This window comes from Streptomyces sp. SYSU D01066-1 (assembly GCF_054956795.1).
The window spans coordinates 1-57,156 of sequence record NZ_JBUDHV010000019.1 but is presented as its reverse complement, the minus strand read 5'-3'; the positions used below and the strand labels follow the sequence as shown (position 1 = coordinate 57,156).

General features: G+C 73.3%; 45 protein-coding genes and 3 pseudogenes (1 of these 48 only partly in view). 25 read left to right on the top strand and 23 right to left on the bottom strand.

Going from position 1 to position 57,156, the window contains the following annotated elements; genetic code table 11:
• Nucleotides 1–463, bottom strand: partial view of a LacI family DNA-binding transcriptional regulator gene (locus tag ACY1JF_RS18985; protein WP_462706339.1) — the beginning only. The gene continues 545 nt to the left of window position 1, outside the view; 463 of the gene's 1,008 nt are visible here — the first part of the coding sequence; it begins with the start codon at nt 461–463; the stop codon falls past the left edge of the window.
• Nucleotides 464–771: 308 nt separating this feature from the next.
• Nucleotides 772–1,449 carry a response regulator gene (locus tag ACY1JF_RS18980; RefSeq protein WP_462706338.1) on the bottom strand — a complete coding sequence of 226 codons (678 nt, stop codon included), beginning with the start codon at nt 1,447–1,449 and terminating at the stop codon, nt 772–774.
• 629 nt (nt 1,450–2,078) lie between these two features.
• On the opposite strand from ACY1JF_RS18980, the gene ACY1JF_RS18975 reads away from it, so the two are divergent.
• Both ACY1JF_RS18975 and ACY1JF_RS18970 read left to right on the top strand, forming a co-directional pair.
• Nucleotides 2,079–3,896, top strand: coding sequence for a GmrSD restriction endonuclease domain-containing protein (locus tag ACY1JF_RS18975; RefSeq protein ID WP_462706337.1), 1,818 nt, complete (start codon nt 2,079–2,081; stop codon nt 3,894–3,896).
• Nucleotides 3,880–4,923, top strand: coding sequence for a CBS domain-containing protein (locus tag ACY1JF_RS18970; protein WP_462706336.1), 1,044 nt, complete (start codon nt 3,880–3,882; stop codon nt 4,921–4,923). Before ACY1JF_RS18975 ends, ACY1JF_RS18970 begins: the two co-directional genes overlap by 17 nt.
• Nucleotides 4,924–5,202: 279 nt before the next feature.
• Here ACY1JF_RS18970 and ACY1JF_RS18965 read toward each other — a convergent pair whose 3' ends face one another.
• A complete protein-coding gene (locus ACY1JF_RS18965; protein WP_462706335.1) occupies nt 5,203–6,432 on the bottom strand; it encodes an HNH endonuclease in 1,230 nt (409 codons plus the stop codon).
• Nucleotides 6,433–6,564: 132 nt separating this feature from the next.
• On the opposite strand from ACY1JF_RS18965, the pseudogene ACY1JF_RS18960 reads away from it, so the two are divergent.
• Together ACY1JF_RS18960 and ACY1JF_RS18955 are read left to right on the top strand one after the other, a co-directional pair.
• Nucleotides 6,565–6,744: pseudogene (locus ACY1JF_RS18960) on the top strand (hypothetical protein); the annotation flags it as partial.
• A gap of 64 nt (nt 6,745–6,808) precedes the next feature.
• Nucleotides 6,809–6,952, top strand: coding sequence for a DUF397 domain-containing protein (locus ACY1JF_RS18955; protein WP_462706334.1), 144 nt, complete (start codon nt 6,809–6,811; stop codon nt 6,950–6,952).
• Here ACY1JF_RS18955 and ACY1JF_RS18950 read toward each other — a convergent pair.
• Complete coding sequence (locus tag ACY1JF_RS18950) at nt 6,946–7,326, bottom strand: hypothetical protein (protein WP_462706333.1); 381 nt, start codon at nt 7,324–7,326, stop codon at nt 6,946–6,948. The two genes, ACY1JF_RS18955 and ACY1JF_RS18950, sit on opposite strands and share 7 nt — an antisense overlap.
• 647 nt (nt 7,327–7,973) lie before the next feature.
• On the opposite strand from ACY1JF_RS18950, the gene ACY1JF_RS18945 reads away from it, so the two are divergent.
• Nucleotides 7,974–8,390, top strand: a complete 417-nt coding sequence (locus tag ACY1JF_RS18945) for a hypothetical protein (RefSeq protein ID WP_462706332.1) — start codon at nt 7,974–7,976, stop codon at nt 8,388–8,390.
• A gap of 98 nt (nt 8,391–8,488) precedes the next feature.
• The gene (locus ACY1JF_RS18940) at nt 8,489–9,241 is read left to right on the top strand and encodes a DUF4142 domain-containing protein (protein WP_462706331.1); all 753 of its coding nucleotides are present in this window, start codon (nt 8,489–8,491) and stop codon (nt 9,239–9,241) included.
• 103 nt (nt 9,242–9,344) lie between these two features.
• On the opposite strand, the gene ACY1JF_RS18935 is transcribed toward ACY1JF_RS18940, so the two are convergent.
• Complete coding sequence (locus ACY1JF_RS18935; protein WP_462706330.1) at nt 9,345–9,893, bottom strand: MarR family winged helix-turn-helix transcriptional regulator; 549 nt, start codon at nt 9,891–9,893, stop codon at nt 9,345–9,347.
• A gap of 186 nt (nt 9,894–10,079) precedes the next feature.
• Here ACY1JF_RS18935 and ACY1JF_RS18930 point away from each other — a divergent pair, with 186 nt between their 5' ends.
• Complete coding sequence (locus tag ACY1JF_RS18930; RefSeq protein ID WP_462706329.1) at nt 10,080–10,568, top strand: nitroreductase family deazaflavin-dependent oxidoreductase; 489 nt, start codon at nt 10,080–10,082, stop codon at nt 10,566–10,568.
• Between the two features lie 118 nt (nt 10,569–10,686).
• Entirely contained in the window at nt 10,687–11,145 is a 459-nt protein-coding gene (locus tag ACY1JF_RS18925) for a hypothetical protein (RefSeq protein ID WP_462706328.1), read from the top strand.
• A gap of 19 nt (nt 11,146–11,164) precedes the next feature.
• On the opposite strand, the gene ku is transcribed toward ACY1JF_RS18925, so the two are convergent.
• The gene (gene ku, locus ACY1JF_RS18920; protein WP_462706327.1) at nt 11,165–12,412 is read right to left on the bottom strand and encodes a non-homologous end joining protein Ku; all 1,248 of its coding nucleotides are present in this window, start codon (nt 12,410–12,412) and stop codon (nt 11,165–11,167) included.
• Between the two features lie 152 nt (nt 12,413–12,564).
• On the bottom strand, nt 12,565–13,371 hold the full coding sequence (locus ACY1JF_RS18915) for a nuclease-related domain-containing protein (protein WP_462706326.1): 807 nt from the start codon (nt 13,369–13,371) through the stop codon (nt 12,565–12,567).
• A gap of 170 nt (nt 13,372–13,541) precedes the next feature.
• On the opposite strand from ACY1JF_RS18915, the pseudogene ACY1JF_RS18910 reads away from it, so the two are divergent.
• From ACY1JF_RS18910 to ACY1JF_RS18890, 5 genes and pseudogenes are all read left to right on the top strand, one after another.
• Nucleotides 13,542–14,050 (top strand): annotated as a pseudogene (locus tag ACY1JF_RS18910) (protein phosphatase); the annotation flags it as partial.
• A 278-nt stretch (nt 14,051–14,328) separates the two neighbouring features.
• The gene (locus tag ACY1JF_RS18905; RefSeq protein ID WP_462706325.1) at nt 14,329–14,754 is read left to right on the top strand and encodes an SH3 domain-containing protein; all 426 of its coding nucleotides are present in this window, start codon (nt 14,329–14,331) and stop codon (nt 14,752–14,754) included.
• 47 nt (nt 14,755–14,801) lie between these two features.
• The gene (locus ACY1JF_RS18900; RefSeq protein WP_462706324.1) at nt 14,802–16,166 is read left to right on the top strand and encodes an FtsW/RodA/SpoVE family cell cycle protein; all 1,365 of its coding nucleotides are present in this window, start codon (nt 14,802–14,804) and stop codon (nt 16,164–16,166) included.
• Nucleotides 16,167–16,203: 37 nt separating this feature from the next.
• A complete protein-coding gene (locus ACY1JF_RS18895; RefSeq protein ID WP_462706323.1) occupies nt 16,204–17,661 on the top strand; it encodes a penicillin-binding transpeptidase domain-containing protein in 1,458 nt (485 codons plus the stop codon).
• Nucleotides 17,662–17,707: 46 nt separating this feature from the next.
• Nucleotides 17,708–18,214: a DUF3291 domain-containing protein gene (locus ACY1JF_RS18890; protein ID WP_462706322.1), complete on the top strand. Its 507-nt coding sequence runs from the start codon at nt 17,708–17,710 to the stop codon at nt 18,212–18,214.
• A 13-nt stretch (nt 18,215–18,227) separates the two neighbouring features.
• On the opposite strand, the pseudogene ACY1JF_RS18885 reads toward ACY1JF_RS18890, so the two are convergent.
• Nucleotides 18,228–18,825 (bottom strand): annotated as a pseudogene (locus ACY1JF_RS18885) (Uma2 family endonuclease); the annotation flags it as partial.
• A gap of 230 nt (nt 18,826–19,055) precedes the next feature.
• Between ACY1JF_RS18885 and ACY1JF_RS18880 the strand changes: the two are divergent.
• The 4 genes from ACY1JF_RS18880 (at nt 19,056) to ACY1JF_RS18865 (ending at nt 22,401) form a co-directional block, all read left to right on the top strand.
• Complete coding sequence (locus ACY1JF_RS18880; protein WP_462706321.1) at nt 19,056–19,994, top strand: AurF N-oxygenase family protein; 939 nt, start codon at nt 19,056–19,058, stop codon at nt 19,992–19,994.
• A gap of 164 nt (nt 19,995–20,158) precedes the next feature.
• Nucleotides 20,159–20,812: a TetR/AcrR family transcriptional regulator gene (locus ACY1JF_RS18875; protein ID WP_462706320.1), complete on the top strand. Its 654-nt coding sequence runs from the start codon at nt 20,159–20,161 to the stop codon at nt 20,810–20,812.
• A 10-nt stretch (nt 20,813–20,822) separates the two neighbouring features.
• Nucleotides 20,823–21,161: a hypothetical protein gene (locus tag ACY1JF_RS18870; RefSeq protein WP_462706319.1), complete on the top strand. Its 339-nt coding sequence runs from the start codon at nt 20,823–20,825 to the stop codon at nt 21,159–21,161.
• 103 nt (nt 21,162–21,264) lie between these two features.
• Entirely contained in the window at nt 21,265–22,401 is a 1,137-nt protein-coding gene (locus ACY1JF_RS18865; RefSeq protein WP_462706318.1) for a C40 family peptidase, read from the top strand.
• Between the two features lie 30 nt (nt 22,402–22,431).
• Here ACY1JF_RS18865 and ACY1JF_RS18860 read toward each other — a convergent pair whose 3' ends face one another.
• Genes ACY1JF_RS18860 through ACY1JF_RS18845 form a run of 4 tightly spaced genes read right to left on the bottom strand, consistent with a single transcriptional unit; the run spans nt 22,432 to nt 27,140 of the window.
• Nucleotides 22,432–23,097, bottom strand: a complete 666-nt coding sequence (locus ACY1JF_RS18860) for a GTP-binding protein (RefSeq protein ID WP_462706317.1) — start codon at nt 23,095–23,097, stop codon at nt 22,432–22,434.
• Nucleotides 23,078–23,536, bottom strand: coding sequence for a DUF742 domain-containing protein (locus tag ACY1JF_RS18855; RefSeq protein WP_462706316.1), 459 nt, complete (start codon nt 23,534–23,536; stop codon nt 23,078–23,080). The genes ACY1JF_RS18860 and ACY1JF_RS18855 overlap by 20 nt, the downstream gene beginning before the upstream one ends.
• Entirely contained in the window at nt 23,533–24,036 is a 504-nt protein-coding gene (locus ACY1JF_RS18850) for a roadblock/LC7 domain-containing protein (RefSeq protein WP_462706315.1), read from the bottom strand. The genes ACY1JF_RS18855 and ACY1JF_RS18850 overlap by 4 nt, the downstream gene beginning before the upstream one ends.
• Entirely contained in the window at nt 24,033–27,140 is a 3,108-nt protein-coding gene (locus tag ACY1JF_RS18845; protein ID WP_462706314.1) for a sensor histidine kinase, read from the bottom strand. Before ACY1JF_RS18845 ends, ACY1JF_RS18850 begins: the two co-directional genes overlap by 4 nt.
• A 438-nt stretch (nt 27,141–27,578) precedes the next feature.
• On the opposite strand from ACY1JF_RS18845, the gene ACY1JF_RS18840 reads away from it, so the two are divergent.
• Nucleotides 27,579–28,364, top strand: a complete 786-nt coding sequence (locus tag ACY1JF_RS18840) for a hypothetical protein (RefSeq protein ID WP_462706313.1) — start codon at nt 27,579–27,581, stop codon at nt 28,362–28,364.
• A gap of 129 nt (nt 28,365–28,493) precedes the next feature.
• Here ACY1JF_RS18840 and ACY1JF_RS18835 read toward each other — a convergent pair whose 3' ends face one another.
• Together ACY1JF_RS18835 and lon are read right to left on the bottom strand one after the other, a co-directional pair.
• A complete protein-coding gene (locus ACY1JF_RS18835; protein ID WP_462706312.1) occupies nt 28,494–28,988 on the bottom strand; it encodes a MarR family winged helix-turn-helix transcriptional regulator in 495 nt (164 codons plus the stop codon).
• Nucleotides 28,989–29,552: 564 nt separating this feature from the next.
• A complete protein-coding gene (gene lon / locus ACY1JF_RS18830; RefSeq protein ID WP_462706311.1) occupies nt 29,553–31,964 on the bottom strand; it encodes an endopeptidase La in 2,412 nt (803 codons plus the stop codon).
• A gap of 370 nt (nt 31,965–32,334) precedes the next feature.
• Here lon and ACY1JF_RS18825 point away from each other — a divergent pair, with 370 nt between their 5' ends.
• The 4 genes from ACY1JF_RS18825 (at nt 32,335) to ACY1JF_RS18810 (ending at nt 39,094) form a co-directional block, all read left to right on the top strand.
• Nucleotides 32,335–33,024 carry a spermidine synthase family protein gene (locus ACY1JF_RS18825; protein ID WP_462706310.1) on the top strand — a complete coding sequence of 230 codons (690 nt, stop codon included), beginning with the start codon at nt 32,335–32,337 and terminating at the stop codon, nt 33,022–33,024.
• Nucleotides 33,025–33,137: 113 nt separating this feature from the next.
• Entirely contained in the window at nt 33,138–33,878 is a 741-nt protein-coding gene (locus tag ACY1JF_RS18820; RefSeq protein ID WP_215168314.1) for a response regulator transcription factor, read from the top strand.
• Nucleotides 33,875–34,999, top strand: coding sequence for a HAMP domain-containing sensor histidine kinase (locus ACY1JF_RS18815; protein ID WP_462706309.1), 1,125 nt, complete (start codon nt 33,875–33,877; stop codon nt 34,997–34,999). Before ACY1JF_RS18820 ends, ACY1JF_RS18815 begins: the two co-directional genes overlap by 4 nt.
• A gap of 282 nt (nt 35,000–35,281) precedes the next feature.
• Nucleotides 35,282–39,094, top strand: a complete 3,813-nt coding sequence (locus ACY1JF_RS18810) for a multifunctional oxoglutarate decarboxylase/oxoglutarate dehydrogenase thiamine pyrophosphate-binding subunit/dihydrolipoyllysine-residue succinyltransferase subunit (RefSeq protein ID WP_462706308.1) — start codon at nt 35,282–35,284, stop codon at nt 39,092–39,094.
• A 347-nt stretch (nt 39,095–39,441) separates the two neighbouring features.
• Here ACY1JF_RS18810 and fxsT read toward each other — a convergent pair whose 3' ends face one another.
• The 8 genes from fxsT to ACY1JF_RS18770 all read right to left on the bottom strand — a co-directional run bounded on the left by fxsT (nt 39,442) and on the right by ACY1JF_RS18770 (nt 53,174).
• Nucleotides 39,442–42,483: an FxSxx-COOH system tetratricopeptide repeat protein gene (gene fxsT / locus ACY1JF_RS18805; RefSeq protein ID WP_462706307.1), complete on the bottom strand. Its 3,042-nt coding sequence runs from the start codon at nt 42,481–42,483 to the stop codon at nt 39,442–39,444.
• A 168-nt stretch (nt 42,484–42,651) separates the two neighbouring features.
• Nucleotides 42,652–44,178, bottom strand: coding sequence for an aKG-HExxH-type peptide beta-hydroxylase (locus ACY1JF_RS18800; RefSeq protein ID WP_462706399.1), 1,527 nt, complete (start codon nt 44,176–44,178; stop codon nt 42,652–42,654).
• Nucleotides 44,178–45,419, bottom strand: coding sequence for an FxsB family cyclophane-forming radical SAM/SPASM peptide maturase (locus ACY1JF_RS18795; RefSeq protein WP_462706306.1), 1,242 nt, complete (start codon nt 45,417–45,419; stop codon nt 44,178–44,180). Before ACY1JF_RS18795 ends, ACY1JF_RS18800 begins: the two co-directional genes overlap by 1 nt.
• 183 nt (nt 45,420–45,602) lie before the next feature.
• Nucleotides 45,603–45,776, bottom strand: coding sequence for an FxSxx-COOH cyclophane-containing RiPP peptide (gene fxsA, locus ACY1JF_RS18790; protein WP_462706305.1), 174 nt, complete (start codon nt 45,774–45,776; stop codon nt 45,603–45,605).
• 68 nt (nt 45,777–45,844) lie between these two features.
• Nucleotides 45,845–49,282, bottom strand: coding sequence for an SAV_2336 N-terminal domain-related protein (locus ACY1JF_RS18785; RefSeq protein WP_462706304.1), 3,438 nt, complete (start codon nt 49,280–49,282; stop codon nt 45,845–45,847).
• Nucleotides 49,283–49,289: 7 nt separating this feature from the next.
• Nucleotides 49,290–50,315, bottom strand: coding sequence for an AAA family ATPase (locus tag ACY1JF_RS18780; protein ID WP_462706303.1), 1,026 nt, complete (start codon nt 50,313–50,315; stop codon nt 49,290–49,292).
• A 148-nt stretch (nt 50,316–50,463) separates the two neighbouring features.
• Nucleotides 50,464–52,665: a VMAP-C domain-containing protein gene (locus ACY1JF_RS18775; RefSeq protein ID WP_462706302.1), complete on the bottom strand. Its 2,202-nt coding sequence runs from the start codon at nt 52,663–52,665 to the stop codon at nt 50,464–50,466.
• The gene (locus tag ACY1JF_RS18770; RefSeq protein WP_462706301.1) at nt 52,662–53,174 is read right to left on the bottom strand and encodes a CU044_2847 family protein; all 513 of its coding nucleotides are present in this window, start codon (nt 53,172–53,174) and stop codon (nt 52,662–52,664) included. Before ACY1JF_RS18770 ends, ACY1JF_RS18775 begins: the two co-directional genes overlap by 4 nt.
• 270 nt (nt 53,175–53,444) lie before the next feature.
• Here ACY1JF_RS18770 and ACY1JF_RS18765 point away from each other — a divergent pair, with 270 nt between their 5' ends.
• The 3 genes from ACY1JF_RS18765 (at nt 53,445) to ACY1JF_RS18755 (ending at nt 55,705) form a co-directional block, all read left to right on the top strand.
• On the top strand, nt 53,445–53,624 hold the full coding sequence (locus tag ACY1JF_RS18765) for a DUF6104 family protein (protein WP_152776632.1): 180 nt from the start codon (nt 53,445–53,447) through the stop codon (nt 53,622–53,624).
• 148 nt (nt 53,625–53,772) lie between these two features.
• Nucleotides 53,773–54,678 carry a DUF4097 family beta strand repeat-containing protein gene (locus ACY1JF_RS18760; protein WP_462706300.1) on the top strand — a complete coding sequence of 302 codons (906 nt, stop codon included), beginning with the start codon at nt 53,773–53,775 and terminating at the stop codon, nt 54,676–54,678.
• A gap of 1 nt (nt 54,679) precedes the next feature.
• Nucleotides 54,680–55,705, top strand: coding sequence for a PadR family transcriptional regulator (locus ACY1JF_RS18755; protein WP_462706299.1), 1,026 nt, complete (start codon nt 54,680–54,682; stop codon nt 55,703–55,705).
• Between the two features lie 138 nt (nt 55,706–55,843).
• Here the strand turns inward: ACY1JF_RS18755 and ACY1JF_RS18750 are convergent, their stop codons facing one another.
• On the bottom strand, nt 55,844–56,809 hold the full coding sequence (locus ACY1JF_RS18750) for a zinc-binding dehydrogenase (RefSeq protein WP_462706298.1): 966 nt from the start codon (nt 56,807–56,809) through the stop codon (nt 55,844–55,846).
• Nucleotides 56,810–57,156: the final 347 nt, after the last annotated feature.

Below are 57,156 nucleotides of genomic sequence, written 5' to 3'. Positions count from 1 at the left end.
ACGGCAGGTCGTGGACGCGCTCGCCGAGCAGCACCAGCGGGGTGGGGCTGGGGGCGCGGGCGGCGGCGCGGTCGTCGAGCGCGAGGGGGCTGAGGATGATGCCGTCGACCAGCGGGTCGGTACGGCCGAGCGCGATCTCCAGCTCCGCCCGCGGACGGCCGCCGGTCACCTCCACCAGCAGCGTGCGGTCCCGCGCGGACGCCTCGCGCAACAGGTGCTCGGCCAGTTCGGCCCAGTACGGCATGGTCAGTTCGGGCACGGCCAGCAGCAGGACTCCGCTGCGGCCGGTGCGCAGCCGGCGGGCGGCCGTGTTCGGCCGGTAGCCCAGCTCCTCCACGGCGCGCAGCACCCGTTCCCGGGTCGCCTCGGAGAACCGCCCGGTCCCCCGGACGACGTTGGACACGGTCCGCATGGACACGCCTGCGCGTTCCGCCACGTCTCTGAGCCCGGTTCCCACGCGCATCGGGCCAGGTTAGTGCAGGAGGCGGGGGCGGTACGGGGTGGTACGGGGCGAGCCGGCGCGGTCGAGGCGTGTGCCCTGTGCAGGGGGGGTGCGGAGTCCTGGTGGAGCGGGAAGCCGACCGCGTTCCGCTCCGGACGCGCCCCGTGCGGACGAGAGTGCGCGGGCTCGTCACCGGCATCAGGGCGGGCAAGGCCGACCCCTTGGCGCAGGGCCTGCCGTGCGAGGTCCGACGCTCCCCGCCCGGCCCCGGGGCCGCCACCGCCGCACGCCCCAGGTGCCTCCCGCGGCCGTGCGCGGGTCCGGCTGGGTCAGTTCGGCATTCCCCGCTCCGCCAGGCCGCTCTCGTAGGCGATGATGACCAGTTGGGCGCGGTCGCGGGCGGACAGTTTGGCGAGGAGGCTGCTCACGTGGGTCTTCACCGTGAGGAGGCTGATCACCAGGTGCTGGGCGATCTCGGCGTTCGGCAGTCCGTCCGCGATCAGTACGAGCACTTCCTGTTCCCGCTTGGTGAGGCCGACGAGGCGGGGAGCCGGGCGGGGCGGTTCGTCGTGGGAGAAGGCGGCGATGAGGCGGCGGGTGACCGTGGGGGCCAGGACGCCCTCACCGGTGGCGATGACGCGGATGCCGGCGACCAGGTCGGACGGTGAGGCGTCCTTGGGCATGAAGCCGCTCGCGCCCGCCTGCAGGGCCGGGTAGACGTACTCGTCCATGTCGAACATCGTCAGGGCCAGGACCCGCACCCCGGTCAGCGTCTCGTCGGAACAGATCTCCCGCGTGGCCGCGATGCCGTCCATGACGGGCATGCGCAGGTCCATCAGGACGACGTCCGGTTTGAGTTCCCGGGCGAGTTCCACCGCCCTGGCGCCGTCGCCCGCCTCGCCGATCGCCTCCATGCCCGGGGTCGAGTCGATGAGGACGCGGAAGCTGCCGCGCAGCAGTGCCTGGTCGTCCGCGATCAGTACCCGGACCGCCTCAGCCGTCCGCATTCCTCACACGCTACTCATCGGGGGATGACCGGATGGTCGTCGGATTACCAAGTTCGGCGGTCTCGGCGAGTGTTACGGACTTCGAGCATCAGCTCGTCGGTTCCCGTGTCGCCGATCGTGACCGTGACACCGTACGGTTCCGCGAGGCGGGTGAAGCCGGTGAAGAAGATGTCCTTGGTTTCGACCGGGTTCGCCGCCCGCGGGCGGCCGCAGCGGTGGTCGGCCGGTCGAAGCCCGGGTCGGCAGTGCGGGGGCGGGCACTGACGAGAAGGCCGTCGTCGAACGTGAGCACCGGCACCGGTGACTGCCCATACTGCCGGTTCGGGGCGCTGGACCGGCGGCCGTTGGCACTGGTTTCCCCATGTCGCCTCGTTCCCCGGACGGTGCCGGTGCGATCACCAGAAGCAGATGACGGCGTGCCCGCAGTCGGCGAAGTCCTCGCGGCTCCCGACGCCGAGGCACTTGGTGAGCTCGTCCAAGACGAACCTGTCCTTCTCCGCGTACCGACCTCTCCTGCCTTCGCTCCTGGAGACGGACCGTTACGACTAGCATGGTGCGCCTGTGACGTAGGGGAACGCCGTAGTTACTGGGGGTATGAGATGGCGCTTGACGGGCCGAGCCTGGGCAAAATGCTCGACGATGTCGCGGTCGGCAGGATCCAGCTTCCCGACTTCCAGCGGCAGTGGAAGTGGGATGACGATCGGATCCGTGCCCTGTTGGCGACCGTGACACTCGACTATCCGCTGGGCGTCGCGATGACGTTGGAAACGGGAGGCGAAGCCCAGTTCAAGGCGCGTCCCCTGCATGGTACCGGGGTGAGTTCGGACATCGTCCCGGAGCAACTCCTGCTCGACGGTCAGCAGCGGCTGACGTCCTTGTTCCAGGCGCTCAGGTCGGACCGTCCCGTGGATACGACGGGTGCCCGCAACAAACCGCTCAGGCGCTGGTACTACATCGACATCGCCAAGGCGGTGGAAGACGCCGCGGAGCGGGACGAGGCGATCCGGTCCGTCCCGGAGGACCGCGTCGAGCGGGGTGCTCCCGGCCGCGGTACGGCACGGGACCTGACCTCGCGGGAGAAGGAATGCGAGCACGGTCTGTTCCCGCTCAACCTGATCTTCGAGCCGGAGCAGACGGGTAAGTGGCAGCGGATCTACGTCAGTGGTGCCGACGATCGCTGGGACCTCTGGTCGGCTTTCCAGGCCAAGGTCATCGACACCGTCAAGGGCTTCAAAGTGCCGTTGATCCGGCTGCCCAAGGAGACCCGCAAGGAAGCGGTGTGTTCCGTGTTCGAGCGGGTGAACACCGGCGGCGTCGTCCTCAACGTCTTCGAGCTGCTCACGGCCACCTACGCCGGAGACACCCAGTACACGCGGCGCAACGGGGGCGAGGACTTCAGCCTCATCAGGGACTGGCAGGCCATCAAGGGTCAACTGTGCTCGGAACACCCGGTCTTCGGTTCGCTGGACAGTGAGGGCGGCCAGGAAACCGGGCTCACCAGCCTGGACTTCCTCCAGTCCATCGCCCTGGTACGCACATACGTACGTAAACAGGAGTTCCTGGCTGAACACCCCGGGGCGACGAACGCTCCTGCGGTGAGCTGCAAACGCCGCGATCTGCTGCACCTGCCGCTCTCCGACTACACGAGCATCGCTCCGAAGGCGGCCGAAGCGCTGTCCTGGGTCGGCCGGTTTCTCGCCACCCAGCACGTGTTCCGCGAACGTGACCTGCCGTACGGCTCCCAGGTGGTACCGCTGGCCGCGCTCGGGGTCCTTCTCGGGGACGCCGTGGAGGATCGGAGTGTGCGGGAAAGGCTCGCACGCTGGTACTGGTGCGGTGTGCTCGGCGAGCTGTACGGAGGGGTGACAGACACCCGCTTCGTGCGGGACGTCGAGCAAGTGGTCAGCTGGATCAAACACGGTGGTCCGGAGCCCGACACCATCACGGAGGCGACCTTCCAGGAGCAGCGGCTGCACCGGCTCACGTCCCGCAACAGCGCCGCGTACAAGGGAATCCACGCCCTTCTTCTCAAGGAGGGCGCGATCGACTGGTTCTTCCACGAGGAGCCGATCAACGAACAGTTCCTGATCGGACAGTACGTGGACATCCGGCAGGTCTTCCCCAAGGCCTGGTTCGAGCAGAACGCGGTGGACGGCTCCCGGATGAACAGCATCGTCAACAAGACACCGTTGTCCTACCGGGCGATGCAGGCGATGGGGGCCAGTGCGCCGTCGGCGTACCTGTCCACTTTCGAGCGGCATACCGGCAGTCCGGGCGACTGGTTCGACGACATCGTCGGCACCCACCTCATCGACGCCAAGACGCTGCGCGCCGACGACTTCGAGGCCTTCTACCGGGATCGGACTGCCAGGCTTCTGGAACTCGTGGAACGAGAGATGGGTAAGTCCCCGGTACGTGAGGGAGTGAGTGATGCCCACGCCGGATGACACGACGATCAAGGGGCTTGAGGGCACGACCCTGACGATCCGGGACCTCCTGTCCCTGTGGGGGTTCCCCGTCCGTAACCACTCCTCCGTCCCTCAGATCCGGCTCGACCTGGCCAACGCCGGCCTGGTCACGGTGCCGGACTTCTCGGTCGGTTCACTCGGCGACGAGATCTCGGTCGTCACCGCCCGCACCACACGCAACGAGGATTTGGAAGCCGACGACGGCAGCGCGGAGGAGCCGGTCCACGACGCCGAGGAACCGGTCGGCGGTCCTGAGGAACCCGTTGGCGCGTTTCCGCAGACGGCGATGCGGGTCCACGATCTACCGTGCGCTGATCATGTCGTGTCGATCACTCCGGACAAACCGTTGTCCGTCGCGATGGGCATGATGACGGAGCACGGGTATTCACAGCTTCCCGTAATCGACGCGTCGGGGAAGCTGCACGGAGTCGTCACCTGGGCATCGATCGTGCACATGCACGCGACCGGGCGTCCGCCCTCTCTCGCCGCCGCGATCAGCAGCGAGTACGAGATCGTCAACGTCTCGGCCCATCTGCTGCCGGTACTGCCGACCATCCGCGAACACGAATTCGTCCTCGTTCGAGCAGCGGACGGGCAGGTGAGCGGGATCGTCACCTCCGCGGACCTCGCCGATGAGTTCGGTTCGGTGGCCCGCCCCTTCTTCACCCTGGGTGAGATCGAGCGTCGGCTGCGACGGTGCCTGGGGCGCGTCTACGACGAGGCAGACGTCCAGAAGGTCCACAGGAAGAGGAAGTCCGTCGACGAGATGGCGTTCGGTGAGTACATCCGTCTCCTCGACGACGAGGAACGCTGGGCCAAACTCGGTTGGCACCTGGTCGACAGGGGCCACTTCATCGGGCTGCTCAGCCGGGTCAAGGACGTCCGCAACACGGTCATGCACTTCAACGCGCCGTCTCTCAGGGCCGAACAGATCAGTCTGCTCGACAGCTTCGTCTCCATGCTGCGCCACTACGACCCGGACTACGGAGCGTCCGCCCCAAGCTGAGATCGCATGGTGTTCGCGCCCTCGGGACCTGACGACGAAAGCGCTCGCCGCCCTGCGCGGCATCCGCGCTCACCTGGCCGAGGGCGGCACCGCCCTTGCGGCGGGCACCACCGCCCCCTCCTCGGCGACGTCCGGTCGTCAAATCGTCGAGAACGTCGGCCAGGTGCTGGGGAACTTCATGACGGATCCCCGCGCGCCGAGTCTCAGAAGTCGTCCACGTTCATGCGGCGGACCATGGCGGTCCATTTTCCCCAAGGAATCGGCGGCAAAGGACCGGGGTCAGTCGACCGCAGGCTTGCCCGCATTGATGTTGCACAGAGTGCGGTGATAGTGGACGTGGGCCTCGTCGATCGGGTGCCTGGGGTCACGTCGGAGCGGGCGGGGTTCCCCGCTGCCTCTCGTGGCTCGGACCAGGCCGTCGGAATCGATGTAGATTTCCAAGCCGTCGAAGAGGACGTGGCAGTTGGCGCACAGGCAGAGAAGGTTCTGCAGTTCGTCGGGGCCGTGGTGCGGTCTGCCCAGTCCTCTTATGTGAGCCGCCTGGCTGTACGGGCGGTTCAGGTAACGGAGCGACGTGCCGCAGATCTGGCACTGATCACCCTCCAGTTCCTTGACCCTTCTGGCCAGAGCTTCGTCGCGGACGATGACGGAGCGGGTCGCGGCGCGGCGAGGGGCAGGCCCTGTCGCTCGTTCGTACTCGTCCACATCGGCATCGTTGTTCTCGTTCTTCGACGGGCTCCGCAGGCTGCCGGCCGTGGTGTATCCGTCGAGGCCTATTCGCTCGAAGAGGGCCTGGTGGTCGACGTCCTCAAGATACGTCTCACAGATCGTGGCGATGGCGTCGAGGCGGGTCACCGGATTCCGGAGGAGAGCGGCGAACTCCTCCTTGAAGCCGGCCTCCGGGTGGTACGTGTCGAAGATGCTTACCTTCGGCATTTCCTTGGCCAGCTCGGGCGGTATGCCTTGAACCTCCCACAGTCCGCTGCCCCGGAGGTGCCAGAAGGGGTACTCCGGTGTGGCCTTCGCGTTGGGCAAGCCGAAGTCGACGAGGAGTGGACCGACTTCGTCGCGGAAACATGGCCACGGGGTCATGCGGGGGTGCTCGTCGGCTTCGCGGGATATCGCCCACAGAAGACTCAATGGCTGGTGACGGCTGGGGGCCGGGTTTCCGGGGCCGCGGGAGACCTTGAGTTTCCGTAAGCGCTCCAGCAGGGCCGTACGGGCCAGGGAGGTCTCCCCGGTCTCCACCACGAAACCCAGTTCGCGCAGGCGTCGCGCCACCGTGGCCGCGCCGCCGCTGAAGTCCCCCGCGCTCAGGAAGTCGCCGGTGGCATGCCCGTGGGCGACACCGGCGATGGCCTTCGAGTCGTAGCGGAACCCGTCCAGGAGCAGTTCGTACGACCGGGCACGCCCAAAGCCGTACTGCTGCAGGAAGCTGTCCCGGCCAAGACGGCGGAACTCTTCGGTCGCCGTGATCACGTCTTCGTACTCGATGTCGTCAAGTCCCATACAACACAGGTTAGTTGGATGGTATGACAATCCATACGAGTCGCTGGGCGGGCTGGTTCAAGGGAGAGAGCGAGCAGTTCCAGGGCTGTCGCCACCGGCAGCTGCTGGACTGGAATCGTCACCCGGTCGAGGGTGGAGTCTCCTGGCGGGCGCTGGTGCGATCGGTTTCACGGTGGCCTCGCGGCAGTGGCAGACGGCGGACGAGATCGAGAAGTACGTGCAGGCGCATCTCGCCCGGCAGGAGCGGATCGTCGGCGACTCTCCCCGCGTCTGTGGGTTGTGCTGCCGAAAGCCGTGCTGCTTCAACAAGTTGGCGGTGCGGCTGTGATGCGAGCGCAATTGGAGCATCTGCCGACTGTCTCCGAGCAGTCCAAGAGTGCGTCGGGCCGACGACGGCGCTCCGGCCCTCGTGCCCGTCCGCGACAGCGAGTGTCCCACCGGCCCCGCGCTCGCCTTCTCGGGCGGTGTCCGGGCCGCCTTCGTCGACGGCTCGCGCGGGGCCGGCCGCGTCGGTCAGTAGCAGGGGGTGTCGTCGCTCTCACGCCACGTCAGCTCTGTGACGTACATCGGCATGGTGAAGTAGCTTCCCGAGGTGCTGTTGACGCACGTGGTGTACTCGGCGCCCTGTCCGTCGTCCTGGGCGACGACGTACGTCATCGTGACGTCAAGGGACGTGTTGTTGTAGAAGATGTGGCCGAGGGCGCTGCCGGTCCAGTCGGTCTCGGTCGTCAGGGACGGGGTCATGTCCGTGTCGCCGTACCAGTACTCGGGCCACACGCAGAAGCTGCTCGTCGGGCAGTTGCCGGGGGACCACGCCGAGGCGGTGGGGGCGGAGGCCATGACGCCGAGGAAGGCGGCGGGGACGGCGGCGAGGGCGAGGGCTCTTAAGCGCATGTGGGGCTCCTGCTCCTTGTGTGAGGGGGCGCCTCACGCTAAAGCGTGGATGTTGAAGGGTCAAGGATCACTTTTCCCGGAAGAGGGCGGGTGACACACCTTCACCGGGTGGTTCACAGGTCCCGTTCGTCCAGCAGTGCGGAGCAGGTCGCGTTTGCGTTTCCGGGGGCTCGGAGGCCGGCCGGGCCGGTCGTGAACTCCGAGGTGGTGCCCGGGTGGTGGGGCGGTCCGGGATGTTCGGGGAAGGGGTGCCAGGTGTTCGTGGACCGGGTCGCCGGTCCGGCGGGTGAGCGGGGCGGCCAGGCGCAGGTAGGCGGCGAAGGCGTCGGCGGGGCGCATCGGCCGGGTGGGGCGCATCGGCCGGGCGGGGCGCCGGGGTCGTCCGGGGTCGGTTCGACCTCCTGGCGCTCGGTGTCGTGGACGGTCGTGGTGACCGGGTCCTGTCGGCTTCAGCCCCGGTCACGGTGTCGAGGTGTCTGAGGCCACATTCGTGGGATCGGGGGTCGGCGGGGTCCTGAGGGTCGCCTCGGTGGAGTCCGTCCGTCCTGTGTCTCCCGTCGGACGCGGCCCCCTCGGAGCGGGGCGCGCTGGCGGCTCGGGGACAAGGGGAAGCGGCTACTCCGCCACGGCCCGGGCACGCGGTGGACATGACACTCGCTCGCTCTCTTCCGGACAGTGCCGCCGAGTGGTGGATCATCACCGGCCTCGTCGCCTTCTACGCCCTGTGCCGCTGGTTGCTGGCCTGGCGGCAGGCTCGGCGGGACGGGGAGCCGCACGCCGTGCGGGCCGCGTTGGCCGAGGGGGACGATCCCGTGGCGACGCGGGCGACCATGACGGGCGGTTTCCCCTCCTACCGGCAGTTCCTCGGATTCGTGGGCAGCGCGCTGGTGGTCGGGCTGATCGCCGGGCTGACCGAGGGGACGCTCCGCGTGGTGCTGCTGTCGACGCTCGTTCCGGTGCTGGTCGCGGCCCTCGCCTACCTCGACTTCCGGATGGTCCGGAAGGCCGGGAAGGAACGGCGAGCGGGGAGGGGCACCGTCACTCTTTCGGGATGGCTTGATTGATCGGGCTCCGGCGTCCGTACCTCCTGGCGTCCGTATCCCCTGGCGTACGAGTCGGTTCGTACGAGCTGTTCGTCGCTTGTCGTCGTCCTGGAGGCGCCGTGCGCATGTCCCGCAGCAGGATCGGGGTCGTCGTCCTGTTCGGTGTGCTGAGTCTGACCCTCACCGCCCTCGCCTTCCCCGCCGTGGTCGGGCTGGAGACGAAGGACGGCGGGCAGGACCGGCTCGTGGCCAGTACGCGGTACGGGCCGGTCACCGAGGCCGACCGGGACTTCGTGGTGAAGGTGCGGGCGGCGGGGCTGTGGGAGTACCCGCTGGGTGAACTGGCCATGAAGCGCGGCGCGTCGGAGGCGATGCGGGAGGCCGGGGAGCACCTCGTCGTCGGGCACGCCGGGCTCGACGCCGAGTGCCGCGAGGTCGCGGCCGAGCTGGGGATCACGCTGCCCAACCAGGCGAGTCCGCAGCAGCGGGAGTTCGTGTCGACGGTGACGGGGAAGCGGGGGAAGGAGTTCGACTCGACCGCGGTCACCATCATGCGGGTGACCCACGGGCAGATCTTCCCCGTCATCGCCGACATCCGCGCGACGACGCGGAACACCCTGGTGCGTGAACTGGCCGACCTCGCCAACGACACCGTCCTGGACCACATGACCGTCCTGGAGAAGACCGGCCTGGTCGGGTACGGCGACGTCAGCTTCAAGCAGACCGCCCCGGCGAAGCTGCCCAAGGACCGGGTCACGCCGCCCCCGCCGCAGCCGGGGGAGCCGACCGCCGTGCTCACGCCGCGGCCGGACCTGGACGTACGGACCGGTGGGCCGACCGTGGCACCGGCCGCTACACCGACGCGGGGGTGACCTTGGGCTGGTCCCGGGCCGGCCTCGGGATGGTCCTGGGCCGGCCCTGGATGGTCCATGTACTGACCCGGGCCGGTCCTGGGCCGGTCCAGGCCGGTCCGGGTCAGACGAGCGTCTCCGTCGGCGGGTGCGGTTCGTGGCCCGCCTCCGTGAACGCGGTGAGCGCCTCGACCAGCGCGGTCCGCTGGCCGGGGGCGAGGCGCTGGACGACCGTCGCGATCTCGCGGCGGCGGCGTTCGGTGACGTCGTCCACCGTGCGCCGGCCCTCCTCGGTGAGGCGCAGCAGGGTCTCGCGCCGGTTGTCCGGGTTGGTCCGGCGGTCGACGAGACCGGCCCCGATCAGCCGGTCGACCATGCGCATCGCCGTCGACGGCGCGACCTGGAGCTGCTCGGCGAGGGCGACGAGTCTGGTGGTGCCCCGGGTGGAGAGCACCACCAGCATCCGGAACTGGGGCAGCGTCACCCGCTCCCCCACCTCGGCGAGCGACCGCGCCGAGATCGCCACCAGCAGCCGCGACGCCGTCAGCACCGCACGGGTGACCGCGTCGACGTCGTCGCCCGCCCCCACGGGCAGCTCACGCGCCCCGGCGGACGCCTCAGGGGCCCCCACGGTCAGCTCACGGGCCCTCACGGGCGTATCACACTCCGGCATGGCTCCTTTCTACCGTGCGGGGGGCGCCGCCCAGCGGCCCGGTCGGAAAACCTTTTCCGCCTGCCGGGCAGAGGCGGTGGAGGCAGGCGGTGGAGGTCCCGGGGGGAAGGGACAGTGGCCCTCCCCAACATCTTTGGCCTGTGCAAGGGTTGGCGCCGACGTCCGTCCTGATCCGGAAAGGCGACCATGGCGCGTACCGACACCGCACCCCACCGTCCCCGTCCGCTCACGGGGTGGCGGCGCCTCGTCGCCCGGCTGCCGGTGTTCCTCTTCCGCGCGGGGCTCGGTCCGGTACTGGGCCGGCGGCTGCTCCTGCTGCACCACACCGGCCGGGTCAGCGGGCTGCGGCGGCACACGGTCCTGGAGGTGATGTCCTGCGACCGGACCGTACCGAACTGGACCGTCCTCTCCGGGGCCGGGACGCGGGCCGACTGGTACCGCAATCTGCACCGCCAGCCCAAGACCGTCATCCAGTTCGGCAACCGCCACCACGCGGTGACCGCCCGGTTCCTCCCGGCCGAGGCGGGGGCCCGGATCATGGCCGACTACGCTCGGCTGCGCCCGGCGAACGCGCGCCGGCTGTGCGACTGCCTGGGACTGCCGGTGGACGGCAGCGAGGGGGCGTACCGCGAGGCGGGCCGCGCCCTCACCTTCGTACGGCTTGACGCCGACTGATCCGCGGGCTCCCCGCGGGCAGCGGACCGGCGGTCCGTTCCCGCGCCGTGCGATGATCCAGTCCCGCGGGGGGAAGCGGGGAGGAAGCGCGAGAGGAACCCGAGGGGAAGAGACGATCGTGAGCACTCCCGGGCCGGACAGTGGCGCGACGCCGGACGAGGTCTGGCAGAGGTTCCTCATGGACAGCGAGGACGCCATACGGGCCTCCGCGCCCCGCGAACCCTCGGCGCGGGACCGGACGCCGGGGTGGCGGCCCGCCCCCGTGGCCGCCGGGCCGGCGGAGACCGTCGGTGAGCTGTGGCAGCCGGACGACCCGGAACCGGAACCCGCCTGGCGCGAGCTGGACGGGCGGGCCCGGTTCCGCCGGGTCGCCCGGGTGCTCGTCACGACGGCGGCGGTCGCCCTCGTCCTGACGGCCTGGTCCCAGCTGACCACCGGCCCGGACACGCCGTCCGGCGACCCCGGCGACAGCCTCGTGGAGCGGGTGGAGGAGGCCCCGGCGCCCCTGCCCACGGCGGCGCCCGTGCCGGCCTCGCTGCCGGCGTCCGCCCCGGCCACGGACGGAACCCTCGGCTGACCCCTCCCGGTGGAACGGGTCAGGCGCTGCGGCGGCCGGACGCCGCCCTCTTGACGGGGGACCTCCTGGCCGGCGCGGTCTTCCGCGGCTTGCTGTCGCTCGCCTCGCCGCTTGTTCCGCCGCTCGCCTTGCCGTTCGTCCTGCTGCTTGCCTTGCCGTTCGTCCTGCTGCTTGCCTTGCCGTTCGTCCTGCTGCTTGCCTTGCCGTTCGTCCTGCTGCTTGCCTTGCCGTCCGTTCTGCCGCTCGCCTTGCCGTCCGTTCCGCTGCTCGCCTTGTCGTCCGCTCTGCCGCTCGGCTCGGTCTCCGTCGCCTTCTTCGTGGCCCTGGTGGCCTTCGTGGTTTCGGTGGCCTCCGTGATCTGCGGGGTCTTAGGGCCCGTCGGCTTCTTCGCGGCGGCAGACGTCTTCCTCGCGGCCGGGGCCGCCCGCCTCGGCGGCGCCGCCTCCCCGGCCTCCGCCCCTCCGCCCCCGCCGCCCTCTCCCCCTTCCTTTCCGCGCGCCTCCCGCGCCGCCCGCACGCTCTTCTCCAGGACCGCCATCAGGTCCAGCACCTTGCCGGGGGCGGCCGGACGCGGGGTCCGCGGCGGGGCCTCACCGACCGACTTCGCGGCGACGACCTCCTCCACCGCCTCCCGGTACTCGTCGTGCAGCTCGCTCAGGTCGATCTCGCCGAGCGTGTCCATGAGAGCGCCCGCGAGGTCCAGCTCCTGGTCACGGACGGCGACGTCGGTGTCGGGGGCGACGCCCTCGGGGGCGCGTACCTCGTCCGGCCACAGCAGGCCGTGCATGGCGATCGCGTCGTCGACCACGCGCAGCATGCCGAGCCGCTCGCGGCCCCGCAGCGCGTACTTGGCGATGGCGACCCGGTTGGTGCGTTTGAGCGCCTCGCGCAGCAGTGTGTACGGCTTGGCGGCCGGGGCTCCGCTCGCGGCGAGGTAGTACGCGGAACTCATCTGGAGCGGGTCGATGCGGTCCTCCGGCACGAAGGCCACGATCTCGATCGTCCGCGCGGTCGGGATCGGCAGGGTGGACAGGTCCTCGCCGGAGATCGGGACGATCGAGCCGTCCGCGTTCTCGTAGCCCATGCCGATCTCCGCCTGGGAGACCTCGCGGTCCTCCAGTTCGCAGACCTTGCGGTAGCGGATGCGGCTGCCGTCCTCCGTGTGGATCTGCCGGAAGGGGACCGAGTGGTTCTCGGTCGCGTTCACCAGCTTGATGGGGATTCTGAGCAGGCCGAACGAGATGGCGCCGTTCCAGATGGATCGCACGTGCCGCACCTTCCGATCCAGTGAGGGCGTTTTGTGCAGCTTTCGTAGGATTTCCATCGTAGGGCGCTCACCCCCGGTACGGAGGGGCGGCGGGACGGAGGGGTGGCCTCGCAGGGGACACTTAACCGGCGCCACGGAGACCGGAACGGCGGTCACAGCCGGGCCCACGTCCTCCGGTCCCGTGCCATGGCGCGCAGGCCCTCCACGTCCGCCGGTTTGAGTACGCCGCCGAGCCGGGACAGCCCGGTCAGCTCCCCGTCCGAGAGGACCCGCAGACCGTGCGGCGGCGGGCCGGTGAGCGTGACGCCGGCCGCGCCCACCAGGGCGAGGACCGGGCGGACCTCGGCGGTCAGCGCGTAGGAGGCGCGGTCGGCGTCGGCGCGGACCCGGCGCAGCAGCGGCTGGGGATCGTGGCGGCCCAGCGTGACCAGGGGGTCGGCGATCCGCACCCGGGTCCTGCGGGCGTACAGGGCGTGGACGGCGAAGAGGCCGCCGGGGCCGATCAGCAGGTGGTGGAGGCGGTCGCCGCCGGGCAGCGGGATCGAGTGCAGGGTGTGCCAGCCGGCCCCGTCGAACCCGTCGAGGACCTCCCCCACCGCCTGTTCGGCGGTCAGTGCGCGGCGGCGCGGGTCGGGGCGCAGGCGGCGCGGCGGGCCGGGGTCGCGGTCGAGGGCGACGAGGAGGGCCTCGCCCGGCCGGTTGGGGGCCAGGTCGTCGTCGGGGTGCAGGGACAGCCGGGCCAGCTCGGCGGCGGTGGGGACGGGGGGCGGCCCGACCGTCACCGGGCCGGTGAGGAAGGGGGCCAGGGCGTCCAGGACGTCCGCCCTGCGGTGGTCGCCGATCAGGCTGACCCGGGCCGCCTCACGGTCGTACCAGGCGACGTTCCGGCCGTCCGGGAGGCAGACGTAGAGCCGTTCCCGGCCGTGTCGCCAGGCCGGTACGACGCGCAGCCGGTCCATGCGTCCTCACCCCTCGCCCGCGTGCGCCCTCACCCCGACCATGGGAACAGGCCGGGCGCTCCCCGGGCAAGAACCCGGCTGCCGTCGGGGGCGGTCGCGTCCGCGGGGCGGGCCCGCCGGGCGCGAGGGCGGAAAGGCTCCGGCGCGCACCCTCCGGGGAACGGCCCGACGTGCCGGCTCCGGACAGTCCGTGGGGCGGGATCGCGCCGGGCCTGCGGACGGGCGGGCACGAGTACCGCGCCGGGCCCGGTCGCCTGGCGTACGCCTCGGTGACGGACGGGTTCGACCCGGTGCGGACGCCGCCGCGGCTGCCCGGGTACGGCCCGGCGCCGGGCGTCGAGCACCGGGTGCGGCCGGCCCCGGACGGCCCGCTCGGCGGGACCAGTCGGCCGGGGTGGTACGGCCGGCGCGGGCCGCGTACGCGGCGCGGACCACGTGCACGGCGCGGATCGCGTACGCGGCGCTGGACGAGGGGCGCCGGGTCCTCGTCCGCCGTCATCACGGGTACGACCGCTCCGGTCCGGTCGTCGCGCATGCCTTGGTCCACCCGGGTTCGGGTGCCGAGGGGACGATCCGGCTGCTCCGCGCCCGGCGCTCGCCGCGGGCGCTGCACAGCGAGCTGTTCGCGGCGTACCCGCGGACGGGACTGCCGACCGTCCGCCCGCCGGACGAACCGGCCGGGCAGCGGCCCCCGCCCCACCCGCCGGAGGAACCGGCCGGGCAGCGGCCCCCACCCCACCCGCCGGAGGAACCGGCCGGGCAGCGGCCCCCACCCCACCCGCCGGAGGAACCGGCCGGGCAGCGACCCCCGCCCCACCCCTTGGGTGAACCGGCCGAGCTGCGGTTCCCGGCGGGGCCTCGCGAATGGCGCAGTGCGACAGGCGGCGCTCCATCCACGCTCCTAATGTGGCGATCAGTCACGTTCGATCCACTTACGTCCCTTCTGGAGGTCATGCCATGTCCCCGCGTTCCCGTTCCTCCCACCGCCACTCCTCCCGACGCTCCCCCCTCCTGCGCCGCCTCGCCATAACGGCCGCGGCCGGCGCGCTGGCCACCGCCGCCGCCGTCACCCCCGCCGCCGCGGGTGACGAGTGGGGGGACGACCCGGGCGTGAGCGGGGGCCGGGGCGGGGACGGAGGCCGTGAGCAGGGCCGCTACCGGGGTGTCGTCACGGCCGACCGGCTCGCGCTGCGCACCGCGCCGAACCGCGGTTCCGAGGTCATCCGCTACGCCCACCGGGGCGAGACCGTCCACATCTACTGCAAGACCGGCGGCGAGTCCGTGAAGCGCAATCCGATCTGGTACCTCCTGACGGACGGCACCTGGGCGTGGGGCGCGGCCCGCTACATCGACAACGTCGGCCCCGCGCCGCGCTGGTGCTGATACATGCCGAGAGCCCAGCGAAACCGACCCGCGGACAAGTTCCGGACATGACGAAGGCCGGAACCGGACCCGGAATCGCCGTGGCGCCGGGGGACGCGCCCGCTCCCGTCGGCCGCCTCCCCCGGCGCCGCGGCGTCGAACTGGCCCTGATCGTGGTGGCCGTCCTGCTCTCCGTGTTCGGCTACTGCAACGTGGGCGTCGCCCAGCACGGCGCCCTGCCGCCCGGCGCCGCCGGGTACGGCGCCGGGCTCGGGCTGCTGGCGCTGCTGGCGCACCTCGCGGTGCGGCTGCGCGCCCCGTACGCCGATCCGCTGCCGCTGCCGATCGGGGTGCTGCTCAACGGCCTGGGCGCGGTGCTGATCTACCGGCTCGACCTGGAGACGCCGGGGGACCGGGCGGCCCCCACCCAGCTGGTGTGGTCCGCGCTCGGCATCGGCCTGTTCGTCGTGATCGTGCTGGTCCTGCGCGACCACCGCCTGCTCCAGCGCTACACCTACCTCTGCGTGGCCGCCGCCCTGGTCCTGCTGACGCTGCCGATCCTGTTCCCGGCGGTGAACGGCGCCCGGATCTGGATCCGGGTCGCGGGGTTCTCCATCCAGCCGGGCGAGTTCGCCAAGGTGCTGCTCGCGGTGTTCTTCGCCGCGTACCTGGCCGCCAACCGCGGCGCGCTGGCGTACGCGGGGCGCCGGGTGTGGCGGCTGCAACTGCCCACCGGCCGGGTCCTCGGCCCGATCGTCGCGGTCTGGCTGGTCAGCGTCGGCGTCCTGGTCCTGGAGCGGGACCTGGGCACCTCGCTGCTCTTCTTCGGCCTGTTCGTCGTCATGCTCTACGTCGCCACCGGCCGCACCGGCTGGATCGCGCTGGGCCTGCTGCTGGCGGCGCTCGGCGCGGTCGCCGTGGGCCGGCTGGAGCCGCACGTGCACAGCAGGGTGGAGGACTGGCTGCACCCGTTCGCCTCCATCGAGGCCGGGCAGGGCCCGGGCCAGCTGGCCCAGTCGCTGTTCTCCTTCGCCGCGGGCGGGGTGACCGGCAGCGGGCTCGGGCTCGGCCACTCCGCCCTCATCGGCTTCGCCGCCAAGTCGGACTTCATCCTGGCCACGGCCGGGGAGGAGCTGGGCTTCACCGGCCTGTCCGCCATCTTCCTGCTGTACGCGCTGCTGGTGGACCGCGGCTTCCGGGCGGGCCTGGCCCTGCGCGACCCCTTCGGGCGGCTGCTGGCGGTGGGTCTGGCCTCGCTCGTGGCGCTCCAGGTGTTCGTGATCGCGGGCGGGGTGACCGGGCTGATCCCGCTGACCGGGATGGCGATGCCGTTCCTGGCGCAGGGCGGCTCCTCGGTGGTCACCAACTGGGCGATCGTGGCGCTGCTGGTGCGGCTGAGCCACTGCGCGCGCGGGCAGGGGCCGGGCTCATGAGCCGGCACCGCCGCGCGCGCGGGCAGGGGCCGGGCTCATGACCCGGAACATCCGGCACGCCGCCTTCTTCTGCCTCCTGCTGCTGGCCGCGCTGCTGGTGAACGCCGCCCGGGTCCAGGTGGTCCGCGCCCCCGAGTACGACGCCAACCCGGCCAACCGCCGCCCCGCCATCGCCCGCTACCAGCAGCCGCGCGGCGACATCCTGGTCGGCGGCCGGCCCGTCACCGGCTCCCGGGACACCGGCGAGCACCTGCGCTTCGAGCGCACGTACACCGACGGGCCGATGTGGGCGCCGGTCACCGGCTTCGCCTCGCAGGAGTACGGGACGACCCTGCTGGAGCACGCCGAGGACGGACTGCTGTCCGGCGCCGACCCGATGCTGGCGCCGCTGCCGCTGTGGAACGACGTCACGGGCTTCCCCAACCCGGGCGGCGACGTGGTGACGACGCTGCACCCGGGGGCGCAGAAGGCGGCGTACGAGGGGCTGGGGCGGCGCAAGGGAGCGGTGGCCGCGGTCGAGCCCGCCACCGGACGGATCCTCGCGCTGGTCTCCACGCCGTCCTACGACCCCGGGGAGCTGTCGGGGAACGGGCCGGCGGCGCTGCGCACCTGGCGGCGGCTGAACGAGGACCCCGACCGGCCGATGCTCAACCGGGCGGTGCGGCGGACCTACCCGCCGGGGTCGACCTTCAAGGTGGTCACCGCGGCGGCGGCGCTGGACGCCGGGCTGGTCCTCGACCTGGACGCGCCCACCCGCTCCCCCGAGCCGTACACCCTGCCCGGCACCCGCACCCGGCTGACCGACGAGGAGGCGGGGTGCGCGGACGCCTCGCTGCGGGAGGCGTTCGAACGGTCCTGCAACACGGTGTTCGCCAAGCTCGGCGTGGAGGTCGGCGCGCCGGCCCTGGCGGCGACGGCGGAGGGGTTCGGCTTCAACGACGACGGTCTGCGCATCCCGTTCTCCGTGGCGCGCAGCACCTTCGACACCTCGGTGGACCGGGCGCAGCTCGCGCTGTCGGCGATCGGGCAGTACAACACGCGGGCCACCCCGCTCCAGATGGCGATGGTGGCGGCGGCGGTGGCGGGCGGGGGGCAGGCGCGGACGCCGTACCTGGTGGAGCGGACCACGCGGGCGGGCGGCGGGATCGTCTCGGCGGCCGGGTCGCGGCCGGCGCGGCAGGTGATGCGGCCGTCCACGGCGGCACGGCTGAAGGAGCTGATGACCGGGGTGGTGGCAAGCGGCACGGGCGGGAACGCCGCGATCCGCGGGGCGACCGTCGGCGGCAAGACCGGCACCGCGCAGCACGGCGTCGGCAACTCGGGGACGCCGTACGCGTGGTTCGTCTCCTGGGCCCAGGGGGCCGGGGAGCTGGAGCCGAAGGTGGCGGTCGCGGTGGTGGTGGAGGGGACGGCGGCGGACCACGGGGAGGTCAGCGGGAACGGCCTCGCGGCGCCGGTCGCGCGGGCGGTGATGGAGGCGGCGCTCAAGGGGTGAGACGCGGGGTACCGGCCGGGGGCCGGTCCGCCTACGGTCCGGTGCCATGACCGACACGACAGCGTACGAACTCGCCCAGGTGAACATCGCCCGCCTCAAGGCCCCTCTGGACTCCCCTCAGTTGAAGGACTTCGTCGACGCGCTCGAGCCGGTGAACGCCGACGCCGACGCGGCGGACGGGTTCGTCTGGCGGCTGACGGGCGAGGCGGGCGACGCGACGGACGTGCCGGTCTTCGGGGACTCCTGGCTGATCGTCAACATGTCGGTGTGGCGGGACGCGGACGCGCTGACGGCCTTCATGTACACGGGGCGGCACCGGGAGGTGCTGGCCAGGCGGCGCGAGTGGTTCGAGCGGGTGGCCGAGGCGGTGACGGCCCTGTGGTGGGTCCCGGCGGGGCACCGGCCGACGGTGGCGGAGGCGGAGGCGCGGCTGCTGCACCTGCGGGCCGACGGACCGACGCCGTACGCCTTCACCCTGCGGCACTCGTTCCCGGCGGGGGCGTCGGAGCCGGTGGCACTGGAGGTGCCGGAGGGGCTGGGGTGCTCGGCCTGAGGGCCGGGGCTCGGCGGCGGCGGCCGATCGCGGTGAGGCCGATGTCGACGGGGAAGGGGACGGTGAGCTCGAGGCGGTTGTGGAAGATGCCGGTGGGCACGTAGGAGCGGGTCGCGGGGTCGATTCCGTAGACGTGGACGACCGGGAGTCCTCCGTTCTCCTCGACCCGCCTGGTAGTGCGGGATGTTCGCCTGCGCGTACTTCCGGGGTTTCGTCTCGCGGTCCCGCTCCTCGGACTCCTCGGAGACGACTTCGACGGCCATGACGACGTCTTCCGGCCGGTACCACGTCTGCTGGGGACCGCCGTAGGCATCCGCGCGGAACACCAACACGTCCGGTTCGGGCCGGTTGCGTTCGTCGAGCTTGATCGGCATCAGCGGCATGACGTTCAACTCGTCCGGTACTTGGGCCAGCAAGACGTTGTCCAGCAGGCGGATGGCCATGGAGTGGAAGTTGGTCCGCGGACTCACCAAGACGAGGCTCCCGTCGATCAGCTCCGTGTGCGGGGGCAGGTCGGGAAGCTCGTCGAGGTCGTCCGCCGTCCAGCCGCCCTCCGGCGGACGGGGCCACCGGTAGTCGCCGTTCAGCCCGTAGCCGCGCGCGGCGCTCATGATCGCTCCCATGTGCCGGAGTCGGGCTGACGCGGCCAGGATACCGAGGGCGAACGCCGACGCCGCGCTCCATCGGGTGACGTCGCACGGCGGGATTGACGTATCCCCGCGCCTTTGCTGCCGACCGACAAGTCCCGCCAGGGGATTGACGCGCTTGCTGACGAGCAGTCTCATAAGGGGAAGTGACCAGGGGTGACCCGTACGACGGGGTACGACGAGATGGGACAGCCATGACGACCCTGACGGAAGCCGGCGCATCCGGCGGCATGCGCGACGCGCTCGGCCCGCTCAAGGACCGGGAGCAGGTGGCCCAGCGGCTGCTCGACTCTTCCGCCAAGCACTCGTTCGACCCGGACGAGGAGCTGGACTGGGACGCGCCGTTCGAGGACGGCAAGTGGTTCTGGCCGCCGGAGCTGGTGTCGCTGTACGGCACCCCGCTGTGGAAGCGGATGAGCGAGGAGCAGCGCGTCCTGCTCTCCCGGCACGAGGCCGCCGCCCTCGCCTCGCTCGGCATCTGGTTCGAGCTGATCCTGATGCAGCTGCTGGTCCGGCACGTCTACGACAAGCCCGCGACCAGCGCCCACGTGCGCTACGCGCTCACCGAGATCGAGGACGAGTGCCGGCACTCGAAGATGTTCGCCCGGCTGATAACCCGGGGCGGGACCCCGTGGTACCCGGTCAGCCCCGTCCACCAGCACCTCGGCCGCCTCTTCAAGACCGTCTCCACCACGCCCGGGTCCTTCACCGCGACCCTGCTCGGCGAGGAGGTCCTGGACTGGATGCAGCGGCTGACCTTCCCCGACGAGCGCGTGCAGCCGCTGATCCGGGGGGTCACGCGGATCCACGTGGTGGAGGAGGCCCGCCACGTCCGGTACGCCCGTGAGGAGCTGCGGCGGCAGATGGTGACCGCCCCGAGGTGGTCCAGGGAGTTCACGCGGCTCACCTCCGGGGAGTTCGCCCGCGTCTTCTCGGTCGCCTTCATCAACCCCGAGGTCTACACGAACGTGGGACTGGACAGGCGCCAGGCCGTGGCCCAGGTCAAGGCGAGCGGCCACCGCAGGGAGATCATGCAGAGCGGCTCCAAGCGGCTGACGGACTTCCTGGACGACATCGGGGTGCTGCGGGGGGCCGGACGCCGGCTGTGGAGGTCGTCGGGACTGCTGGCCTGAGCCCGGCGGACGCGCGGGGCGGGGGTCGATGGACGCGCGGGGCGGGGGCCTGCGAACACGCCGGGCAAGGACCGGCGGACGCGCGGGGCGGAGGCCGGCGGACGCGCCGGGCAAGGACCGGTGGACGCGCGGGGCGGGGGCCGTGTAGCGGTTACCCTGCGGGCATGACCCCGCAGGACCCCACCCCCGCCTACCGCCGGCTCAGCGTCGAGGAGCGGCGCGTGCAGTTGCTCGACACCGCGCTCGCCCTCTTCGCGCACCGGCCGCCGGAGGAGGTCTCGCTCGACGACGTGGCGGAGCGGGCCGGGGTCTCCCGCCCCCTGGTGTACCGGTACTTCCCCGGCGGCAAGCAGCAGCTCTACGAGGCCGCGCTGCGCTCGGCCGCCGACGAGCTGCGGCTCTGCTTCGACGAACCCCGCGAGGGTCCGCCGCTCGCCCGGCTCACCCGGGCACTCGACCGCTACCTCGCCTTCGTCGACGAGCACGACACCGGTTTCAGCGCCCTGCTGCGCGGCGGCAGCGTCGTCGAGACCTCCCGGACCACGGCCATCGTGGACGGCGTGCGCCGGGCCGCCGCCGAGCACATCACGAGCCACCTGGGCGCCGGCGAACCGGGGCCCCCGCTGCGGATGACGGTCCGGATGTGGATCGCGGCGGTGGAGGCCGCCTCGCTGATCTGGCTGGACGAGGGGAAGCAGCCGCCCGCCGAGGAGCTGCGCGACTGGCTCGTGGAGCAGTTCGTCGCCGTGCTGTCGGTCACCGCCCGGCGCGACCCGTCGACGGCGGCGCTGGTCGAGGCCCTCGCGGCGGATGTCTGACACTGGTGCCGTGAAGAGCGAAGACGTCCCCTTCGAGGGCGGCCCGATGGACGGCCGGGTGCTGCCGGTGCTGGTGGGGATGACCGGGCACCCGCCGAAGACCTACCGCATCCCGGTCCCCGGCACCGCCGGCCGGCCGGCCACCGTGCTGGTGTACCGCCGGGTGCCGCGGGAGCGGGCGCGCGGGATCGGGTTCGTCCGCTGGACCTACCGGTACGCCCCCGAGGGGACCACCGCGCGCGACCGCCCCCGCCGGCCCTGGTCCAGACCGCGCGTGGGACCGAGCGCCACGCCGGGCACCACGCCGGACACCACGCCGGGCGGCAACCCGGACGACGCCGACGGGTGACCCCGTTGCGCCGGGCGGCGCACACTCGGCGCGCGCGACCGCGACGGCCGCCCGATGCTCGCCGTGCGGAGCGGACGGGCCGCCCCGCAGCGGAGGTGATGGCATGTCAGGAAGGCTGCTGCGACTGGTGTGCACGGCGGCGACGGCGGCCGGGCTCGTCCTCGCGCCCCTGCCCGCCGCGGCGGAACCGGAGCCCGGCGAGCGCCCCGTCGCCGAACTGCTGACGGACCTTCAGCGGCTGTACCGCGAAGCCGAGAAGGCCACCGAGACCTACAACGACACCGAGGAGAAGCTGAAGCGGCAGCGCGCGCGGGCCGCGCGCCTCGACGCCGAGCTGGCCCGGACCCGGCGGACCCTGCGCGACAGCCGCGGCGCGGCGGCCCGGCTGGCCCGGCAGCAGTACCAGAACAGCAGTACCGCCCTCTCCCCCTACGTGCGCCTGCTGCTGGCCCGCGATCCGCAACACGCCCTCGACCAGGGGCGCGTGATCGGCCGGCTGGCGCGGGAGCGCGCCGAGACCGTCGGCCGGCTGACCGGCAGCGAGCGGCGGGCGGACGAGCTGGCCCGCCGGGCCCGCGAGGCACTCGCCGCGCGACGCGCCCTCGCCGCCCGGCAGAAGACGGCGCGCGACACGGTGCTCGACCGGCTGCGGGACGTGGAGGAGACGCTCGCCTCGCTCAGCCCGCGGCAGCTCACGGCGCTGGCCGCGTTCGAGGAGGACGGGACCGCGAAGGCGCAGGAGCGGTTCATGGCGTCCGGGGCGATCGGCGACGACGACGGCAAACCGTCCGCCGGGGGCGACCGGGCGCTGCGCTTCGCGGTCGACCAGCTCGGCAAGCCGTACGAGTGGGGCGCGGAGGGCCCCGGGTCCTACGACTGCTCGGGACTGACCTCGGTGGCCTGGGAGCGGGCCGGGACGCCGATCCCCCGGACCAGCCAGGAGCAGTGGGCCCGGCTGAAGCGCGTTCCGCTGGACGAACTGCGCCCCGGTGACCTGGTCGTCTACTTCCCGGAGGCCACCCATGTGGCGATGTACCTGGGCGGCGGCAAGGTCGTCCAGGCGCCGCGCCCCGGCGCCGCGGTGAAGGTCTCCCCCATCGCGGCCAACCCGGTCCTCGGCGCCGTGCGCCCCGACCCCGACGGCCGGCCCGTGGCGCGCTACGCGCCGCCGAGGCTGCCGGCGGGGGCGGTGGACGGGTCCGACGAGGGGTACGGGGCGGCTCACCCGCCGACGGACTGACACGCGGCGCGCGGCGCGCGGCACGCGGTCCTACTCGGGGGTCTCCTCCAGCGCGTGGCCCACCAGGGTCAGTAGGGTCTGCACGACGTCGGTCCGGCGCCGCGCGTCCATGACCAGCACGGGTATGCGCTCCGGGACCGTCAGCGCCTCCCGTACGTCCTCCGCCTCGAACCGCTCGCTGCCGTCGAAGTGGTTCACCGCCACGACGTACGGCAGTCCGCAGCTCTCGAAGTAGTCCAGCGCCGGCCAGCAGTCCTTCAGCCGCCGGGTGTCGGCCAGCACGACGGCGCCGATCGCGCCGCGCACCAGGTCGTCCCACATGAACCAGAACCGCTGCTGGCCCGGGGTGCCGAACAGGTAGAGCACCAGGTCGTCGTCGAGGGTGAGACGGCCGAAGTCCATGGCGACGGTGGTGGTCGCCTTGTCCGGCGTCGCGGTGAGGTCGTCGACGTCCTCGCTGGCCCGGGTCATCAGCGCCTCGGTCAGCAGCGGCGGAATCTCCGAGACGGAGGTGACCAGGGTGGTCTTGCCGACGCCGAAACCGCCCGCCACCACGATCTTCGTGGCGACCGGGGCGTGGTCGGTGTTCGTCTGCCAGGGCCGCGGGGGCTCGTCGGGTTCGACGAAGGGCTCGACGAACGGCCCGGCGAACGGGGAACCACCGGGGACGGCGGTGTCAGAGACGGCGGAGTCCACTCAGCACCCTTTCCAGCAGAGCGCGGTCCGGACGGCCCGTGCCATGGCCGGTCCCGGTGCCGTACACACGGATCTTTCCCTGGTCCGCGAGGTCGCTGAGGAGCACGCGGACCACGCCGAGCGGCATCCTCAGCAGCGCGGCGATCTCGGCCACCGTTCGCATCCGGCGGCACAGTTCGACGATGGCGCGCACCTCCGGGAGCACCCGGAGCGGGCCGTTCGCCGCTTCACCGGGCTCCTCGACGGCGCCGACGAAGGTCTCCACGAGCAGGACGTGGCCGAAGCTGGTCCGGCCGCCGGTGAGCGAGTACGGGCGGACCCGGGCGGGAGCGGGGATCCCCCCGCGCGGACGGGGCCGGGCGTGGGGGAGGTCTCCGCCGCGTACGGGAAGTCCGCCCTTCGGGGGCCGGCTCCCGGACCGGCTCCCGGACCGGCTCACCGCCGGTTCCCGGCCGCCCCGGCCTCCACGGATCGTCGCAGCTCGTTGCGGAGTTCCGGGGTCAGCACATGGCCGGCCCGGCCCACGAACAGCGCCATGTGGTACGCCACGACGCTCATGTCGCAGTCGGCGGAGCCGTGCACGCCGAGCAGCGAGCCGTCGCTGATCGACATCACGAACAGGCTGCCCTCGTCCATGGCGACCATCGTGTGCTTCACCTCGCCGGAGTCCATCAGCTTCGCGGCGCCCACGGTCAGGCTGCCGATGCCGGAGACGACGGTGGCGAGGTCGGCGGCGGAGCCGCGCGGGCCGGCGGTGGCGCCGCCCCCGGGGCCGCGGGCCGCCTCGTTGCGCTCCTGGTCGGAGGAGAGCAACAGCAGCCCGTCGGAGGAGACCACCGCGACGGAGAGGATGCCCGGCACCTCCTCGACGAGGTTGGTGAGCAGCCAGTGCAGGTTGCGGGCCTCACGGCTCAGCCCGACGGTACTGGGAGCGGTCAACTGCTTGCCTCCTCGACGGTGCCCCCCGTGGATTCTTCGGTACGGTCCGGCGCGGCGTCCGGCGCGGTGTGCCGGGCGGTGCGGTCGGCGATCTCGGCCTCGACCTCGCGCCGCCCGGCCTCCGCGCCCTTGCGGAAGCCGCCCAGACGGCGGCGGAGCGCGTCGGCGTCCACGGAGCCCGCGCGCGGGCGGGGCGCCGACGCGGGGGTGCTGATCCGGGGGGTCCGCTTGGGCAGGCCCTTGTCGGTGACCGGCTCCTCGGCTCCGTCCGCCTCGTCGGGGACGCGGTCGTGGGCCGGCTCGGCTTCGGGGGCGGATGCGGGGGTGGCTCCGGGGGCGGGGGCCGGAGTGGGGACGGTGGGTGCCGTGCCGGTCGGGACGAGCAGCTCCATCGTGACTTCGGAGGGGGTTTCCGGGGCGGCGGGGGCGGCGGGGGCCTTCTCCAGCCCGAGTTCCGGCTCCGGCTCCGGCTCGGGGTCCGTGGAGGGCTCCGGCTCCGGCTCCGACTCCGGCTTCGGCTCGGGGTCCGTGGAGGGCTCGGGCTTCGGCTCGGGGTCCGTCGCGGATTCCTGCTCCGGCTCGGACTCCTGCTCCGGCTCGTCCGAGGCGTCGTCGGCCTCGGCGGCCTCCCGGCTCTCCGGTGCTTCCGGTGCCTCCTCCGCAGGAGCCGACTCGTCGGTCCCCTCGGCCGCTTCCGTCCCCTCGGCCGCTTCCGTCTGTGCAGCCGCCTCGGTGTTCCCGGCGGCCGCCGCCTCCCCGGCCGTCTCCGACCGCCGTACCGCCTCCTCCGCCAGCGCCACCAGCGGGTCCCCGGCCTCGGCCTCGGAGTCGGCACCGGCGTCGGCGTCGGCCTTGGCGCCGGCCTCGACACCCGGCAGGGAGACGTCGCCCGTGCCCTCGGTCGTGGGCGCGGACGGGGAGACGGGGGCCGACGGGGCCTCGGCCAGCAGCGACACCGGCAGGACCGTGACGGCCACCGTGCCGGTGCCCTCCTTCCGCTCGCTCAGCCGCACCCGGGCGCCGTGCCGGTGGGCGAGGCGGGCCACGACGTACAGGCCGAGCCCGAGGCCGTCCTCGCCCTCCTCCTGCTCGAAGGGGGCCTCGGGGTCGAAGTCGGTGAGGCGGGCGTTGAGCCGCTCCAGCCGTTCCGCCTCGATGCCGATGCCCTCGTCCTGCACGGAGAGCACGACCTCGCCGTTCTCCAGCAGCCGGCCGGAGATCTCGACGGGCAGCTCGGGCGGCGAGAACGAGGTGGCGTTCTCCAGGAGTTCGGCGAGCAGGTGGGACAGGTCGTCCGCGGCGAAGCCGGTCACGTGCGCGTGCGGCGGCAGGGCGGCGATCCGGACCCGCTCGTAGCGCTCGATCTCGCTGACGGCGGCGCGGACCACGTCGACCAGCGGAACCGGTCCGGCGGTGTGCCGGCCGTGCTCGGTGCCGGCCAGGACGAGGAGGTTCTCGTTGTGCCGGCGCATCACGGTGGCGAAGTGGTCGAGCTTGAAGAGGACGGCCAGGCGGTCGGGGTCCTGCTCCTGCTCCTCCATCGACTCGATGACGCCGAGCTGCCGCTCGACCAGGGCGAGGGTGCGCAGCGCGAGGTTGGCGTAGGTGGCGCCGACGCCCTGGCGCACCTGCTCCAGGCGGGCGGCGGACTCGGCGAGCCGGGCGCGCAGTTCCTCGCGGGCGTCGGCCATCTTCTGCCGCTGGCCGACCAGGTGCTTGCGGTCGGACTCCAGGGTGGTGACGCGCTCGGCCAGCGTGACGGCGTGCGCGTGCAGGGCGTTGACGGAGCGGACGGCCTTGGCGAACTCGTCGTTGCGGCCGGTGAAGGTGAGGGGCTCCTCGGCGGCCGGGTTCTCGGCCTCGGCGAGCCGGGCGGTGCCCCGGCGCAGCACCGACAGCGGCCGGGTGAGGCTGCGGGCCAGGGCGGTGGCGACCCCCACGGCCACCAGCATCAGGGCGCCCAGGACGGCGATCCGGATCTCCAGCGCGGTGACGTCGTCGTCGCGGAGCTGGGCCAGGTCCTTGCTGCGCCGCTCGTAGAGGGCGGACTCGGCGCCGCGCATGGCGTCGACGCGGGCGGAGAGCGCGGCGGACAGCTTGGTGACGCTGGTGGTGAGGTCGTCGTCGGAGAGGGCCGGCTGGTCGGTGAGGGCGGCCAGGTACTTCTCGGCGGAGTCGACCTCGGGACCGGTGACCGTGGCGTCGTAGCGTTCCTTGGCCTCCTCGGGAGCGTTCTCGCGGAAGTCGGCGAGGGCGGCGTCGGAGCGGACCCGGGCCTCCTGGGCGGCGGCGGCCAGGGCGTCGCGGGTCTTGGCGTCGGCGTCCGAGGTGGTGCTGGTCTCGGTGGCCAGGCCGGTGACGGGGTCGTAGGCGGTCTGGGTGGTGCTCGGCACGCTGAGGGCGGCGAGGAGCAGGCCGCGGGCGGCGGCGGCCTGCTGCACGGCGGAGTCCAGCTCGGCGAGGGCGTACGCCCCGGCGCCCGCGCGGGGCGGCATCCGCTCGGCCAGCTCCTCGGCGAGGGCGTGCAGTTCGGTGACGGCGGCGGAGTAGGCGTCGTGCGCTTCGAGGGCGCTGCTGCGGCCGGTCAGCGCCGACCGGCGCAGCGAGGCGACGGCGTCGAGGTCCTCGCGCAGGGCGGCGGGTGTGTCGGGGTCGGCGCGCAGTTCCTCGATCTGCCGGTCGACGCGGGCGCCGCGCTGCTCCGAGGGCGCCTTCGACTCGGGGCGTCCGGCGGCGATGTAGGGGGTGACCTCGTCGCGTTCGTCGGCCAGCGAGTGGGCCAGGGTGAGCGCGTCCTGGGTCCGCTCGGCGAGGGTCACCAGGTCCTGGGAGTCGCTGAGCTGCTCCGAGGCGGTGATGACCGAGGGCGCCCCGGCGCCGGCGATCGCGGCGGCCACCACCAGGACGGCGACGATCAGCCGGTTGCGTACGTGGGTGGGGCGGCCCTTGCCCACGACGGGGGCCGGCGCCGCCGGGACGGCCGGGGCGGGGGTCCCCGCGGGGTCCGGGGCGGGGGTGACGGGGGTGGTTCGCTCCGTGCCCCCGGCGGGGGCCGTCTGCTTGCCTGTGCGACGAGGCCGCGTCTTCTGCACCGGTGCTCGCATTCCTGACTCGTGTACCCGTGGGGCCGGGTGGCGCTCCGTCAATCGGCCGGCCGGCCCGTACGTCCGTCCGCACGTCCGTCGTCGTTCCGTCGACCGTGCCCGGGGGGCCGTCGGCCGTGTTCGGACGGGGCGGGACCCCCACCGGTTCCCGACCCTCCCAGTGCCCGTGGGCACCGGGTGTCCAACACCTGGCCCGCCACCCGAAGGAGTGAACCCCGGAGGTGAGTTGGGGAGCAAGTTCCCGCGGGGCCGGTGCCGGGTCCGCGCCGCGCGCCGGTTGGACGTCCGCGGCGGGGCGGTGGCAGGATGTTCCGCCACGTGTTCCCACGGCGCGGCAATCCGGTCCGAATCAGGCGCCCGACCTGCACCGCCGCGCCGAATCCGGGCCCGCCCCCGGCACTTCGCGAGCGCCGCGCGGGACTCGGGCAGACTGATCCGATGCGTACGGACCTGGTCTCGGAACCCGGCACGTCCCGATTCCCCAACGAGGACTTCGCGAGTGTCGCCCTCCCCGCCTCGGGACGGGGCGGCGTGGCCGTCCTGCTGGACGGCGTGACCCCGCCGCGGGAGGCGACGGGATGCGTGCACTCCGTGCCGTGGTTCACCGCGCGCCTCGGCGGGGCGCTGACCGAACTGACCGTTTCACTCCCGGATGTCCCTCTCGCCGACGCGCTGTCCCGCGCCATCGCGGTAACCGCCGCGGCACACGCCGACACATGTGACCTTTCTCACCCCAGAACTCCGCAGGCGACCGTGGTCCTGGTCCGCTGGTCCCCGGTCCGGGTCGAGTACCTGATCCTGTGCGACTCCGCCCTGCTGGTCGAGGCGCCCGACGGCACGGTCACCGCCCACCTGGACGACCGGCTGGCCCGGCTGCCCCGGGCGGCCCGCGCCACGGCGGCGCTGGTGGACGCGAACCTCCGCAACAAGGAGGGCGGCTTCTTCACGGCGGCGGCCGATCCGGCGGTGGCGGCGCGGGCGGTGACGGGGGCGCTGCCGCGCGGCGGGGTGCGGGCCCTGGCGGCGCTCACGGACGGGGCGGCCCGGTGGGTGGACACGTTCCGCGAGGGCGACTGGGCCGACTGCCTGCGCATCGTCCGCGAGGAGGGCGCCCAGAGCCTGGTGGACCGGGTGCGGCGGCTGGAGCGCGGGGACACGGAGCGGACGTTCCTGGGCCGGAGCAAGCCGCACGACGATGCGACGGTGGTCTACGTGGAGCTGTGAACGGCGCGTTCCCGCGGGGCGGACGGAGGGAGCGGCTCGCCGCCCCCGGCCCGGCCCTCCGCCCCACGGCCCAGACCTCTATCCCCCGGCCCGGCCCTCCACCCCACGGCCCAGACCTCCATCCCCCGGTCAGCCCTCCATCCCACGGTTCAGCTCGCCCAGCAGCCGGGCCAGCTCCCCCACCTCGCGCGGGTCCCAGTCGGCGAGGCGGCCGGCGTAGCGGGCGCGGCGGGCCTCGCGGACCCGGCGGACCCGGTCGCGCCCCTCCGGGGTGAGGCCGACCAGCCAGGCACGGCCGTCGGCCGGGTCGGGCTCGCGGGCGATCAGACCGAGTTCCTCCAGGGCGCGCAACTGACGGGACATGGTCGCCTTGCCGACGCCGATGTAGGCGGCGAGTTCCGTGGCCCGCTGCCCGCCGCACTCCCCCAGCCGCACCAGCAGCCCGTACGCGGAGGTCTCCAGGTCGGGGTGGACCTGCCGGGCCATTTCCGCCTGGTTGGCCCGGGCCCTGCGCAGCAGCACCGTCAACTCGCGTTCGAGGGCCAGGAACTCCGGCTGGTCCGCGCCCCTCGCGGACACTCCGGATCCGACTTCGCGTCCGCCACCGTTCCCGCTGTCGTGCACGTCAGTTCCCGCCTCGGTCTTCCCGGTCCTGAAAGTTTCCGCCGTACGCGGTCATCGCCGCAGTTCGGCCAGTATTTCGCAGGCCCCGACCGGCCGCGGCCACCGGTCCCTCCCCGCACCGGCGGGTCCACGTGGGCAGCGCCACCGGGAAACAGTGCCGCGGCATGCGCGCGCCAGTACTCCGTGGCCACGGCGGCGGCCGGTCCCCGCGACGGCGGGGCCCCGCCGGGTGCCCCCGGTGCCCTTGGCACCGAGCGGAACCCGTACGGGGCCTGCCGCTACGGCACGACGCGGAGCCCGGTGGCCGGCTGGATCCGCGGCTTCCCGACCCCTCACGGGGCCCGCACCGGCCGGGACGCCGTCCTCCGCGCCACCCGCGCCACCCCGGCCGCCGGTGACCGCGGCGGGTCCGACGGGGCGCCGGGCCCGGTGGTCGCGCTCACCGGCGGCCGACGCCGCGCGGGGCCCGGATCCGCCCGTACGTGCCGCGGGGACCCGGATCCGCCCGTACGTGCCGCGGGGCCCCGGATCCGCCCGTACGTGCCGCGGGGCCCCGCGTCCGCGTCACGCCGCGACCGGCACCTCACTGGTCGCGGGCGTCAGCGCCAGCTCCAGGACCTGGCGGACGTCCGAGACGGTGTGGACGTCGAGCTTGTCCAGGATCTCGGCCGGGACGTCGTCCAGGTCGGGCTCGTTGCGCTTGGGAATGATCACCGTGGTGACCCCGGCGCGGTGGGCCGCGAGCAGCTTCTGCTTCACCCCGCCGATCGGCAGCACCCGGCCGGTCAGCGAGACCTCGCCGGTCATCGCCACGTCGGTGCGGACCAGCCGGCCGGACAGGAGGGAGGCGAGGGCCGTCGTCATGGTGACGCCGGCGCTCGGGCCGTCCTTGGGCACCGCGCCCGCCGGGAAGTGGATGTGCACGCCCCGGTCCTTCAGGTCGGCCACCGGCAGTTCCAGTTCGGCGCCGTGGGAGCGCAGGAAGCTCAGGGCGATCTGCGCGGACTCCTTCATCACGTCGCCGAGCTGGCCGGTCAGGGTCAGGCCCGCCGCGCCCGTCTCCGGGTCGGCCAGCGACGCCTCCACGTAGAGGACGTCGCCGCCGGCGCCGGTGACCGCGAGGCCCGTCGCCACGCCCGGCACCGAGGTGCGGCGCTCGGCCGGGTCCTGGGCGGACTCCGGGACGTGGTGCGGGCGGCCGATCAGGTCGCGCAGGTCGTCCGCGCCGATGCGCAACGGCAGCTCCCGCTCGCCCAGTTCGTGCTGGGCGGCCACCTTGCGCAGCAGCCGGGCGATCGACCGCTCCAGGGTGCGCACGCCCGCCTCCCGGGTGTACTCCCCGGCCAGCCTGCGCAGCGCGGCCTCGTCGATCGTCACCTCCTCCTCGTCCAGACCGGCCCGGTCCAGCTGGCGCGGGAGCAGGTGGTCGCGGGCGATGACGACCTTCTCGTCCTCGGTGTAGCCGTCCAGGCGGACCAGCTCCATGCGGTCGAGCAGGGCCTCCGGGATGGCCTCCAGGACGTTGGCGGTGGCGAGGAAGACGACGTCGGAGAGGTCGAGTTCGACCTCCAGGTAGTGGTCGCGGAAGGTGTGGTTCTGGGCCGGGTCGAGCACTTCGAGCAGGGCGGCGGCCGGGTCGCCGCGGAAGTCGGAACCCACCTTGTCGATCTCGTCCAGCAGGACCACCGGGTTCATCGACCCGGCCTCCTTGATCGCCCGTACGATCCGGCCGGGCAGCGCGCCGACGTAGGTGCGGCGGTGGCCGCGGATCTCGGCCTCGTCGCGGACGCCGCCGAGGGCGACGCGGACGAACTTGCGGCCCATCGCGTGGGCGACGGACTCACCGAGGCTGGTCTTGCCGACGCCGGGCGGGCCGACCAGGGCGAGGACGGCCCCGCCGCGCCGGCCGCCGATGACGCCGAGGCCCCGGTCGGCACGCCGCTTGCGGACGGCCAGGTACTCGGTGATGCGCTCCTTGACGTCCTTCAGACCCGCGTGCTCGGCGTCCAGGACCGCCTGGGCGCCCTGGATGTCGTAGGCGTCCTCGGTGCGCTCGTTCCACGGCATCTCCAGGACCGTGTCGAGCCAGGTGCGGATCCAGGAGCCCTCGGGCGACTGGTCGCTGGCCCGCTCCAGCTTGTCGACCTCCTTGAGCGCGGCCTCGCGGACCTTCTCGGGCAGGTCGGCGGCCTCGACGCGGGCGCGGTAGTCGTCGGACTCCTCGCCCTCCTGCTCGCCGTTGAGTTCGCGCAGCTCCTTGCGGACCGCTTCGAGCTGGCGGCGCAGCAGGAACTCGCGCTGCTGCTTGTCGACGCCCTCCTGGACGTCCTTGGCGATGGTCTCGGCGACGTCCTGCTCGGCGAGGTGGTCACGCAGCTGCGCGGTGGCGAGCTTGAGGCGGGCGACCGGGTCGGCGGTCTCCAGCAGCTCGACCTTCTGGGCGGTCGTCAGGAACGGCGAGTAGCCGGAGTTGTCGGCGAGCGCGGAGACGCCCTCGATGGCCTGGACGCGGTCCACCACCTGCCAGGCGCCGCGCTTGCGCAGCCAGGCGGTGGCGAGCGCCTTGTACTCCTTGACCAGCTCGGTCACCTGGCCCGGCAGCGGGTCGGGCACGGTCTCGTCGACCCTGGTCCCCTCGACCCACAGCGCGGCGCCGGGGCCGGTGGTGCCGGCGCCGATCCGCACCCGGGCCCGGCCGCGGATCAGCGCGCCGGGGTCGCCGTCGGCCAGCCGGCCGACCTGCTCGACGGTGCCGAGCACGCCGGTGCTCGCGTAGGTGCCGTCGACGCGGGGCACCAGCAGGACCTTCGGCTTGCCGGGTTCGGAGCGGGCGGCGGCCTGGGCGGCCTCGACCGCGGCGCGGACCTCGGAGTCGTTCAGGTCGAGCGGGACCACCATCCCGGGCAGCACGACCTCGTCGTCGAGCGGCAGCACGGGCAGGGCGAGCGGTGTGAACGGCGTGGACTCAGCAGCCATGATCTCCCCTTCGGCAGTCAAGTTGAGTTGGCTTCACTCAACTACATCGACTCAATGCCCAGGGGTCCCGCTAATGTTCCCACCGCTTGTTCGCTCTCGGCGATCACCGCTCGGAGTGCGGCGGAACGGGGCCCTCGCGGAGCGCGGCGGATCGTGGCCCCTCTCAGAGTGCGGCGGAACGGGGCCCCGTGGAGCGCGGCGGAACGGGACCCCGTGGAGCGCGGTGGGTCCAGGACCCTTTTGGGACACAGCGGATCCCGGGCCCTTTGAGGGTGCGGCGGATTCGGAACCCGCCCGGAACGCGGCGGATCCGGCCCCGCGGAGCGCGGCGGATTCGGGACCCTCGCGCACCGGGTGCCAGGATGACGGGATGTCCGTTCACGAAATCCCCGAAGTCCTGGACCGTCGTGAGGGCCCCTACGGCGAGGTCGTGCTGCGCAGACACGGCACGCTGCTCCAGATCATCGCCAACGGCTGCTTCCTGATGGACACCTCCGACGGCCGCTCGGAGCGCCTGCTCGTCGACGCGGCGCTGGCCGCGCTCCCGGCCGGCCGGGAGGAGCCGCGGGTACTGATCGGCGGCCTGGGCGTCGGCTTCTCCCTCGCCCACGCCGCCGCGGACCCCCGCTGGGGGCGGATCACGGTGGTCGAGCGCGAACCGGCCGTCATCGACTGGCACCGGGACGGACCGCTGTCCGGACTGACCCGCGAGGCGCTGGCGGACCCCCGTACGGAGGTCGTCGAGGCGGACCTCGTCACCTACGTCAATGAGACTTCCGTCACACGTCCCGCCACCTACGACGCCCTCTGCCTCGACATCGACAACGGCCCCGACTGGACCGTCACGGAGGGCAATCACACCCTCTACGGAACGTCCGGACTCGCGCTCTGCGCAAGGCTGTTGAGGCCCGGCGGAGTACTCGCCGTATGGTCCGCGCGACCCTCCCCTTCTTTTGAAGAAACCTTGCGTAATGCCGGGTTCCAACAGGTGCGTACCGAAGAGATCCCCGTTGCCCGGGGCGTTCCGGACGTCGTGCACATCGGCGTCGGACCTGGATAGCAAAGGCCCGGCGAATCCCCGTACGCTGCTGCTCTGGCGCGGATCATTCATGCGTCGATCGCAGTCATGGAATCACCCCACGGATTCCACAAAGCACACCTCAGGGGCGGGCGATGGAGCAGACACACACCTCCCACAACGGCGCGGCGACGGCTACGCAGGGCGCACAGCGCCGGGTACTGGTGGTCGAGGACGACCAGACGATCGTGGACGCCATCGCGACCCGCCTGCGCGCCGAGGGCTTCCTGGTGCAGACCGCGGGCGACGGCCCGGCCGCCGTCGACACGGCCGAGGCCTGGCAGCCCGACCTGCTCATCCTCGACATCATGCTGCCCGGCTTCGACGGCCTGGAGGTCTGCCGCCGGGTGCAGGCCCAGCGGCCGGTGCCGGTGCTGATGCTCACCGCGCGCGACGACGAGACGGACATGCTGGTCGGGCTCGGCGTCGGCGCCGACGACTACATGACCAAGCCGTTCTCGATGCGCGAGCTGGCGGCGCGGGTGCACGTGCTGCTGCGCCGGGTGGAGCGGGCCGTGGTCGCCGCCTCCACACCGCGCAGCGGCATCCTGCGCCTGGGTGAACTGGAGATCGACCACGCGCAGCGCCGGGTGCGGGTGCGCAGCGAGGACGTGCACCTCACGCCCACCGAGTTCGACCTGCTGGTCTGCCTGGCGAACACGCCGCGCGCGGTGCTCTCCCGCGAGCAGCTGCTCGCCGAGGTGTGGGACTGGGCGGACGCCTCCGGCACCCGGACCGTCGACAGCCACATCAAGGCGCTGCGCCGGAAGATCGGCGCCGAGCGCATCCGCACCGTGCACGGGGTGGGCTACGCGCTGGAGACACCGACGCCATGAGCGCGGGGCGGCAGGCCGCACGGAGGAGCCCCGATCCCCGAAGCACCGGGGAACCCTGGGGCGGCGTACGCCCGTTCTCGATCAAGACCAAGCTCGGCGCGCTGGTCGTCACCTCGGTGCTGATCACCACCGGCCTGTCGGTGATAGCGGTGCACACCAAGACGGAGCTGCGCTTCATCACGGTGTTCTCCATGATCGCCACGCTGCTGATCACGCAGTTCGTGGCGCACTCGCTGACCGCGCCGCTGGACGAGATGAACGCCGTCGCCCGGTCCATCTCGCACGGCGACTACACCCGCCGGGTGCGTGAGAACCGCCGGGACGAGCTGGGCGACCTGGCCCAGACGATCAACCACATGGCCGACGACCTGGAGGCCCAGGACCGGCAGCGCAAGGAACTGGTGGCGAACGTCTCGCACGAGCTGCGCACCCCGATCGCGGGTCTGCGCGCCGTGCTGGAGAACATCGTCGACGGGGTCACCGAGGCCGACCCGGAGACCATGCGCACGGCCCTGCGGCAGACCGAGCGGCTCGGCCGGCTGGTGGAGACCCTGCTGGACCTCTCCCGGCTGGACAACGGCGTGGTGCCGCTGCGCACCCGCCGCTTCGAGGTGTGGCCGTACCTGTCCGGGGTGCTGAAGGAGGCCAACATGGTCGCCTCCGCCCGCGCGGGCATGGCCACCGGCTCCGGCAGCCACACCCGTACCGACGTCCACCTGCACCTCGACGTCGACCCGCTGGACCTGACCGCGCTGGCCGACCCCGAGCGCATCCACCAGGTGGTCGCCAACCTCATCGACAACGCGGTCAAGCACAGCCCGCCGCGCGGCCGGGTGACGGTCAGGGCCCGCCGGGGCGAGCTGCCGGACTCCCTGCGGCTCGAGGTCCTCGACGAGGGGCCCGGCATCCCCCGGTCGGAGTGGCACCGGGTGTTCGAGCGGTTCAACCGGGGCGCGGTGACCCGGCCGCACGGCCCCGGCAGCGACGGCGGCACCGGACTCGGCCTGGCGATCGCCCGCTGGGTGGTGGATCTGCACGGCGGACGGATCGGGGTGGCCGAATCGGAGCGCGGCTGCCGCATTTTCGTCACTCTTCCGGGCCTGCCAACTACGCCGAGTTGACGTAAGGTGCTCATCGGAGCCACTCGTTCCACGGTTGTTCGCGCTGGTGGACACGTGTGAGCAGGCGGAGGCCCGCGCCCGTGGAGGCGTCAGGGCCCGATTTCCCATTCCCTGTTGACGCGGAACCACGCTTTTTTCCCGCCATTTCCAGCACCAAAACACCGGCCGAGATGTGACTTACGCGACGATGGAGCGGCCCGGCCTGACCTTCTCGCCCCAGGAGGCGTAGCCTTTATTCCCGCTGTCCATCACCTTGTGAAGCGGAAGAGGGCGGTTGCCGCCGTGTCGCCACAGTCCCCCAGTAACTCGAGCATCTCGACCGACACCGACCAAGCGGGGAAGAACCCCGCAGCGGCCTTCGGTGCCAATGAGTGGCTCGTAGACGAGATCTATCAGCAGTACCTCCAGGACCCGAATTCGGTCGACCGAGCCTGGTGGGACTTCTTCGCCGACTACAAGCCGGGGGCCGCCGCCGCCCAGGCCGCGTCGGGTACCGCGGCCGCGGGGGCCGCGGAGACCGCCGCTCCGGCCCAGCCCGCCGCCAAGGCCGCTCCCGCCGCCCCGGTCGCGCAGACGCCCGCCCAGGCCCCGGCCGCGCAGCCCGCGCGGACGTCCGCCGCCCCGGCCGCCGCCGAGGCCGCCCCGGCCGCCAAGCCCGCCGCGGCGCAGCCCGCCGCGGCGAAGGCGGCGCCGGCCAAGGCCGAGCCCGCCAAGGAGGCCGCCGGCGGGCCCGAGCTGGTCACCCTGCGCGGTCCCTCCGCCGCGGTCGCCAAGAACATGGACGCCTCGCTGGAGATGCCCACGGCCACGTCCGTGCGCGCCGTCCCGGTGAAGCTGCTGTTCGACAACCGCATCGTCATCAACAACCACCTCAAGCGCGCCCGCGGCGGGAAGATCTCCTTCACGCACCTCATCGGGTACGCCATGGTGCAGGCCATCAAGGCCATGCCGTCGATGAACTGGTCGTTCCAGACCAAGGACGGCAAGCCCACCCTGGTCAAGCCGGAGCACGTCAACCTCGGTCTCGCCATCGACCTGGTCAAGCCCAACGGCGACCGCCAGCTGGTCGTCGCGGCGATCAAGAAGGCCGAGACGCTGAACTTCTTCGAGTTCTGGCAGGCCTACGAGGACATCGTCCGCCGCGCCCGTGAGAACAAGCTCACGATGGCCGACTTCACCGGCGTCACGGTCTCCCTGACCAACCCCGGCGGCCTCGGCACCGTCCACTCCGTGCCGCGCCTGATGCCCGGCCAGTCGGTGATCATGGGTGTCGGCGCCATGGACTACCCGGCGGAGTTCCAGGGCACCAGCCAGGACACCCTGAACAAGCTCGGCATCTCCAAGGTCATGACGCTCACGTCGACCTACGACCACCGGGTGATCCAGGGCGCCGCCTCCGGCGAGTTCCTCCGCCAGGTCGCCAACCTGCTCCTCGGCGAGAACGACTTCTACGACGAGATCTTCGAGGCGCTGCGCATCCCCTACGAGCCGGTCCGCTGGCTCAAGGACATCGACGCCTCGCACGACGACGACGTCACCAAGGCCGCCCGTGTCTTCGAGCTGATCCACTCCTACCGGGTCCGCGGCCACGTCATGGCCGACACCGACCCGCTGGAGTACCAGCAGCGCAAGCACCCCGACCTGGACATCACCGAGCACGGGCTCACCCTGTGGGACCTGGAGCGCGAGTTCGCCGTCGGCGGCTTCGCCGGCAAGTCGATGATGAAGCTGCGCGACATCCTCGGCGTGCTGCGCGACTCATACTGCCGCACCACCGGCATCGAGTTCATGCACATCCAGGACCCCAAGCAGCGCAAGTGGATCCAGGACCGGGTGGAGCGCGGCCACGCCAAGCCCGAGCGCGAGGAGCAGCTGCGCATCCTGCGCCGGCTGAACGCGGCGGAGGCCTTCGAGACCTTCCTGCAGACCAAGTACGTCGGCCAGAAGCGGTTCAGCCTGGAGGGCGGCGAGTCCGTCATCCCGCTGCTCGACGCGGTCCTGGACTCGGCGGCGGAGAGCCGTCTCGACGAGGTCGTCATCGGCATGGCCCACCGCGGCCGGCTCAACGTGCTGGCCAACATCGTCGGCAAGTCGTACGCGCAGATCTTCCGCGAGTTCGAGGGCAACCTCGACCCGAAGTCGATGCACGGCTCCGGCGACGTGAAGTACCACCTGGGCGCCGAGGGCGTCTTCACCGGCCTCGACGGCGAGCAGATCAAGGTCAGCCTCTGCGCCAACCCCTCCCACCTGGAGACCGTCGACCCGGTCCTGGAGGGCGTCGCCCGCGCCAAGCAGGACATCATCAACAAGGGCGGCACGGACTTCACCGTGCTGCCGGTGGCGATCCACGGCGACGCGGCCTTCGCGGGCCAGGGCGTGGTGGCCGAGACCCTGAACATGTCGCAGCTGCGCGGCTACCGCACCGGCGGCACGGTCCACATCGTCATCAACAACCAGGTCGGCTTCACCGCCGCCCCGGAGTCCTCGCGCTCGTCGATGTACGCCACCGACGTGGCCCGCATGATCGAGGCCCCGATCTTCCACGTGAACGGCGACGACCCCGAGGCCGTCGTGCGCGTCGCGCGGCTCGCCTTCGAGTTCCGCCAGGCGTTCAACAAGGACGTGGTGATCGACCTCATCTGCTACCGCCGCCGCGGTCACAACGAGTCGGACAACCCGGCCTTCACCCAGCCGCTGATGTACGACCTGATCGACAAGAAGCGCTCGGTGCGCAAGCTCTACACCGAGTCCCTCATCGGCCGTGGCGACATCACCCTGGAAGAGGCCGAGCAGGCGCTCCAGGACTACCAGGGCCAGCTGGAGAAGGTCTTCACGGAGGTCCGCGAGGCCACCACCGCGCAGCCCGCCTCGGTGGAGTCCTCCGACCCGCAGGCCGCCTTCCCGGCCGCCGTGAACACCGCGGTCACCGGCGAGGTCGTCAAGCGGATCGCCGAGTCCCAGGTCAACATCCCCGACCACGTCACCGTCCACCCGCGGCTGCTCCCGCAGCTCCAGCGCCGGGCGGCCATGGTCGAGGACGGCACCATCGACTGGGGCATGGGCGAGACCCTGGCCATCGGCTCCCTCCTCCTGGAGGGCGTCCCGGTCCGGCTGGCCGGCCAGGACTCGCAGCGCGGCACCTTCGGCCAGCGGCACGCGGTGATCATCGACCGCGCCAAGGGCGACGAGTACACCCCGCTGCAGTACCTCTCCGAGGACCAGGCGCGGCTCAACGTCTACAACTCCCTGCTGTCCGAGTACGCGGCGATGGGCTTCGAGTACGGCTACTCGCTGGCCCGCCCCGACGCGCTGGTGATGTGGGAGGCGCAGTTCGGCGACTTCGTCAACGGCGCGCAGACCATCGTCGACGAGTACATCTCGGCCGCCGAGCAGAAGTGGAACCAGACCTCCGGTGTGGTCCTGCTCCTCCCGCACGGCTACGAGGGCCAGGGCCCGGACCACTCCTCGGCCCGCGTCGAGCGGTTCCTCCAGCTGTGCGCGCAGAACAACATGACGGTCGCGATGCCGACCTCCCCGGCGAACTACTTCCACCTCCTGCGGTGGCAGGTGCACAACCCGCACCACAAGCCGCTGGTCGTCTTCACCCCCAAGTCGATGCTCCGCCTGAAGGCGGCGGCGTCGAAGGCGGAGGAGTTCACCTCCGGCCAGTTCCAGCCGGTCATCGGCGACCCCTCGGTCGAGGCGGCGGCGGTGAAGAAGGTCGTCTTCTGCGCCGGCAAGGTCTACTACGACCTGGTCGCCGAGCGCGCCAAGCGCGGGGTGACGGACACGGCCATCATCCGCATCGAGCGCCTGTACCCGCTGCCGGGCACCGAGCTCCAGGCGGAGATCGCCAAGTACCCGAACGCCGAGAAGTACCTGTGGGCCCAGGAGGAGCCGGCCAACCAGGGTGCCTGGCCGTTCATCGCGCTCAACCTGATCGACCACCTGGACCTGGCGGTCGGCGCGGACATCCCGGCGGGCGAGCGCCTGCGCCGCATCTCGCGCCCGCACTCCTCGTCCCCGGCCGTCGGCTCCGCCAAGCGGCACCAGGCCGAGCAGGAGCAGCTGGTGCGTGAGGTGTTCGAGGCGTGAGGCGCTGACCCGCTGCGTCGCGTGAGGGCCCGTTCCCCGGAGGTGATCCGGGGGGTGGGCCCTCGGCGCGCGGCGGCCCGTGTCGTCGTGGTGCGACACCGTCCCGTGCGCACCGGAGCGACGCGCACGGGCATCGGACCGTCCAGGTCCGGCCAGGCGCCCTTGGGCGTGAGGAATCCCGCCACCGCGTTCCCGGGCCACGGACACGGTCCGTACCGCCGGAGGCGAAGAGGACGCGGGCTGCCGGGGCACCCGACACCGATCGGGACGGCCGCGGAGAACAGGAACGGGTCCACGACCCGTTCCCGCTCACTGGCTGGAAGCGGTTGTGCGCGCCGGTTGGACGATCACGTGTGCTGCGGTTCGAAGTCCCAGTACGGCCGGTTGCGGGAGCGGGCCGAGAGGGTGTGGGAGTGCTTGCTGCCCAGGGTGGCGTCGAGGTCGGAGAGGACCTCCTGCTCGACCTTCTCCGCCCGTCGGCGGTCCCGCAGCCCCCGCAGGTCCGCCGCGTAGGCGACCCGGGTCGACAGCGTGAGCGGATGCGTGCGCCCGAGCCACTCGGTGGCCCGTGCCACCGTCTGCCGGCTCAGTTCGGCCGCGCCCTCGACGTCGCCCATGAGGTTGCGCAGCGCGGAGGCGTTCAGGGCGCAGCCGAGGGTCCAGGGGTGGCGCTCGCCCACGGCCTCGGTCATCTCCGCCAGCGCCTGCTCGACGAGGGCGTGGCTGTGGTCCCGTTCGCCGACGTTGCGCAGGATCAGCGCCTGGTTGGCGCGGGCGCCGGCGATGAACGGATGTCCCGCGGCGTGCATCACCTCGTAACGGGCGACGACGGCCTCGCTCAGTTCGCGGGCCTGGTCGATGTCGCCGTGCTCACGGGCGTAGCAGCTCTGGCCGGTGGCGAAGATCAGCGTCAGCGGATGGGTCTCGCCGAGCACCCGCTCGCCCCGTTCCAGGACGCTGGCGAACAGCGCGCCGGGCTCCTGGGGGCCTTCGCCGCGGTCCCGCCTGCGGTCGCGGTCGCCCATGCGGTACCGGCACATGGCGAGGTTGTACTCCGCCCTGAGGGTCTGCTGGTTGTCCCGGCCGAGCACGGTCCGCGCCTCGTGGACGTTCTTGCTCTGGATCGACTCCGCCTCGCCGTAGCGGCCGAGCAGCCGCAGGTCGGTGGCGTACCAGATCTCCGAGTTGAGCGTGAAGGTGTGCCGGGCGCGCAGGAACTGGCGGCGTGCCTCCATGGTCTGCTTGTCGACGTCCAGGGCCTCGCGGTACCAGCCGAGCAGGCGCAGTGACACGGCCAGGTTGTTCTGGGCGTTGAGGGTGCGCGAGTCCTGTTCGCCGAGCAGCTCGCGGTAGGCGGCCAGCACCCACTGCGACATCTCCAGCGCCTCGTCGTAGCGGGCCAGGCCGCGCAGGTCGGCGGCGAGGCCGGAGGCGGCGCGCAGGTACTCCAGGTCCTGTTCCCCCCGCTCGGCGCGCAGGTGGTCGACGGCGGCGCGGCTGAGCGACTCGCTGCGCGTGTAGTCGCCGCTGCCGCGCAGCAGGTTGGTGTAGTGGTAGGCCAGTTCCCAGATCCGCGGATGGGTCTCTCCGAGCAGGTCGCGCCAGGCCTTCATGGCGCGCTCGGCGAGCTTGATGCCGGAGCGGTACTCGCCGGAGAAGTACATGTAGCGCAGGCAGTTGAAGACCAGGCGCTGCACCTGCGGGTCGCGGCTCTTGAGGACGTCGGCGTGCTTGAGGTGCGGGGCGATCTCGGCGTAGCCGGGCCACAGGTCGGGGTCGGTGGGGCGGCGCGGGTCGGCCGCGGCGAGGGCCCGGCGGACGACGTCGACGAACTCCTTGCGGTCGGTCTCCGGCATGTCGTTGTTGACGATCTGGTGCACCATGCGGTGCAGGTACAGCGACTCGCCCGAGGACGCCGTCTCGTCGCCGGACATCTCGTGGGACTCCAGGCGCACCACGGAGTAGGTGCGCAGCTGGTTGATGGCCCGGTTCCACAGCAGGGGGTCGTTGAAGAGCCGGACGAGCTGTTCCGGCAGTTCGTCGGCCGGGGTCTCGCGCAGCATCCGCACAGGGATGAAGCCGGGGGCGAAGAAGGTGCACAGCCGCAGCAGGTCGACGGATTCCGGGACGGTGTCGCGCAGCTTGTTCAGCAGTATCGACCAGGCGGTCTGGAAGGCGAGCGGGAAGTCCGCCGACACCTTGACCACGTGGCCGTCGACGCCGTCCTCCAGCATGCCGATGTACCGCTCCACCGACATGTCGGAGTCGTTGAGCCAGCCGGCCGTCTGGTCCAGGAGCAGCGGCAGGTCCTCCAGCGCCTCGGCCAGTTTGTGCGCCTCCGGCTCGGTCAGCCGCGGCGCCCGGCGCCGGATGAAGGCGACCGACTCGTCCCGGGCGTAGACCGGCACCTCCAGGAGGCGGCTGTTGTGCTCGCTCCACTCCGGGTTGCGGGAGGTGATGACGACGTGGCCGGGGCCGCTGGGCACCATGTCCCAGATCTGGTCCGGCTCGTCCGCGCCGTCCAGGATCAGCAGCCAGCGGGAGTACGGATCGCCGCGGCGCAGGGAGCCGCGGACGGCGTTCAGCCGTTCACCGTACTCCTGGCCTGTCTGCAGGCCGAGTTTGGGGGCCAGTTCGGCGAGCTGGCGGCGGTAGGTGACCCGGCCCTCCGCGTTCACCCACCAGACCACGTCGTACTCGGAGCCGAACCGGTGCGCGTACTCGGCCGCCAGCTGGGTCTTGCCGACGCCGGACATGCCGAAGAACGTGACGACGCCGGCGCCCGGTTCGGCGTTCTGGAGCAGGTTGTACGCCTCGTTGAAGAGGGCTTCGCGGCCGGTGAAGCGGGTGTTGCGGCGCGGTACGGAGCCCCAGACGTCCGGCATCGAGGCGGGGAAGCGCGGGCCCCGGCGTGCCGTGGCGGCCGGCTCGGGCAGCGGCTCGGAGGGCAGGTCGAGCCGGTCCAGCAGGCGCCGCTCGGCCTCCTCGGCGCCCATGTTGGTCAGGCCCACCGGTGCGAGCACCGCCGCGGCCGACGGGATGGTGGCCGTGGTGACGGAGACGGCGGCGAAGCGGGACGGGTCGGGGGCGACGACCTCGCGCAGCGCCTCGTTCCACTCCTCGTGGGAGCGCGGGCCGAGCTGGAAGTACCACTCGCTGACGACGATGAGGATGCGGCCCTCGGCCAGTTTCAGGTCGCGCAGCAGGTCCACCAGGGGGACGTCGGCCGGGGACTCCCAGCGCAGGTACACCACCCGCAGTCCGCGCCGCTCCAGCCGGTCCCCGATCCAGGCCGCCCAGGCCCGGTTGAAGCCGGCGAAGTGGATGGTGACGGTCTGTTTCGCGGCCCCCCTCTCGGTCGGCCCGACCGGCTTACGAACTCCAGACATGCGGCGGCCTCCAGCGCGCGTGATACCACAGAATCCTAGGACCTCGGCGCGTCGTACGTAAGGTCACGCGTGGGTCCCGCGTGAGTCCTACGTGGGCCCGTCGGGCGACGGGGGGACGTACCTCGGTCAGGCGATCTTTCCGCACCTGGGCGGCGCGCGCAGGCATCCTCACTCTTTCGGCCGTGGGAGTGCGGAAGCGTGGCGCTGGGTCCACAGGGCGCGCGCCGATTTCACGTACGCCTGCGCGCGTGCCGTGTGGCCCCGGGGCGCGGGATGGTCGGCCATGCGCTGGTAGGTGGCGGCCATCTCGTCGACGAAGCGGCGGCCGGGCGCGGTGAGGTCGGGTGAGCCGACGAGGGCGGGCAGGGCGGCGCCGACCTGGGCGTGGTAACGGGCGTGCTGGGACCAGGCCCAGTCGCGCTCCGGGGGGCGGGTGAGCAGGGCCCGGCGCTGGTAGTAGGAGGCCATGGCGAGGTGGGAGTAGGTGCCCTGGAGCAGACCGCCGTAGGGGCGGGGGTCGGGCCGCCAGGGGGCGAAGTAACGGGCCTCGGGACCGGCCCGGTGCAGGGTCAGCAGGTCGGTGAGGGCGGCGAGTTTGGCGTGCTGGAGTTCGTGGACGAGGGTCGCGGCGAAGGTCACCGGGTCGGGGGGCGTACTGCTGAGCAGGGCGCCGAACGCCTCGCGGCGGGTGGCGCTGCAACTGCCCCGGCCGGTGCCGATGTCGGGCGGCATCTCCAGCGGGACCAGGCAGCGCAGCAGTGTCGCCGCCTCGGTGAGGCGGTGGGCGCCGCCCGAGCGCAGGGCGACGGCCGTGCCGGTCCAGGCCTGGAGCCAGCGTTTGCGTTCCGCGTCGTCGAGGGTGGCCGCGCCGCTGAGGCTGCCCCGGTGGGTGCTGTAGGGGGCTTCGCGGTACGGGTCGAGGTCGTCGAGGGGCATGGGCGGGGCGGACGGGAGCAGTCCGGGGAGCGCGTGCGCCGGCGTCCACGCCGGGGCGCCCGACCAGGCGCCGGTGCCGTTCTCCAGGTGGACGCGGACGTCGGGGGCGTCGGGCTGGCGGAGGGTCAGGACGCCGTCCCGGTGGGTGACGTCGACCGGTACGTCGCCGGAGGCCGCCGTGTGCAGGGCGCCGAGGGAGGGGAGGGTGAGGACGCCGGCGCGGGCGGTCAGCCGGGTGGCGAAGGACAGGCCCGCCTCGGCGGCGGCGACGGCGGCGAGGGCGCTGAAGTGGGCGAGGTCGCGCCGCAGGGCCCGGGCCTCGGCCGGGGTCCCGCGTCCCGCGTCCAGGCCGCGCAGGCAGGAGCGCGCCCAGGGGCCGGTGAGGGGGTGGAACAGCCGGGCGCGGGCGGGGGTGAGGGGGCGCCCCGTCCCCGTCCCCGTCCCCGCCTCCGCCCCCTTCACCGAGTCCGCCGATGCGGCCGTGTCGGCGTCGGCGTCGGCGTCGGCGTCGGCGTCGGCGTCGGCGTCGGCGTCGGCGTCGGCGTCGGCGTCGGCCAGCATCGCCCAGTCCTCCCGCAGCCGTGCCTTGCGCCCCGCGTCGCACACCGCCGTCTCGGCCGCCTCGGCCGCGTCGAGCACGGCGCGCAGCACCAGCAGCCGCCGGGTGTCCTGGTCGCGCACGAGGAGGCCGAGGGCGTCGGGGCCGCCCTCGGTACGGGCGAGTTCGGTCAGGATCTGGTCCGGGACCGTCGGGAACATCACGGAGCGCTCCCTTCGCGCGGGGACAGCGGGGGCAACGGGGACAGCCTGGGCAATGGGGACGGCGGGGACCCCGTGGCCGACGCGGCTGTCGACGCGGCTGCCGACGCGCCCGCCAGCCGTCCGGCCACGTGCCGGATGAAGCGCTGGAGGTCGGCGCAGTACACGGACGGGTTCCGGAAGCCGTGTCCGGCGCGGTAGCGGTGGGCGTAGTGGCCGCCGCCGCAGACGCGCAGCAGCGGACACGCCCGGCACTGCCCGGGGAGGGCGTCCGCGCCCTGCTGCCGGGCGGCCACGCCCGGGTGCCGCAGTGCCTCGTCGAAGGTGTTACGGAAGACGTCGAGGCCGGTCTCGGCGGCGCCCGGGTAGGCCGACTTGAGGGAGTCGACCTGCTCGATCGACCCGTCGGTCTCCACCACCACCGCGTCGAACGGCGCCAGCCCCAGCGCCTCCCCGGCCGCCGGCAGGCCCAGCAGCAGCGCCACGCACCCCTCGAAGAGCCGCACCCGCGTCTCGCGCCGGCCCGCCGCCCACCAGCGGTCGAAGACGGCGCACAGCCAGTCGCCGTAGCGGACGCCGGTCTGCCCCGGCGGGCGGGCCGACCAGTTGCCGTGCGGCAGCAGCAGGTCCAGGGCGGGCGGACGCAGGGCGAGGAGCGACTCGTACGTCTCGACCGGGTCCAGCTCCGGGTCGACGACGGTCAGGACACCCGCGTACGACGCCGGGAAGCGGTCGGCCACCAGCCGGGCCCCGCGGGAGGCGGCGGGCCAGGACGGGCGCCCCGCGTGGTCGACGCGCCGCCGGTTGTGCGCGGCGGTGCCGCCGTCGAGGCTGACGCCGACGCGGACGCCGGCGTCGGCCAGTACGCGCAGGCGGCCCTCGGTCAGGAGCGTGCCGTTGGTCTGCACGACGGCGTGCACGGCGCAGCCGCTGGGAACGCGCTCGCGCACCCGGCCGGTGAACCGGGCGAGGGTGCCGGCGCCCGCCAGCAGGGGCTCACCGCCGTGCAGGACCAGGGCGAGGTCGCCGAGGGCGTGCGCGCGGGCGTGCTCGGCGATGCGGCCGGCGGTGCGCTCCAGGACGTCGGCGGAGGCGGCGGCGGGGCGTGCGCGCCAGCCGCTGTCGGGGCCTTCGTACAGGTAGCAGTAGGTGCAGGCGAGGTTGCAGCGGCCGTGCGTCTTGACGATGAACTGCCGGAAGGGGATGGGCTCCTCGGACACTCCTGCACCCACCCCCGCCATGCCGTACGCCCCCGCGCCACGGCGTTTGCCGTATGAAACGAATTGCCCGGCGCGGCACCCGGCCGAAACCCGGGGTGGCCGAAGTTGGCCTGATCAGAACGAGCCGGCACGGCGAGCCCGCACGGCGAGGCGCCACCACGAACCGTCGCAGCGAGCCGGCACGACGGCTGCCCCGACAAGCCGTCAGAACGCGCTGTCGAACCCCCACATCATGTCGCTCGGCTCCGTCGCCCGTTCCCGCAGTTCGCGGAGGACTTCCCGCAGCACCGGGTGGTCGATCGACCCCAGTTCCGCGAGCCCCAGTGCCAGCAGGTCCGGCAGCGGCTCCCCGGTGCCGGACTCGTACGCTGCGCCCATGTCCCCGTCCCTCTCCCTCGGTCCCCTCGGTCCCCTAGGTGCACCCGGCCGGTGAACCGCCCGGTGCCTCATTCCAGTTCGGCCAGCCGCTGCGCGGTCTGCTGTGCCGTCGGTTCGCCCGTGCCCAGCCGGTCCTGCGGCAGCCGGGCCCACTGGGCGCGGGCCGCCCGATAGGCGTCCCGGGCCGCCCTCGGACGCGCCGCCGCCTCGAAGGACATACCCCGCCAGTGGTGTGCCTGCGCGGCCAGTTCCACGGCCTCCTGGCGCCGGCGTTCCGTTTCGGCCTCCCGCTCCGCGTGTCCGGCGGACTCGGCGGCGGCCCGGAAGACGTCGGCCGCCGCGTCCAGCCGGGTCGCCCGGCCCAGGTTCTGGTACGCCTCGAACTGGGCCTGCCCCAGCTCCAGCCGGCAGCGCGCCGCCAGCAGCGGGTCGTCCGCGTCCGCCGCCGCCAGCCCGAGGAGGTGTTCGGCCTCCCGCAGGTCCACCCGGTCGCCGCGCACCTGGTAGCGGTGCATGAGCGCCCGCCCGAGGAGCAGCAGCCGGTGGGCGGCGAGCGGGCTGCCCGCCGGGGTCTCCATCCGGCAGTCCCGCAGTACCCGGATCGCCCGGGACAGCCGCTCCCGGGACCGCGCGCCGCTCTCCAGGGCCGCCAGCCTGAGCAGCACCTCGCCCCACTCGGCGAGCACGTCGGCGTGCGCGGGCGCGTCCCGGGGCATCCACTGCGCGGCCTGCCCGAACCAGTCCGCGGCCCGCCGCAGTTCGGCCGGTTCCCCGGAGTCGGCGTACCGGGCCTCGGCGATCCGTCCGGCCCGCACCAGCAGCGCGGCCCGCTGGCCCTGCTCCCGTACGACGCCCAGGGCCTCGTCGGTACGGGCCCGCGCCACGTCGAGCGGCCCGCCCGCCCGCAGCAGCGCGTCCACCAGGTCGGTCAGGGTCCGCACCCGGGCCCGTACGGACTCGGCGGTGGTCGCGCCGCCGGCAAGGGCACCGGCCTCCAGCGCCCGGCCCAGCGAATACGCCGCCTGCTGCGCGTAGAGCCGGCTCTGCGGCGGGTCGGCGGTCACCTCCGCCAGCCGCAGCAGCATCCGGCCGTGGGCGAGCGGGAGCTCGGCCGGTTGGCCGTGCCGGTCGGGCCAGGCGTCGGCGAACGCCTCCAGCATGCCGACGGCGCTCTGGAGCAGCGCGCTGTCGCGGCCGAGCCGCCACTGGGCCTCCAGGGCGCCGACCCGCTCCAGGGTGAGTTCCAGCGCCTCCCGCTCGTCCAGGCCGGGGGCGGCGCAGGCCACGGCGTACTCGCGGTCGGCGCGGCGCAGCAGCTCCTGGGCGCCGGACCGGTCGCCGCGGCGCCGGGCGTCGGTGGCGGCGGCGTGCAGCACGCGCGCGAGGACGGCGCGTTCGCGCAGGGCGTGCGGGTGCGCGGCGGCGCGTTCGGCGGCCTGTTCGGCCTCGCTCAGCAGCGCGTCGCCGCCCTGGACCTCCCACAGCCGCAGCGCGCAGCGCGCGTACTGCTCCCACAGCCCGGGGTCGGCGCCGGCCGGGCCCTGGTGCTCGGTGGCGCCGCGCAGCAGCTGCACCGCGTCGATGAGGTCCTGCACCATGCCCTCGTCGTCGAACCGGGCGAGCAGGTCGCGGGCCCGGGTGACGGCCTGGTGCGGGTGCCGGTCGGCGGGGGGCGCGGCCGTGCGTCCGGCGTAGGACGAGCGGCCGTCGTACAGGGCGAACTGCTCGGGCAGCGGCATGAACCGCTCCAGGACCCGGGCGGCGATCTCCGCGAAGGGCTGCGGGACCCGGTCGGCCCCGCCGCCGTCGCCGCCGTCGCCGTCTCCGTCGTCGGGGTCCCCGGTGACGTAGCGGACGCCGCGGCCCTGGGTACCCCCCGTGCCACCGGCCCCGGTCCCGGTCCCGCCGGTGCCGGTGCCTCCGCCGCCGCCTCCGCCGTCACCGTCGCCGAGCTGGGCCAGGGCGAGGGCGGGGAAGTTGGGGCCGCCCTTGCCGAAGCGCTGCTCGATGTACTCCGAGCAGTGCTTGAGCACGAGCATGGCCTCGTCGCGGCCGAGGCGGGACAGCAGGGCCTCGCGCACGTCCGGTTCGATCTCGTACCACTGGACGCCGTCCGTGCCGTACTCCGCGCCGGCCCTGGTGACCAGACCGCTGACGAGCACCTCCGCCAGCTCGGACGGGCCGGAGCCGGGCAGCATGGTGCGCTGCACCAGGTGCATCACCGGCAGGCACAGCGGCGCCGCCGCGAGGTAGACGGCGAGCCGCCCGGCGGCCGGGGAGGCGACGGAGGTGAACCGGCTGACCCGCTGGTACGGCGTCCGCTGCCGGTCCGCGCGCGGCGCCGGGGCGGGCGGCTGGGCGGCCCGTACCCAGCCCACGGCGCCCGGCACCGGGCCGGTGCCGGCCCCGGACAGCAGCCGGGCCCAGGCGCCGAGGGCGACCGGCTCGGGCGGCAGCACGGGCACGGGCAGCGCGCCCCGGCGGGCCGCGGCGGGCCGTCCGCCGGGGACGCGTACGCGCAGGGCGGTGGCGCCGCTGAGGGTGTCGCCGCGGGACAGCTCGCCGAAGGTGACGGGCAGCCGGGTGCGGTTCCACATGCGCTGCGGCAGCGGCTGGAGGACGGCGACGGGGCCCTGCCGGGACAGGTGGTGGAGCAGGCGGTGGGCGTGGCCGCTGTGCCACAGGGGGCCCGCGCAGTCGCTGACGAACAGGACGATCCGGCGTCCGGTCGGGTCGCTGAGCCGGTCCGCGGAGTGCAGCGGCGCGGTGTGCGGCTCCGGGCTGCGGCTGACCGCCGCGCCGCCGTCCGGGCCCTGGTGCAGGTGGCTGACCTCGATGTCCGAGAAGGCGCCCAGCTGGCCGAGCAACTGCTCCAGTTCGCGGAACAACCGGTCCCACACCCGCATCGAGGAGGAGGCGTCGAGGACCAGGTGCAGCCGGGCGTCGCGCCGGGTCACCGAACGGTGCACGGGCAGGATCAGCCCGCCGGCCTGGGCGCTCAGCTCGGCTGTGGCGGCCTCGTCCAGCTCGGTGCGCCGGGGCGGGGCGGGGCTGCGGTAGCCCTGCAGCGGACGCAGGGCGCGCTGGAGTTCGAGCGGGGAGGGCAGGACGGGGGCGGCGGGAACGCCCACCGGCAGCGCCCGGGCCCGCCCGGTGCCGCCCGACGCCCCGGCACGCGGCACCGGGTAGAGGGCCACGCGCCGGTCGACCGGGTCGGTGGGCGGCGGCTCCTCGGGCGCGGTGGGACGGGCCTCGGCGTCCGGCCGCGCGGCCGGACGCGGGCCGGGTGACGGTGTCCGCGGTGGCCCGGGCCACACCCGCCGCGCAACCGGTACGTCCGCGGCGTCGGCGGGGCGGGCCCAGCCGGCCAGCCACAGGGCGTCGCAGAGCTGCTCGGCGTCCGGGTCGAGGTCGATCTCCCGCAGCCGGCGGACCAGTTCGGCGAGGGGGTCGGCGCCGGGCGGTCCGGGGCGCCCGGGACCGTGACGTGCCGCTGCGTCGGGCATCAGCGCGTCACCTCGGGCGGTCGAGCCGCTGGATGAGCAGGTCGGCGAGCCGGTCGCGGCTGGGCGCGGCCGCGGCGCCGGTGAGGTAGATGGCGTTCAGCAACTGGTCCGCCGCCAGCAGCTCGCTGCGGGACCGCTCCAGGAACCGGGTGATCAGGTCGTCGCCCGCGCGCGCCGCCTCGTCGCCCAGGTGGGCCCGGACGAAGGTGGCGAGCCGCCGGTGGTCGGGGCGGCCCAGCTCCAGGTGGATGCAGCGGCGCATCAGGGGCGGCGGGAAGTCCCGCTCACCGTTGCTGGTCAGCACCACGAAGGGGAAGGCGCGGCAGCGCACCCGGCCGTCGCGCACCCGTACCTTCACGCCGTCCGCGGTGAGCACCTCGGCCTCGCCGTCGGGGAGCCGGTCGGCGATGCGCTCCAGCTCGGGGATGGCGAACTCGCCCTCCTCCAGCACGTTCAGCAGGTCGTTGGGCAGGTCGATGTCGCTCTTGTCCAGCTCGTCGATGAGCAGCACGCGCGGGGTGTCGGACGGCAGCAGCGCGGTGCCGAGCGGGCCGAGCCGGATGTAGCTGCCGATGCCCTCCACGGCCCCCGGCGCCCCGGCCGCGGCGCCGAAGCCGCCCTGCGCGGCGATCTGCACGTCCTGGAGGCGGGCGATGGCGTCGTAGTGGTACAGCCCGTCCTGGAGGCTGGAGCGGCTCACGATGGACCAGCGCAGCACGTTGCCCAGCCCCAGCTCGTACGCCACCGAGTGCGCCAGCGTGCTCTTGCCCGCGCCGGGGCTGCCGGTGACCAGCAGGGGGCGGCGCAGGTACAGCGCCGCGTTGATCATCTCCAGCTCCTCGGCGCCCGGCCGGTGCAGCTCCGCCATGTGCCGGTGGGCGCCGAGCCTGCGGTCCTCGGACCCGTCGCCCGCGCCGGTCGCCCCGTCCCGGCCGGTGAAGTCCCGCCAGGGCGGCGGAGCGGGGAGCCGCTCGATGCCGTCATGGGGTTCGCCGGCGCCCCGGTAGATGAGCCACTCACTGGATTCGGTCATGATCCGGTCCTCGTCGTCACTCGTCCACAGGGGCGGCCGCTCGAACGCCCCTCACGGTATCGATGCCCAAGGGGCCTGGTAAGGAGGCAGACGGACTCGGGGGCGGGCGGGAGCGCGGACGGGGGCGCGCTCCCGGAGGCAGGCGCGTTCAAGGAGCCTCCAGCAGGTCGCCCGCGCCCGGCAGGGGCTGGTGCGGATCGTCGTACAGCAGGGCTATCCCGGCGGCCCAGAAGGTCTCGGTCTGGCCGACGCGCAGCTTGCGGCGCAGGTCGTGCACGACCTCGGGCAGCTGGTGCGCGCTCGGCGGCCCGGCGATCTCGTCGAACGTGCCGCGGTGGAACTCCCCGCAGACCGCGTCCGGCAGGCTGCGCCGGTGGCGCCACAGGGCGACGCCGAAACCGCCGCGCACGATCCGGGCGAGCGCCTCGGCGTCGTCGTCGTAGCGGTCGTCGCCGTAGCGGCACAGCACGGGCACCGTGCCGTACGGCAGTCCGCGCAGCTCCTCCAGGCGGGGGACGGGCTTGCGCAGGCCCTCGTCGCAGTCGAGGACCTCGACCGAGGCCCGGCGCGTGTGCAGCCAGCGCCAGCGGGCCCGGCGCTCCTCGTCGGGGTCGGGCGGGCCGGCCGCGCCGCCGGCCCCGTACCCGTGGGCCTCCGCGCCCGCTCCCCGGTACCCGTACCGGCTGTCGTACGCGCTCTCGTACCCATGCCCGTACCCGTACTCGTACTCGTCCTCGGCGAAGGCGTCGTCCTCGGCGAGCCGGCCGCGGTCGGAGCAGCGCAGCACGACCGGGCGCAGCGCGCCCACCGGCTGCGCGTCCGGGCCCAGCCGCCACTCGTCGGCCGCCAGCCGGCCGAGCAGGGCGTAGGGCAGCGCGACCTGGAGGACGGCGGGCCGGCCCGGTTCGTCGCACTGCCGGAACGCCTCGGTGAGCGGGACCGCCAGCCGCTCGGCGAGCCGCCCCAGCGGGGCCCGCTCGCCGTCGTCGAGGCGGCGCGCCTCGGCGTCGGGCGTCAGGACGGAGACCGACCAGTCGCAGTGGTCCGGCTCCCAGTGCCGCTGCTCCAGCTCGGCCAGCACGGCCGGACGCGCCGCGGCCGAACGCCCGTGGGCCGTGCCGTGCCCGCCCCGCCGCACGCGCGGCCCGCGCCGCCGCAGCCCGCGGGTGCGCTGGGCGGCCAGTTCCCGGCGCTGGCGGGCGCCGAGCCGCTGCACGGCCTGCCACGCCCAGTCCCACAGGGCCTCCTCGGCGGCCGGGGTGCTGGGCGCGACGTAGGGCCGCTCGGCGACCACGGCCTCCACCGCGTAACCGAGCAGGAGGGCGAGCGCGCCGTCGTCGCGGACGCTCTCGTACAGGGCGCCCAGACCGTCCCGCCAGCCGCGCGGCGCGGGCAGCGACAGGGACGCCTGGAAGTCCGGCAGGCCGTCGAGGATGTCCAGCAGGGCGTGGGTGCTGACCGGCGGCGGCAGGTCGGCGAGCCGGCCGAGCAGCTGCACCCGCTCGTCCGGGCCGAGCGCGCGTCCGGGCCGGGCGCCGAGCTGGGTCTGCACGTCCGCCCAGGTGTGCCGGCGGGCGTCCGGATGGCGCTGCCGGTCCCGGTGGTAGCGGTCGTGGGCCTGGAACACCGCGTGGTACAGGTCGTCGTGCTCGGCCGTCAGGGGTTCGGCGGGCACCGGCAGCGTCCGCAGCTGTTCCAGCCCGATGGACGTGCCCCCGCGCGCGTGGCGTGCCCGGGACTTCACGATGCCGATGACCTCGCCCCGCTCCGGGTCGATCACGGGGCCGCCCGAGACGCCGTGCGGCAGGTCGTTCTCACCGAGGCGCAGCTGTACGTCCGAGGCCCAGCCGCCGATGGTGCCCTGGACGGTGAGGGGGCCGTAGAGCATCTGGAGCCGGCCGTCCAGCTCCGTCCAGCCCGCGTAGAGGACCTTGCCGTCGCCGTAGTACGCCGCCGGGCGTTCGGAGACGTACACGCACTCGTGGTCGACCGGCGCGCTCAGCCGGATCAGCGCGAGGTCCGGGGCCGGCCAGTTGCCGACCGGGGGCGCGGGACCGTCCGGCAGCGTCGCCACCACATGGCCGGTCACGGCGGACATGCCGCGTCCCGGCGCCGGCTGGTAGACCACCGCGACCTCGCCCCCCTCCCCCTCGCATGCCACGTGCGCGCAGGTCAGAACCCAGTTGGGGGCGACGAAGAAGCCACTCCCGAGGAACGACGCGGGCTCCTCGGGGGCATACCCGGGCCCCGCCCGATGAATGCGCACGGTGGCCGCCATGACGAGGCCACTGAGCGCACGCCGGGCGGCATCGAGGGCGCTCGACGCGCCTGGGGCGTGCCCGCCCGTCATGCCCCGCCCCCGGCCGTGGCGCTCCCGGCGCCGTCGTGCCCCGCAGCGCCGGCGGACGCGCCGTCGCGCGCGCCGTCGCCCGCGCCGGACGATGCGCCCCCGGCGCCCCCGGTGGCCTCGGTGGCCTCGGTTCCCCCGGCGTCCTGGGTGCCGTCGCCGGGCGCGTACGGCACCGCCGCTCCGCTGTTCCAGGTGAGGGTGACCGTGATGCCGGCCTTGGCCTCGCCGTCGGCGAGCAGCCCGACGACCTTGCCGGCCTTGGCGGTCAGCTCGATGCCGAACTGCACGCTGACCTCGTCGGGCCGCACCGCCCGCAACGGCTCCGCCAGCGACCGCGCCACCCCGGTCACCAGGGAGTGCAGGCTCTCCACGCTCGCCTCGACCCGCTCGGCGAACCCGGTGTCGCTGTACGCCAGCCCGCCCGGCCGCCCGGACAGCTCCTCCCCGCCCGAGATCCGGGCCCAGACCGGCGTCCCGTCCGGTAACGCGATCCGTGCGACCCTCGTCACTTCCCGTCCCATGGAAGTCCCCCGTTCCCCCGCGTCCCCCTGAAACCGGTCGCCCCCGCGAGGCTAACCGCCGGGTTCCGCCGGCGCGAGGGCTTCGGCCGTCCCACGGGGCGCGGCCCTCCCTGCGCCTATCCTTTTTCCTGTCCTCTTCCGTCTTTCCCGTCCGGTTGCGCACCGGGCGGAAAGACCTCACCTCTTTTTCCCGCAGGAACAGGGTCCTTCCCGCACGGGACGCTCCCAACCCCTGCGCCGACCGACGGAGCACCATCCATGTACTTCACCGACCGCGGCATCGAGGAGCTGGAGAAGCGGCGCGGCGAGGAGGAGATCACCTTCGAGTGGCTCGCCGAGCAGCTGCGGACGTTCGTCGACCTGAACCCGGACTTCGAGGTCCCGGTGGAACGCCTGGCCACCTGGCTGGCCCGGCTGGACGACGAGGACGAGGAGTAGGCGCCCCCTGACGGACGCGCCGTGACACCACCCCGGCGCCCCCCGGCGTCACCCGAAAGAGCGTGTTGACTTTCCCCTCGCGCGATATATCGTGAATACGAGAAGACGCGATATGGCGCGTCGTCAGGAAGTCCGGGAGGTCCGCACCATGCCCGAGTGGTCCGTCACGGAACCGAGCAGACTCACGTTCGACACCCCCGTGAGCGAGCTCCGCGTACGCATCGTCGACGGCGCGGTGCACGTCGTCGGCACGGAGGACGGCCCCGCCCGGCTGGAGGTCTCCGCGACCGAGGGTGCCCCCCTGATCGTGGGCCAGGAGGGCGGCACCCTCACGGTGGCCTACGAGGACCTCCCCTGGAAGGACCTCCTGAAGTGGCCCGACCGCAAGGGCCGGCGCCGCAGCGCGGTGGTCTCCCTGACCGTCCCCGCGCACACGCGCGTGGAGGTCGGCGTGGTCGGCGCCACGGCCGTGCTCTCCGGCCTCGACGGCCACACGGAGATCCGGGGCGTCACCGGCGACACCACCCTGGTCGGCCTCGCGGGTCCGGTACGGGCCGACACGGTCTCGGGCAGCGTGGAGGCCCAGGCCCTCACCGGAGACCTGCGCTTCCACTCGGTCTCCGGTGACCTGACCGTCGTGGAGGCCGGCTCCTCCGTCCGGGCGGACTCGGTGAACGGTTCGGTGATCGTCGACTGCGACCCGGCGAGCCGTCCCACCGACATCAGTCTGACCAGTGTCTCGGGCGAGATCGCCGTCCGTCTGCCCCAGCCCGCCGACGCGGAGGTGGAGGCCAGCACGGCGAGCGGCGCGGTCTCCAGCGCCTTCGAGGACCTCGAGGTCACCGGCCAGTGGGGCGCCAAGCGGATCACCGGACGCCTGGGCGCGGGCACCGGCCGTCTGAAGGCGGCCACGGTCACGGGCTCGATCGCGCTGCTGCGCCGCCCGCCGACGGAAGCGGAACACCCCCCGTCGGACACGCCGGCGAGCCCTCCGTCGGACGCCGCGGCGAACCCCCCGGCCGACGGCCCGACGACCGACAAGAAGGTGCTCTGACATGCCCCCCGTCTTCGCCCACGGCCGCCTCCGCCTCTACCTCCTGAAGCTGCTCGACGAGTCCCCCCGTCACGGCTACGAGGTCATCCGCCTCCTCGAAGAACGCTTCCAGGGCCTGTACGCCCCCTCGGCCGGCACGGTCTACCCCCGCCTGGCCAAGCTGGAGGCCGAGGGCCTGGTCACCCACACCACCGAGGGCGGCCGCAAGGTGTACTCCATCACCGACGCCGGCCGCGCCGAACTGGCCGACCGCAGCGCCGAACTGGCCGATCTGGAACTGGAGATCCGCGAGTCGGTCGCCGAACTCGCCGCCGAGATCCAGGCCGACGTCCGGGGCGCGGCGGGCGACCTGCGCCGCGAGATGCGCGCGGCGGCCTCCGCGGCCCGCCGGGGCGCCGGCAGCGCCTCCGCCGACCGCGAGACCGCGGAGGCGTGGCGCACCGCCAAGGAGGAGATGCGCCGCGTCAAGCAGGAGTGGAAGGAGCAGGCCCGCCGCGCCAAGGACGAGAGCCGCCGGGCCCGCGAGGAGGCCCAGCGGGCCCGCCGCCAGGCGAAGGAGGCCCAGGAGTGGGCCCGGACCCAGGCCCAGGAGGAGGTCCAGCGCATCGCCCGCCGCGTCCAGGAGCAGGTGCAGGACCACTTCGTCCGGGGCGACTGGCCGACGGGCCTGCGCGAGGGCCTGAGCGAACTGGCCAAGGAGGTGGGGGACTTCGGCAAGGACTGGCCGTTCACCCGCACCACCCCCTCGTCCCCCACCCCCCACCCGAAGCAGACCCCTGCGGACTACTCATCCACTCCGGAGGACTTCCCCGCCGCCTACGAACCCTCCTGGGCCCACGAGACGGCCACCGACTCCACCGGCGACCCGGCCCGTGACCTGGACCGCCTGCTGGACCGCTTCCGGGACGACATCCGCGACGCGGCCCGGGACCACGGCATCACCACGGACCAGCTCCGCGACGCCCGCCGCCAACTCTCGACGGCCGCGGCTCACATCGGCGCCCTGCTCCGCGCCCCGCGCCCCTGATCCGGCCGCGCACAGAAGGGAAGGCCCGGTCACCCCGCCCGCGTCTTCCCTTCCCCCCGGGGCACACGGATCACGATCACGCCCCGCCCGCACGGCGGGACGAGCCCGGCAGCTCACCCCCACCCGCCGGCCGACGCGTCACCCACACTCCAGCACGATCTTCCCGAAGTGCTCCCCCGACTCCATCCGAGCGAACCCCTCCCGCGCCCGTTCCAGGGGCAGCACCTCGTCGATCACCGGACGCACCCCGGTGGCCGCGCAGAACGCCAGCAGGTCCTCCAGTTCGTCCCTGGTCCCCATCGTGGACCCCACGACCTTCAGCTCCAGGAAGAAGATCCGCGTCAACTCCGCGTGCGAGGGCCGGTCACCACTCGTGGCGCCGGAAATGACCAGCGTCCCACCGGGCCGCAGCGACTTGACCGAGTGCGACCAGGTGGCGGCCCCCACCGTCTCGATCACGGCGTCGACCCGCTGCGGCAGCCGCGCCCCCGGCTCGACGGCCTCCACGGCCCCCAGCTCCACCGCCCGCTTCCGCTTGGCCTCGTCCCGGCTGGTCGCGAACACCCGCAGCCCGGCCGCCTTCCCCAGCACGATCGCAGCCGTGGCGACACCACCCCCGGCCCCCTGCACCAGCACCGAATCCCCGGGCCGCACCCCGGCGTTCGTGAACAGCATCCGGTACGCCGTCAGCCAGGCCGTCGGCAGACAGGCCGCCTCCGCGAACGACAGCTCCTTGGGCTTCGGCAGCAGATTCCAGGTCGGCACGGCGACCCTCTCCGCGAAGGTCCCCTGGTAACGCTCGGTCAGAATGGACCGGGGCTCCTCCACCCCGACCCCGTACCCGCTCTGGCCGATGACGGAATGCAGTACGACCTCGTTGCCGTCCTCGTCGACCCCGGCGGCATCGCACCCCAGGATCATCGGCAGCCGGTCCTCCGCGAGACCGACGCCGCGCAGGGACCACAGGTCGTGATGGTTGAGTGAGGCGGCCCTGACGTCGACGACACTCCAGCCGGGCCGGGCCTCGGGAGCGGGACGCTCTCCCGACTCCAGACCATTCAGCGGCTGATCACGGTCGATCCGGGCGGCGTAGACAGCGAACATGCCCCCGACGATAGATTCCCCGCCCGCCCACGAGAACCGACCGCACCTGTGACACGCGTCCTCTTGCCACACGGAACACACCCGCACCCGCATACGGCGAGCGGGAGCCGGTGTCCCACACGGAACACACCCGCACCCGCATACGGCGAGCGGGAGCCGGTGTCCCACACGGAACACACCCGCACCCGCATACGGCGAGCGGGAGCCGGTGTCCCACACGGAACACACCCGCACCCGCGTACGGCGGCAAGGGGACGGGGTGGGGGGTGTCCGCCCGCAGCGGTTGGCGCGTCAACCCGCTCCACCCCCGTAGCAGACCGATTCCGCGCCGTTCCGAGGACGGACAC

Coding starts and splice junctions, on each gene's coding strand:
- ACY1JF_RS18980 (WP_462706338.1), bottom strand. CDS start 1,449: ATGCGGACGGCTGAGGCGGTCCGGGTACTGATCGCGGACGACCAGGCA.
- ACY1JF_RS18975 (WP_462706337.1), top strand. CDS start 2,079: ATGCTCGACGATGTCGCGGTCGGCAGGATCCAGCTTCCCGACTTCCAG.
- ACY1JF_RS18970 (WP_462706336.1), top strand. CDS start 3,880: ATGCCCACGCCGGATGACACGACGATCAAGGGGCTTGAGGGCACGACC.
- ACY1JF_RS18965 (WP_462706335.1), bottom strand. CDS start 6,432: ATGGGACTTGACGACATCGAGTACGAAGACGTGATCACGGCGACCGAA.
- ACY1JF_RS18950 (WP_462706333.1), bottom strand. CDS start 7,326: ATGCGCTTAAGAGCCCTCGCCCTCGCCGCCGTCCCCGCCGCCTTCCTC.
- ACY1JF_RS18945 (WP_462706332.1), top strand. CDS start 7,974: ATGACACTCGCTCGCTCTCTTCCGGACAGTGCCGCCGAGTGGTGGATC.
- ACY1JF_RS18935 (WP_462706330.1), bottom strand. CDS start 9,893: ATGCCGGAGTGTGATACGCCCGTGAGGGCCCGTGAGCTGACCGTGGGG.
- ACY1JF_RS18930 (WP_462706329.1), top strand. CDS start 10,080: ATGGCGCGTACCGACACCGCACCCCACCGTCCCCGTCCGCTCACGGGG.
- ACY1JF_RS18915 (WP_462706326.1), bottom strand. CDS start 13,371: ATGGACCGGCTGCGCGTCGTACCGGCCTGGCGACACGGCCGGGAACGG.
- ACY1JF_RS18905 (WP_462706325.1), top strand. CDS start 14,329: ATGTCCCCGCGTTCCCGTTCCTCCCACCGCCACTCCTCCCGACGCTCC.
- ACY1JF_RS18900 (WP_462706324.1), top strand. CDS start 14,802: ATGACGAAGGCCGGAACCGGACCCGGAATCGCCGTGGCGCCGGGGGAC.
- ACY1JF_RS18895 (WP_462706323.1), top strand. CDS start 16,204: ATGACCCGGAACATCCGGCACGCCGCCTTCTTCTGCCTCCTGCTGCTG.
- ACY1JF_RS18890 (WP_462706322.1), top strand. CDS start 17,708: ATGACCGACACGACAGCGTACGAACTCGCCCAGGTGAACATCGCCCGC.
- ACY1JF_RS18880 (WP_462706321.1), top strand. CDS start 19,056: ATGACGACCCTGACGGAAGCCGGCGCATCCGGCGGCATGCGCGACGCG.
- ACY1JF_RS18875 (WP_462706320.1), top strand. CDS start 20,159: ATGACCCCGCAGGACCCCACCCCCGCCTACCGCCGGCTCAGCGTCGAG.
- ACY1JF_RS18865 (WP_462706318.1), top strand. CDS start 21,265: ATGTCAGGAAGGCTGCTGCGACTGGTGTGCACGGCGGCGACGGCGGCC.
- ACY1JF_RS18845 (WP_462706314.1), bottom strand. CDS start 27,140: ATGCGAGCACCGGTGCAGAAGACGCGGCCTCGTCGCACAGGCAAGCAG.
- ACY1JF_RS18840 (WP_462706313.1), top strand. CDS start 27,579: ATGCGTACGGACCTGGTCTCGGAACCCGGCACGTCCCGATTCCCCAAC.
- lon (WP_462706311.1), bottom strand. CDS start 31,964: ATGGCTGCTGAGTCCACGCCGTTCACACCGCTCGCCCTGCCCGTGCTG.
- ACY1JF_RS18825 (WP_462706310.1), top strand. CDS start 32,335: ATGTCCGTTCACGAAATCCCCGAAGTCCTGGACCGTCGTGAGGGCCCC.
- ACY1JF_RS18820 (WP_215168314.1), top strand. CDS start 33,138: ATGGAGCAGACACACACCTCCCACAACGGCGCGGCGACGGCTACGCAG.
- ACY1JF_RS18815 (WP_462706309.1), top strand. CDS start 33,875: ATGAGCGCGGGGCGGCAGGCCGCACGGAGGAGCCCCGATCCCCGAAGC.
- fxsT (WP_462706307.1), bottom strand. CDS start 42,483: ATGTCTGGAGTTCGTAAGCCGGTCGGGCCGACCGAGAGGGGGGCCGCG.
- ACY1JF_RS18800 (WP_462706399.1), bottom strand. CDS start 44,178: ATGTTCCCGACGGTCCCGGACCAGATCCTGACCGAACTCGCCCGTACC.
- ACY1JF_RS18795 (WP_462706306.1), bottom strand. CDS start 45,419: ATGGCGGGGGTGGGTGCAGGAGTGTCCGAGGAGCCCATCCCCTTCCGG.
- fxsA (WP_462706305.1), bottom strand. CDS start 45,776: ATGGGCGCAGCGTACGAGTCCGGCACCGGGGAGCCGCTGCCGGACCTG.
- ACY1JF_RS18785 (WP_462706304.1), bottom strand. CDS start 49,282: ATGCCCGACGCAGCGGCACGTCACGGTCCCGGGCGCCCCGGACCGCCC.
- ACY1JF_RS18780 (WP_462706303.1), bottom strand. CDS start 50,315: ATGACCGAATCCAGTGAGTGGCTCATCTACCGGGGCGCCGGCGAACCC.
- ACY1JF_RS18775 (WP_462706302.1), bottom strand. CDS start 52,665: ATGACGGGCGGGCACGCCCCAGGCGCGTCGAGCGCCCTCGATGCCGCC.
- ACY1JF_RS18765 (WP_152776632.1), top strand. CDS start 53,445: ATGTACTTCACCGACCGCGGCATCGAGGAGCTGGAGAAGCGGCGCGGC.
- ACY1JF_RS18760 (WP_462706300.1), top strand. CDS start 53,773: ATGCCCGAGTGGTCCGTCACGGAACCGAGCAGACTCACGTTCGACACC.
- ACY1JF_RS18755 (WP_462706299.1), top strand. CDS start 54,680: ATGCCCCCCGTCTTCGCCCACGGCCGCCTCCGCCTCTACCTCCTGAAG.
- ACY1JF_RS18750 (WP_462706298.1), bottom strand. CDS start 56,809: ATGTTCGCTGTCTACGCCGCCCGGATCGACCGTGATCAGCCGCTGAAT.